Origin of the sequence: Stenotrophomonas terrae, assembly GCF_039674165.1 — a bacterium.
GTDB lineage: Bacteria > Pseudomonadota > Gammaproteobacteria > Xanthomonadales > Xanthomonadaceae > Stenotrophomonas > Stenotrophomonas terrae_A.
Genome location: NZ_JBDJMY010000001.1, coordinates 229,831 through 270,920, shown reverse-complemented (window position 1 = coordinate 270,920; position 41,090 = coordinate 229,831). Strand labels below are relative to the sequence as shown.

The following is a 41,090-nucleotide window of genomic DNA, read 5'->3' as shown; positions in this document are numbered from 1 at the left end:
GAGCCATGCTCGGCATTGGCTCTACCGGTAACGCCTCTGCCGAGCATGGCTCGGCACTACAGGTGAAGCTTCGGCCACGCGAAAAAGCCAGCGCGAGGGCTGGCTTTCGGGTAACGCGCTACTTACCGCATTATTTCATGCGGTAGGTGATACGGCCCTTGGTCAGGTCGTACGGCGTCATCTCAACCTTGACGCGGTCACCGGTCAGGATGCGGATGTAGTTCTTGCGCATGCGGCCGGAGATGTGGGCGATGATTTCATGCCCATTTTCCAAGCGAACGCGGAAAGTGGTGTTCGGCAACGTCTCGCTGACGGTGCCTTCGAACTCGATGGAGTCGTCTTTCGACATGTAGTCCTGTGCGGTTCTGCGGACGGCCAATAGGCCTAAGGGCGGGAATTTTACGCCTTTGCGGCGCAGGATGCAAAGTTTGCGTTAAGCACCGGTATTCAGGCGAGCGCGCAGGCCGCCAGCTCGCCAAATCTGCCTGTCCAGCAGCCGACTTCGCCCGGTCGGTGCACCAACTCACGCACGGCAGGAAGAAACTCGGCGCGCGGCAGGTGGTCGGCGCCCATCCGCAGCAGATGCGGGTTCTCAACCTGTGCGTCCAGCAACGGCCAGCCCCAGTCCGCCAAGGTGCGCGTCAGCGCAGCGAGCGCCACCTTGGAACCGCCGCTGCGGCCACTGAACATGCTTTCGCCGAAAAACATCTGACCAATGGCCACGCCGTAAATGCCGCCAACCAGTTCCTCGTCATCAAATACTTCCACCGAGTGCGCGTAACCCAGCTGGTGCAATTGCACGTAGGCGGCAAGCATGGCATCGGTTATCCAGGTGCCGTCCTGGCCGGGCCGTGGTGCCTGCGCGCAGGCCTGCATGACCTCGGCGAAGGCGGTATCGGCGCGGATCTTCCAATCGCTGTTGCGCAGGCTGCGGCGGAACCGCGAGGACAGGTGTACCTGATCGGTGCGGAACACCATGCGCGGGTCCGGCGACCACCACAACAGCGGCTGGCCTTCGGAGAACCAGGGGAAGATGCCGCCGGCATAGGCATTGAGCAGCCGTACCGGGCTCAGGTCGCCGCCGATGGCAAGCAGGCCATCCGGGTCCGTCAGTGCCAGCTCCGCAGGAGGGAAGGGCGCATCGCTGGCGGTATCCAGCAGGAACGGGCCTTTGTTGCTCATTGCGATGGATCTTCCTGTTTGAACGGCGAATGGCGCAGCAGATCGGCTTCGTAGCGGGCAAGATCTTCGCGCTCACGGCGACACCAGTCGCGTGCGGCCTCGCGGAACTGTGGATGCGCAAGCCAATGATGGCTTTGCACCCGGGTTGGCAGGAAGCCGCGCGCCAGTTTGTGCTCACCCTGTGCTCCGGGCTCGAAGCGCTGCAGCCCCTCGCGCAGGCAGTAATCAATGCCCTGGTAGTAACAGGTTTCGAAATGCAGGCCGGGCAGGGCAGTGCCACCCCAATAGCGCCCGTACAGCGTATGGGTGCCGCGCAGGCACAGCGCGCCGGCGATGGGTTCGCCGTCCTGCAGGGCAAGGAAAAGCACCAGCTGGCGCGGCATCTGTGCCGCCAGGTGGCGCAGGAAGGCCAGCGTCAATGCGGGTGCATTGCCATACTCGGCGAAAGTCTGCAGGTAGAAGCCGTGCATTGCCCGCAATTCGTCGGCACTGGCCTCGTCACCGTGACGCGTCACGAAAGTGATGCCGGCCTGCGCGACCTTGCCGCGTTCCTGGCGGATGTTCTTGCGCCGCTTGTGGTCCATTGCGGCAAGAAAATCGTCGAAGTTGTTCCAGCCGGGACGGCGCTGCCACTGGAACTGCACATCGTCGCGTTGCAGCCATTGCGGGCCGAACAGCGGGCTCTCGTCCGCCAGATGGAAGTTGATGTGCGCCGAGGACAGTGTATCGTCCTGCACATGCGCAACGATGGCCTGCAGCAGGGCCTGGCGGTCTGTGTCGCAGCGGGCCAGCAGGCGCGGCCCGGTAACCGGCGAGTAGGGCACGCCGCCCAGCCATTTGGGGAAGTATTCCAGCCCATGGCGCGCGTAGGCATTGGCCCAGGCGTGGTCGAACACGAACTCGCCGTGCGAGTTCTGCTTCAGGTAACCGGGTGCGGCAGCAACAAGCACGTCGTCACGCCACAGGCTGAGGTGCTGGGCCTGCCAGCCCCATTCCGGACGCAGACAGCCATGCTGCTCAAGCCCACTGAGGAAGGCATGGCTGATGAAGGGATTGCTGCCGTCGTGCAGGGCATCCCAGGCGGGTGCACCGACGTCTCGCAGATGGGAAAGGACTCGGAGTTGCGTCATCAATCGAGCCTAGCGTATCCGCCCGGCATCGTTCATTTAGGCGCAGGGCTGGAGGGCGCGTCGGTCCCCCACCTTATGGTGCGCACTTCCTCCTTGATTGCTGCCATATCGCAATTCCAGACGGGTTCCGGCAGTTGCTGCACGCGTGCATTTGCAAACGCCGCGACACGATGGACGCCGCGAGTTTGTCCCGCCGCCGCGGCCACGCTGTTGTTGCAAAAGCGGTACGTCACGGCTGGCTGAGGGACGCCTGCCAATTGCTGAGGCGAGCGCGTGTAATACGACTGGATCGCCGCATTGATGATGCTGTTGGCGGCAATATCCTGCATGGCAAAAAGCCCAATGCCGACGCTGTCCGGAGAGGTGGTATCGAGTGTCTTGCCCGGCAACTGCTGGAAATAAGTTGCTGCCGCACTACCTCCACCTTCCACTTCCTTCAAAAGCGTCAGTGTCATCAACTGCTCGGTGGCGGTGGATTTTCCAGCAATCGAATCTTCCTGCAGCCAGGTCAACGCCAGTTGGCGGCGTTCTGGAGCCATTCGTACGCCAGCAACGAGGCAGCTGGTGAGGGCAGGGGAAAGCGTCTCCCTGCTTTTGACGTCACCCCCAATGGCGGATGCCAGCATTTCGTCGAGTCCCTTACGCAGATTCTGGTCTGCCGACTGCAGGACAAGTTGCATCGTTGCCAGCGAACGCTTGCTGCCGCCGAGATAGGCAAAGGCAGGATCCTGCTTCACCAGCTCCGCAACCATGTCCTGGGACAGGCATAGGTTGCGAACCATGGGATTCATCTCTGAAGGAGCCAGCGACGGCGGAACTGATTCCGCCGCCGCGGCTGCATTTGCAGCCGCCATGGCAGCTGCGATCAAGACGACGCGATACATTCAACAATCCTTGTCAGTTCGCCATCAGGCGCTCAGGCGCCCTTTTCGTCCAGGAAGCGTTCGGCGTCCAGCGCAGCCATGCAGCCGAAGCCGGCCGAGGTGATGGCCTGGCGGTAGTGCTGGTCGGCCACGTCGCCGGCGGCGAATACGCCTTCGACCGAGGTCATGGTGGCGTTGCCGCCCAGGCCGGAGCGGATTTCCAGGTAACCGTTGTTCATGGCCAGCTGACCGGTGAACAGCTCGGTGTTGGGCTGGTGGCCGATGGCGACGAAGAAACCGTGCGCTTCGATATCGCGGGTGCTGCCGTCGAGGGTGGACTTCACGCGCACGCCGGTGACGCCAGCGTCATTGCCCAGCACTTCGTCCACCTGGTGATGCCAGACGGTTTCGATCTTGCCGGCGGCGACCTTGGCGAACAGCTTGTCCTGCATGATCTTTTCCGCCTTCAGCGTGTCGCGGCGGTGGACCAGGTAGACCTTGCGGGCGATGTTGGACAGGTACAGCGCCTCTTCGACCGCGGTATTGCCGCCGCCGACCACGACCACGTCCTGGTCCTTGTAGAAGAAGCCGTCACAGGTGGCGCAGGCCGACACGCCGCGGCCCTTGAAGGCTTCCTCGGACGGAATGCCCAGGTACTTGGCGGTGGCGCCGGTGGCGATGATCAGCGCATCGGCGGTGTACTGGGCACTGTCACCGGTCAGGGTGAACGGGCGCTTGGACAGGTCGGCGGTATGGATATGGTCGAACACCACTTCGGTGTCGAAGCGCTCGGCATGCGCCTGCATGCGCGCCATCAGGTCCGGACCCATCAGGCCGTGGGCATCGCCCGGCCAGTTGTCGACCTCGGTGGTGGTCATCAGCTGGCCGCCCTGCTGCAGGCCGGTCACCACCAGCGGCTTCAGGTTGGCGCGCGCGCCATAGACGGCAGAGGTCCAGCCGGCGGGGCCGGAGCCGAGGATCAACAGGCGGGTGTGCTTGGTCGGGAGGCTGGAAGTGCTCATGTATACTCGCGAAAGTCAGGATTGGTGGCCCGAACGCGACATTCCGCAACTGTCCGGGCAAGCCAATAGAGTGGCGGTCTGACCCCTGTGAATCAAGGCACGTGAATGGAAATGCGCGGCCCGTTGGATACACCTTTGCTGTTTCCTGCATTGCCGCCGCCAGATCTGGCGGCTTTTTGACGTTTTCTGTCTGTCAGCCGTACCGCAATGCGCTGCAAGCGGGTGAAACCCGGCGATCTGTCGTTTAATATCAATCACTAACCGTGCATTTTTAAGGTCTGGTCAAAGGTGGCGAAACAGGTCCCGGAACGCGACAAGAGCCCCAAGGCTGCCGCTGATGCGCGCAAGCAGGCGGCTGCAGCAGACAATCCGCGTCGACAGAAGTTATGGCGTGACCTTGCGTTGATCGCGATCGCGCCGGCCTTGCTGTACCTGCTGGCCAGTCTGTTCACCTATTCCCCCACCGATCCGGGCTGGTCACAGTCGGGCTCGGTGGTTGCGCCCGTGCACAACATGGGCGGCAAGGTTGGCGCGTGGATTGCCGATGTGCTGCGCCAGCTGTTCGGCTATGTGGCCTACCTGATCCCGTTGATGCTGGCGGCGGTGGCGTGGATCGCCATGTTCGGCCTGAAGAAGAATGATGAGCGTGCCCAGGACGATCTGGGCCCGGCGTTGCGCCTGGTCGGCATTGTCGGCTTCCTGATCGGTGCTACCGGTTTCCTCTACCTGCGCCTGCCGCCGGGTGACGTTGCCCGTGCGGGCGGCGGCCTGGGCGTGCTGGTGGGCAAATCGCTGCAGACCGGTTTCGGGCCGGTGGGCAGCAACCTGTTCCTGCTGGTGCTGCTGCTCACCTCGATCACCCTGGCCACCGGCCTGTCGTGGTTTACGGTGATGGAGAAGATCGGCAAGTGGGTGCTGGCACTGGGCCCGGTGCTCAACAAGAAGAAAGAGCAGGCCAACGAGTGGCAGCAGACCCGGGTGCTGCGCGAGGAGCGCGAGGAAGTGCGCAAGGTGGACGCCGAGGTACGCGCCAAGCGCGAGCCGGTGAAGATCGAGCCACGCCCGGCACCGGTGATAGAGAAGAGCGACCGCGCCAAGCGCGAGACCCAGATCCCGATGTTCCAGGGCGTCAATGGCGACGGCTCGGACATCCCGCCGCTGGCGCTGCTGGACGATCCCAAGCCGCAGCCCAAGGGCTATGACGAACAGACGCTGGAAACGCTGTCGCGGCAGATCGAGTTCAAGCTCAAGGATTTCCGCATCGATGCGCAGGTTGTCGGCGCGTATCCGGGCCCGGTGATCACCCGTTTCGAAATCGAGCCGGCGCCGGGCATCAAGGTCAGCCAGATCAGTTCGCTGGACAAGGACATCGCGCGCGGCCTGTCGGTCAAATCGGTGCGTGTGGTGGACGTGATTCCGGGCAAGTCGGTAATCGGCCTGGAAATCCCCAACGTCACCCGCGAAATGATTTTCCTGTCCGAGCTGCTGCGCTCCAAGGAATACGACAAGTCCACCAGCCCGCTGACGCTGGCGCTGGGCAAGGACATTGCCGGCCGCCCGACCGTGGCCGATCTGGCACGCATGCCGCACTTGCTGGTTGCCGGTACCACCGGTTCGGGCAAGTCCGTCGCGGTCAACGCGATGGTGCTGAGCCTGCTGTACAAGGCCAGCCCGAAAGACCTGCGCATGCTGATGATCGACCCGAAGATGCTGGAACTCAGTGTCTACCAGGGCATTCCGCATCTGCTGGCGCCGGTGGTCACCGACATGAAGGAGGCCGGCAACGGCCTGCGTTGGTGCGTGGCCGAAATGGAACGCCGCTACAAGCTGATGAGCGCGGTGGGCGTGCGCAACCTGGCCGGCTTCAACAAGAAGGTGAAGGACGCGATCGACGCCGGCCAGCCGCTGATGGACCCGTTGTTCAAGCCCAACCCGGAAATGGGCGAGGCGCCGCGTCCGCTGGAACCGCTGCCCTTCATCGTCATCTTCATCGACGAATTCGCCGACATGATGATGATCGTCGGCAAGAAGGTCGAAGAGTTGATTGCGCGCCTGGCGCAGAAGGCACGCGCGGCCGGCATCCATCTGATCCTGGCCACGCAGCGACCGTCGGTGGACGTGATCACCGGCCTGATCAAGGCCAATATCCCTACCCGTATCGCCTTCCAGGTGAGTTCCAAGATCGATTCGCGCACCATCCTTGACCAGTCCGGTGCCGAAGCGCTGCTCGGCAACGGCGACATGTTGTACCTGCCGCCGGGCACGGCCATGCCGGACCGTGTGCACGGCGCCTTTGTCTCCGATGAAGAAGTGCATCGCGTGGTTGAGCATCTGAAAGCCAGTGGCCCCACCGACTACATTTCCGGCGTACTGGACGAAGTGCAGACCATGGGCGACGGCATCGTGGTCGGCGCCAACGGCCTGCCGGAAAGCAGTGCCAGTGCTGGCGACGAATCCGATCCGCTGTACGACGAAGCGCTGCGCATCGTCACCGAAACCCGCCGTGCCTCCATCTCCGGTGTGCAGCGCCGCCTGAAGATCGGCTACAACCGCGCCGCCCGCCTGATCGAAGCAATGGAAGCGGCCGGTGTGGTCACCGCGCCGGAACACAATGGCGACCGCACCGTCCTGGCACCGCCGCCGCCAAAGCACTGAACGGAAGGGCGGCATTCAGCGAGTGATTGCCGCCCATTCAGTTTGAAAGAGGCAGACTCTGCCTCACCACCGACACAACTATTTCAAGCCGCCATGACTGCATTCCTGCGCCATACCGTTCTTGTTGCTGCCTTGGCTTGCGCCGGCCTTGCGGCGGACGCCCATGCCGGCGCCCGCGACGATCTGAAGGCCTTCACCAACGGCCTGCGCGGCCTCGATGGCCAGTTCGCGCAGCAGGTGGTGGATTCGCGCGGCCGGGTCAAGGAGTCGTCCAGTGGCCGCGTTGCGCTGTCGGCGCCGCGCCAGTTCCGTTGGGAATACACCCGCCCGCATCCGCAGCTGATCATCGCTGACGGCAGCAAGTTGTGGGTGTACGAGCCGGACCTGGAACAAGCCCGGGTCAGCCCGCAGGGCGACGAGGAGCAGAACAATCCGCTCACCGCGCTGATCAACCCGGCGCTGCTGGAACAGCAATACGACATCAGCGAAGAAGCCGCGCCGCGTGATGGCATGCAGTGGCTCTCGCTCACCCCCAAGCGTGATACCCAGGCCAGCTTTGATGTGGCGGCGCTGGGCTTTTCCGGCGGTGGCCTGTCGCGGATGGAACTGGTGGATGCCGTTGGCCAGCGCACCATCATCACCTTCAGCGGCTGGAAGAAGAACCCCAGCTTCGCTGCCGGCACCTTCCGTTTCGTGCCGGGCAAGGACGTCGACGTGGTCGGCGAACGCTGAACCCAAGCCCGGCTGCCGAGGCCGGGGCAGGGCGGCCACGCTGTTAGAATGCAGGCGTGGCCAGATCCCGAAATATCTTTCTCGATGAAGCTCCCGCCGACCTGCTGACAGCGGACAGGGACAGCATGCGTCCGCTCGCCGAGCGCATGCGCCCGCGTACGCTGGACGAAATGGTCGGCCAGAAGCGTCTGCTGGCACCCAACACGGCGCTGCGCCGCGCGGTTGAATCCGGGCGTGTGCATTCGATGATCCTGTGGGGCCCGCCCGGCTGTGGCAAGACCACGCTGGCCTTGCTGCTGGCGCAGTACGCCGATGCCGAGTTCAAGGCGATATCTGCGGTGCTGTCCGGCCTGCCGGACGTGCGCCAGGTGCTGGCCGAAGCCGCGCATCGCTTCGCCGACGGCCGCCGTACGGTGTTGTTCGTGGACGAAGTGCACCGTTTCAACAAGGCGCAGCAGGATGCCTTCCTGCCGCATATCGAGCGCGGCACGATCATCTTTGTCGGCGCCACCACCGAGAACCCCTCGTTCGAGCTGAACTCGGCACTGCTGTCGCGCTGCCGCGTGCACGTGCTGGAATCGGTCTCGCCCGAAGATGTGGTCGAAGCGCTGCAGCGTGCATTGGCCGACAAAGAGCGCGGCCTGGGCGAACAGGAAATTACTGTCTCGCCCGAGTCGCTGCTGGAAATCGCCCGCGCCGCCGATGGCGACGTGCGCCGCGCATTGACCCTGCTGGAAATCGCCGCCGAACTGGCAGCGGGCGAGGGCGGTGAAATCACCCCGGAAACACTGCTGCAGGTACTGGCCGACCGCACCCGTCGTTTCGACAAGAACGGTGAACAGTTCTACGACCAGATCTCGGCGCTGCACAAATCGGTGCGCAGCTCCAACCCGGACGGTGCCATCTACTGGCTGGCCCGCATGCTCGATGGCGGCTGCGATCCGTCCTATCTGCTGCGCCGGCTGACCATCATGGCGGTGGAAGACGTTGGCCTGGCCGACCCGCGTGCGCTGGAAATGGCGATCAATGTCTGGAACGCCTACGACCGCATCGGCGCCCCGGAAGGCGATATCGCGTTGTCCAACCTCGTTGTGTATCTGGCCAGCACCGCCAAGTCCAATGCGGCGTATATGTCCCTGCATGCGGCGCGTGCCGATATCGCCAAGTACGGCACCCAGCCGGTTCCAATGCATCTGCGCAATGCACCCACGCGCCTGATGAAAACGCTGGGTTACGGCCAAGGCTACCAGTACGACCACGATGTCGAAGGCGGTATCGCACTGGAGCAGACCGCGTTCCCCGATGACATGGGCGAACAGGTCTATTACAAGCCTGTGGATCGCGGCCTGGAAATCAAGCTCAAAGACAAGCTCGACCGCCTGCGCGCCGCCCGCGAACAGGCACGCGCGCAACGCAAATGACCGCCACGGCCCAATCTGCAACTGGAGCTTGAACCCATGTGGCTTTCCTTCCTGGCCATCGGCGTTGGCGCAGCTCTCGGTGCCTGGTTGCGGTACGGATTGAGCCTTTGGTTGAACCCGCTGCACAACAGCGTGCCGCTGGGCACACTCACCGCCAATCTGCTGGGCGGTTACGTGATTGGCCTGGCGCTGGCTTTTTTTGCCAGCCGGCCGGAGTTGTCACCGCAATGGCGGCTGTTTGTGGTCACCGGACTGCTGGGTGGCCTGACCACGTTTTCGACGTTCTCCGCTGAAGTGGTGTACCTGCTGCAGCGCCAACAGCTTGGCTGGGGCCTGCTGACCATTGGCCTGCACCTGGCCGGTTCGCTGTCGATGACCGCCTTTGGCTGGTGGACGTGGCGTGTGCTGCGACACCTGACTTGAAGCCGCTTTCAATGCCACGTTTGATCCCGCATCATGCGCCCACCACAAATCGAGCGTTCCCCGGATATGCAGCAGAAGCGGGCAAAAAAATGAGTACCCCGGCGTCGTCAGACGCAGTCCGCACCGATGCAGTCGCAGGTTCGCTCCCCACAAGCACCATCATCGGCGCCGATGTCGGCGGCACTTACGCTCGCCTGGGTTGGACCCGGCTCCTGCCCGATGGCAGTGTGAGCGTCAACGGTTTCCGCAAATACGCCTGTGCCGAGCATCCAAGCCTCGCCGCGATTCTGCGTGACTATGCCGATTGGCTGGCGCGCGAAACGGACGCGCCGCCGATTGCACACGCGGTGGTGGCAATTGCAGGCGTGATGGATGGCGACAACCTGCTCAATACCAATCTCGCCTGGCCGGTATCGCTGGCGGCAACCCAACGTGATTCGGGGCTGCAGTCGTTGGAGCTGATCAACGACTTCGTCGCCGTTGCCCAGGCCATGGCACATGCTGAGGCCGACTCGCTGCACCTGATCTGTGGCGAGCCCGGGCGGGAAGCTGCCGGACCGGCCGTAGTGCTGGGGCCGGGCACCGGTTTGGGTGTTGCGGTTTACCTGCCGGGCGGTAGCCCGTCCGTGCTGCCCAGCGAAGCCGGGCACGCGGCATTGGCCGGCTCCAACGCCTTGGAGCACGATGTATTGCGGTTGCTGTCGCAGCGTTACGAACACATCGACAACGAACGGGTTCTATCCGGCCCCGGTCTGATCACGCTGTACAGCGCATTGTGCGAGCTGCGCGGCAGCACGCCACAGTGGCAAACACCAGCCGAACTGGTGGATGCGGCGCGCAGCGGCAGCGACGTGCTTGCGACCCAAAGCGTGGATGTCTTCTGCGCCTGGCTGGGCAGCCTGGCCGGTGATCTGGCCCTAACCTTTGGCGCGCGTGCTGTGTATCTGACCGGCGGCATCACCGGCCATTTGAGCGGGCCGCTGCACGCAGGCGGCTTCCAGCAACGCTTCCTTGCCAAAGGCCGCCTGTCGGCAGCACTCAGACATGTTCCCGTCTGGCGCGTTGAGCATGGCGAGCTGGGAGTATTGGGTGCCCTGGCCTGGCACGTGGACAAGCGCACAACGCGCTGAGCGCAACCAAGGAGATTCCAGCGATGACGACCCGCCGACAGTTCCTGCAGACCTCCGCCTTGCTTGGCGCATTGGGTACGACGGCGCCCGGGTTGCTCGCATCACCCGCTGCACCCAACGGCGCGCGCGTGGCGTCTACCTGGGATTTCGGCGTGGGTGCCAACCAGGCGGCGTGGAAAGTACTGGCCGCAGGCGGCAGTGCACTGGATGCGGTGGAAGCCGGCGCACGCTGGGCCGAGAGCGAGCTGTGCAATTCCACGGTTGGCCATTGCGGCAATCCTGACCGCGACGGCGTGCTGAGCCTGGATGCCAGCATCATGTCGGGAGATGGCCGCTGCGGCTCGGTTGCGGCAATCGTCGACATCCTGCATCCCATCAGCGTCGCCCGCGCGGTGATGGAGAAAACGCCGCACGTCATGCTGGTAGGCGAGGGCGCGCAGCAGTTCGCGATACAGCAGGGCCATGAGCGGCAGAAACTGCTGACGCCGGCAGCTGAAAAAGCCTGGCGCGAGTGGCTGAAGACCGAGCACTACGCACCGCAGATCAATGCCGAACGCCGTGGTATTCCCGGCGACAAGGACAACCACGACACGCTGGGCATGATCGCCATCGATGGCAAGGGCGAAATGGCCGGTGCCTGCACCACCAGTGGCATGGCCTTCAAGATGCACGGCCGCGTCGGCGACAGCCCGATCATCGGTGCCGGCCTGTACGTGGACAACGAAGTAGGTGCCGCCACCGCATCCGGCATGGGCGAAGAGATGATGCGCAACGCGGCGTCATTCCTGGTGGTTGAACTGATGCGGCAAGGCCGCTCACCGGCTGAAGCCTGCCGCGAAGCCATCCAGCGCGTGGTTCGCAAGCGACCCGAGGCCAGCCGCACCCTGCAGGTCTGCTTCCTGGCAATGAACCGCAATGGCGAAGTTGGCGCCTATGCGCTGCATCGCGGCTTTGTGTACGCGGTATGCGACACCAGCAAACAGGATGCCTTGCTTGAATCAGCCTCCGTGTACACGAGCACGCAGGCATGAGTTCGCCGTATCTGCTGGAAATCGCCTGCAATTCGGCGATGTCCGCGCTGGCCGCGCAACAAGGTGGCGCCAACCGCATTGAGCTGTTCGAGAACCTTGAGCAGGGTGGAACCACGCCTTCGTCCGGCAGCATTGCGGTGGCGCGCGAGCACCTGCAGATTCCGCTCTACGTATTGATACGCCCACGTCCGGGCGACTTCCATTACGGGCCGGTGGAAACGGAGATCATGCTGCGCGACATTACCCATTGCCGGCAGTTGGGCTGCGACGGTGTGGTCATAGGAGCATTGACTGCAGATGGCGAGATCGACGTAGCGCTGTGCCGCGAACTGGTGCGTGTTGCCGGGCCACTGGACATTACCTTCCATCGCGCCTTCGACGCCGCACGCGACCTGCCTGCAGCGCTGGAGCAGATAGCCGACCTGGGCATCAAACGCATCCTCAGCTCCGGCGGCCACGCCAGCGCCGCCGAAGGCAGCGCAACGCTTGCCAACCTGGTCAAACAAGCCGGACCACGCCTGCAACTGATGGCCGGGGCAGGGTTGAACGCGCAGAACATCGCCGGCGTCGCCCTCCAGACAGGCTGCCTGCAACTGCATGCCTCGGCCAAGGCGCGGCAACGGTCCGCCATGCGTTACCAGAACCCTGCCTTGCAGGGACTGGACAACGATTGGAGTCAAACCGAAAGCGCCCAGGTCAGCGCATTGCGCCAAGCCTTGGATCAACTGCGCTGAGCTTGGCTTTCTTTATCTCTCGCCAATTAAAGTGACGAGACACTTTAGTCGGCGAGGACAGGCGCCATAGGCGGCAAACCGCCGCTGTAAGCGGACAATACCGGAAGCCCGGACAAACCCAGGCTTTGAGTCCTGGGCTACCAGTTGATGCGCAGACCCAACGATGCGTTCCGTGCCTCGCCGAGCATGTCCAGGTTCCAATATCTACGATTGAATACGTTGTTGAGATTGCCCGTGAGCGTGGCATCGCGGCCGGCGAGCGTGGTGCGGTACTGGAAGCCGAGGTCGGTGATTGTGCGCCCTGGTATCAGGATGCGGTTGGCATCTTCGTAATACTGCTCCCCGGAATACCGGACCGTGCCATGCAGGCTGAAGCCTGGCAGCGGGGCAGGGCGGTACTCGAAGTTGCCGACGTAGTTTCGCGGCGCGGAACCTGCCGGGCGATTGCCGCGCAGCGCGGTGTTCTCCGGCGAGAGATCCTCCAGGCTGGCATCCAACCACAAGCCACCCAAGCCGATATCCAGACTCTCCGTTACGCCATAGCTGGCAATCGCTTCAACACCGCGATACAGAGTGAGGCCGTCCTGCACCCGGTAGCGTTGGCCGTCACGCCATTGGTCGATCTGCGCACCACGTTCGACGCGGAATGCGGCCGTGGTGAAGCCCAACTTGCCGCTCTGGTACTTGGCGCCTATTTCGTATTGTTTGCTGATGGTCGCGTCCAGCACCTGGCCGGCATTGGCATAAGGTGGCGAACTGTCAACGCCTACGCGCCCCGCTGATTCCAGCGACTCCACGTAGCTGCCGTAGATCGATACCGCTTCCACCGGCTTGTAGATCAACGCAAGCGTTGGGGTAAGTGCCGAGGTTGCGTATCGTGAATCCACCGTCGGGTCGCCGTCCTTGTCGCGCTGTTCGTAGTCCACGTAGCGCGCACCAAGTACCGCCTGCCATTTTTCACCGAAGTGCACTGTGTCGCTGGCGAACACCGATTTCTGCCGCTCATCCGAACTCACCGCTGCGAAACTGAAGTCCGGAACGTGGTGCGAGATGAAGTCCTGGCGCCGGTACAGATTGCCCGAGAAATCATTGCTCCAGTACCAGTCGTTTCCCCACCGGTCCCAACTGCGTTGCATCGCAGCGCCGAACACCAGTTCATGTCGAACCGTGCCGGTTTGGACGCTGCCGTTGACCAGGACCTGGGCGACGCTGCTACGCAGATCGGCAGCAAAGTTGTAAACGCTGCCTTCGTAATCGCCCGCTTCATTGAGCAGGTTGCCGAACATCTTGTTCGAGTAGTGTTCGCGTCGGCTGCCACCGACAGTGAAGTCCACGTTCCAGTCCTCACTCACACGCCATTGCAGGCCAGTGGTGGCATTGCTGGTCTTCGCGCGGTAATAGGAATTGCGTACGCGAATGTTCTCGTAATCGTAGGTGGGGCGTGGCAGGCGATCGCCCGCATAGCTGTCCCAGTAGAAGTAGATCGGTTCATGCTTGAGCTTGTTGTCTTCGCGCAGCACTTCGGCATGCCAGACCAGCGCGTCGCCGATCGGCTGCTCCACGGCTATCGCCAACACCTCACGATCCAGCCCGGCGCCGTTGTAGGCTTCGCCACCGTCCTTGGCCAGATTGACGCGTACGCCGAACGAATCCGGCCCGTTGAAACGGGTACTGGCATCCACGCGCGCGGACCAGGCGCTGTCATTGCGCCAGCCCAGCGTGGTGACGAACATCGGGCTGGTGGTAGGCCGCTTGGTCCGGTAGCTGATGATGCCGCCAGGCGAACCGAAGCCGTACATGAAGCCACCAAGGCCCTTCAGCGCCTGCACCGATTCGACCGCTTCAAGCGGATACTCGCCACCCCATTCCATCATCATCGGCACGCCATCCACATAGTGGTTGGTTACGCCGATACCGCGTATCTGCGTACCCCACCAAGCGGTGGTGGCGGAAGGCTCCGCCGCATACACCGACGGATCATTGATGAAGACATCGCCCAACGTCGTTGCGGCGCGCTTTTCAATGTCTTCCTGTACCACCACGGTTACCGAGAACGGGGTATCCAAAAGCCGCTTGGTGCCCAGGGCGCCGGCACTGGCATCAAGGTTGAGATCCAACCCCAGCCGCTCGCCTTTGACCTGAACCGTATCGAGTTCGGTTGCCTGCTTGGCAGTCTGGCCGGAGGCGGCATTCTCTATGGACTGCGCCTGCACGTTCAGGCAGGCAGCGCTAAGACAGACGTACAGGGCAGAATGACGCGGAAAACGCACGCGTAGGAGACGAGGCAGCAAGAAGGTGGCCTTGGCGAGAAACGCAGAGAGGGGCAGGGCGGCGGCAGCCTGCCGGCAGAAGCACGGCTGCGATCCTATTGCGAACGCGTCTCAATAGCAATATTCGGTTTGGAGTGCGAGCCGTCTTCCGGCGAGATGCAGTGGAAACTGCGATTGGCAGGCGCTGTATTCGCTGGCCGCCGACGCTATTGCAGCGGTCGAGCGGCCCAGAAAGCAAAAGAGCTGGCCACGTTGAGGCGGTTCTTTGGGTTCGGCTGCAATCGGAGCCGTGTGCGACACATGCTCTAATAATTGTGACGAGTCACTATATTAGTGAGGTTCGCTCCGAGTCCGAAGACGCTACCGCGACGCCGTAGTCCGATACGGAGTTCAATGAGCGGCAACATACGGTACGAGCAACGTGTGACGAGGCGACTTTGATGCGCACAGCCGGAGATCTGATCAGCTACTGTCGTTGCCGACGATCTACATCAGCGCGGTGTAGTCCGTGGGATCTATTGGAAAGGCAGTCAAGTCCATGCTGGCTGCCGCCGCCAGAGCGCCATATCGGGCGGCCAACGAACTGCTGCGCTGTGGACTGGCGAGATCTGAGGAGAAGCCTGGTCCAGGCGTGCCAGATCTAGCGAGAATTTGGCTCCCAGCGGCATGGCTACTGCGCGCGATAACCCCAAACGGCTAGCCAACCAGGAATCCAAGATGGCCGTTGCCGAGCGAGGCCGGGCAAGAAGTAGGTGCACAGGATCATCAACGCAGATCCTTCGGCTTGGCATGAAGTTGGAGACTGCATAGCCAATAAGGCTGGCCTGTTATTTACATAATATACATACCGGGCGATTTTTCAGGCGTAAATACCTGATTTTGATTGGGTTTTTCAGCAGCCAATGCTGTCAGTGGTGCAACGAAAATCGCTGCTGCAGCAAGCCGGGTCAGCATCTTTGACCACAGTGCGCGTTCCACTGCGGTTTCTGCTCTTTCCGCGTGAAGCCGTGCAACCCACTCAGGACCGTCGAGTTTCGCCATAGCGCAAAGCTGCGCAATTCGCTCGTCGGGTACCGAATACCGTCCTACGCGCCACCCACTCACCAGTGCCCGCGTTACGCCAAGCTTTTTGCTCAAAGCGTTGTCCGACGGTATAGAGCAGGTTTCGCGAACTTTGTCAAGCAAATTATTTACGTCTTGCATGTTTAGTTTTCCTTGACATGGATGTATCGCAGAACTATACAACCTCCCGTGTTTAGTCGACCTAGACACACCGGCCCCGGTGCACCCCCACCGGGTGTCCGGTCTACCGGGTAGGGGAGGGAAGGGGAGTTCGCTATGCAACTCGACGGATTGAAGCTGCACCAGCTGTACGCTGTTCGCCGCCACTGGGCGCGTCTCGGCGATGCCGCCAAGGTCGCCCAGGTTGAAGCTGCCATTGATGAGCGGATCGCTCTCATCGGCGGTTCCAAATGAGTGCCGTGATCCTTCCGCTCTGCCTTTTCTGCGCCGTCGTGTTGTTCTCCGTCGGCACTGCTCGTTTGTTTGGCTGGGTGATCCGTCGCCGGGATGCGCGTGTTGATTCCGCGTACCGCGCTGCTTGCCTCGTTGCCGTTTCGAAGGCTGAGGTGACCCATGGGTGACTTCTGGGAAACCTTCGGCTGTGCTGGCGTCGCTGGCTTTGTTTGCGGAATTGTTATCGGTCTTGCCTGTGCGTACTTCATCGCTGACGGCACGACCAAGGAGTGGAATCAAAAGGTTGATATTGAGAACGCCTGCATAGCTGGCAATTCCAATGCGTGTCGGATCTACGAGGTCCGCTATGGCCGGTGACGCTGAACCCTATCGCTATTACGGCACCTTCTGCGGCATCTGCGGCAGTCCCAGAAAGATCCATCGCGGCGACATGTGCGAACCGTGCTTTACGCGGCTGCGATCAACCATTGATGCCAACGTGGCGGCACACAAGCCGCGCACGGCGCTTGATGAGTTCGACGCGTCTGTAGGCCACATGCGCGCCATGCAGCATCGCACTGAGCGCGCGTCGGAACAGGTCCACAAGTCCAAGCGCGGCGGCTCTGCGTCGCTTGCTGAGTACTACGCTGCCTCTCCGGTCGCATTGAGTCCACAGGGCCAGCGCGAAGCGCTGGCCCTTGGGCTTGTCCCTTATAAAACAAGTGGTCCAGACGCACCCAAGACCGGTCGCGTATCCATCGAAATAGACCCTCTGCTGGCTCGGGCGCAGCGGTTGAAAAAGTCTGTCATCACGTCCGCGAGACTCCACGATGAAGAATCGAAAGCAACGGGCTTCCGGGGCGCTTGGTACATGCTTACGCTCACCTACCGAGACGGAAGCAATAGCGGCCCTCGTGACATTAGCGACCTTCTGCGAGCGATGCGGCGCTACTTCAATGTCACTCGATCCCGCGCCAAACGGTTTGCGGGTCAAGTTTTCCGTTACCTCTGGGTGGGAGAACTCACCAAGCGCGGCATCCCCCATTACCACGTCCTGATCTGGATTCCCCAGGGCATGTACTTCGGCAAGGTCGATCAGCGTGGCTGGTGGCCGCATGGTTCAAGCCAGATCGAAAAGGCGCGCAACGCCGTTGGCTATCTCGCCAAGTACGCAAGCAAGTTCACCAGCATCGTGGCTGGTCATTTTCCCAAAGGCTTTCGCACGCATGGCTGCGGTGGCCTGAATCAAGAATCCAAGCGCGAGTTGCGCTTTTGGAGAGCACCCGTTTCTGCACGCGACATCCTCGGCGCTGCTGCCGACATTCGCAAAGCGCTTGGCGGGTGGTTCGACAAACTCACCGGTGAATTCTGGCCCTCACCGTGGCGAGTAACCATTTTTGGCGGCCGGACAATCGCGTGGAAGGTGATAGAGCTATGAAGATCCAAATTCTTTCGGACAAAGTGTTGACCAAGTCGATCCCCGCTCGCGGTGAGCGTGCAGCCATGCAGTTCAATGAGCAGGTTGCAGCGATTCTCGACAACGATGGCGGTTTTCCCAAGCCGTTCAAGATTTCTCTTGAAGCCGGTGAGCATCCGTATCGGCCCGGCATGTACACGTTTGATCCGGCCAGCTTCGTCACCGACGAATACGAGCGGTTGAAGATTGGTCGTGGCATCAAGCTGATTGCCATTGACGAAAAGGTTCCGCCGCCTGTTAAGGCGTCCTGAAAATGATGACCCTTCTTTACACCACGCATCCGGCTGTAGTGCTCGCCTTCGGCGTCCTTGTGGGCGTTCTCTGCGGCGGCATTGTTGATGGCCTGATTAGCCGAAAGAAGGGGGCATAACCGTGTCTGGGCCCACACTCTACATCGCCTGCAATGCAGAGGACTACGACGTTCAGACGGCGGAGTGTGCCCATCCGTACTACGCCCTTCCACCCAGTTTTGTTCCGTACATGTCGGCTGCCGATGGTCTTGCCATCGCGTGGAAGATCGCCGCGGTTTGGGTGTTGGGCGTGGGGTTTCGGTTGCTCGTTCGAACAGCCGACGCCGCAAAACCGTAAGTCCATCAACCACAACCCCAGAGGGGGACACCCATGAAGTATCGCAATGCAATGAAGAAGTTCGGCTCCACCTACGGCCCCAAGATCAAGGGGGCTTATGGCAAGGCAGCTACCGCCATTGGTAGCACCCTGTTCACTGGTCTGGCGTTCGCCCAGGACGGTCTGGGTGCCGAGGCCCTGACAGAGGTTTCGGGCATCCGTGCGGATGTTTCCGCGATCCTGAAGGTGCTTATCGGCATCGTGTTCCTGCTGGTCGCCTTCATGTACCTCAAACGCGCCAAGTAATCGAAAAGCGCGTGACAAGGGGCCGGGGTGGGCCCTTTTTCTTTTCTGCATGGGAGAGATAAATGGACGGGTATTTCGTCATCATCGCAATCCTCGGCGCCCTCTGGCTGGCGTTCGAAAAGGTATGAACTGGCTTGCGCGTATTTTTGTGACTGTCGCAGTGCGCCGCGTCGTAGTGCTGCTGGTCATCGCCGTGCTTGGTTGGTTGGGCATCAGCTCTGCGCGTGCTGTAGATCGCGGCGAAGCGTTTGCGCTATGTAACGCCGCTATTGCCAGGACCATGACTAGGTATGGCCCTGTGACTGCGAACAATTGGCCTCGCGTAGAAATCAATTGTCGTGAATCTGTTGGTCCTCCCGAACTTAAAAAGGGTGTATTCGCAGCCTCAGTTCTCGTTAACCCTAGTACGCCTGTCTGCATCTCATCCGAAGGCGCAGTACCTTCAACTTCTTGCCAGTTCGAGTACAGAGGTAGTTGCGAATCACGGGCGGTGCTGCAGAACGCCAGCTATCAGGGGCCGTCGTATTGTCAGCAAGGTTGTGCGTACGTACCCGATGATGTTGCCCCGTTGAATCCGAACAGCATTGATTTCAGCTTCTTCAACCAAGATCGCATCATCAAGCACGCTAAGCGGCTGCGCCCTACCGGCGCTATATGCGAGTCACTGCCCAACCCTCCCGATGCTCCGCAGCCTGACGTTTGCGTAACGCAGGGCACGTTGACGCAGTGCGTGACGCCAGAGGGTAAACACTGTGCGTCTGGTGCATCCGGCAAAAAGTATTGTTGGGACGCTGATGAGCATGGGACCAAAACAAGCGGCAACGAGGCGATGACGAAATCTCCCGTTGATAAGCCCGTCAACTTGCCACCTGTTCCGCCTAAGAACGGTGGCGAGTGGGAGAAGAAGGGCGAGGGCACTGTTTCGACCACGATCAATAACAACACCGACAATTCTAAGATCACCAATAACGTTTCCAACTACGGCGACAAGGGTAGCGGCGCTGCCGGTGGCGGCTCAGACGGCGAGGGCAATGGCGGTAGTGGTGATGGCTCTGGTAAGGGCGATGGCGAAGGGGAGGGCGGTAAGGGTGACTTCGGTAGCGTAGGCGGCGGAACTTGCGAAGGTGGGTTTACTTGTACCGGTGGTGACCCGGTCTTGTGTGCAATTGCGCAGCAGCAGTATCAGGCGCGCTGTGAGGCAGAGGGTCGTTTCGGTGATGGTGCTGGTGCCGGCGACTTTCCCGGTGGCGGTGAGGGAGATTCCGATCCGGATCCGGAGGATTACAACAAGACCGTCAAGGTAGGGCTTTCCATGATCGATACGGGCGGTCTAGGAATGCCGACGCAGTGTCCGACCTTTGAGGCCATCTCGACGTCATTCGGCGATTTTTCCGTTGACGCCGAGTCATGGTGTCAGATTCTGGGTGTAGCACGTTCGTGCCTTCTCTTCTTGGGTGCCTTTATGTCGTTAGGAATTCTCATGGGTTGGGGAGGGAAGGACTAATGTGGGAGACAGCTAAAACGCTTTTGGTCGGCTACGCCGGTCACGTCCTCACTCTTCTAAAAGCAGCCGCTGGTTTTATCGTCGCTCGCGTGTTGGCAGCTTTCGGCCTGACGTGGGTCACCTATGTGCAGGTGTTGCCAGAGGTCAAGGATTTTGTTCGCGGCTATACGTCGGCCTTGTCGTCTGAGGTGGCGCAGCTCATCGGCGCCATGGGTATTGATATTTTCGTCATCATGATTCTGAGCGCGTGTGTAGCCAAGTACGGGATGAGAGCGTTCCTTGTTGGCATTGAGCAGTTGCAAACCATGATCGGCAACGCAGGGGGCTGATATGTATTACCAATTCACCGGTCAGCCAGGACACGGTAAAACCGTTCTGGCAATCGAACGCGCATTGGAGATGAAGGCAAAGGCTGACAAGCTGCATGCGGAAGATCCGTCTAAGCATCCGGTGCGTGAGTTGTATGTTTGCAACGTGCGTGACTTCAACCACGGAGCAGCGCATGCGCTTCCGTTGTCGCCGGAAGAATTGAAAGGGTGGGCGGATCACCCGGACTACTTGCGGCGCATCGCGGAATTTAAGGATTCGCAGCAGTACTTGTCTGCCGGTGGCGCGAAGGAGAGAGAGGAAGCATTTCAGCTGTTTTTAGAGAGCGCTGAGATGCAGAGGCTGGCAAACGAATGCATCAACCCTCCTTTTGAGAACGCGATCATTCTGGTTGATGAGGCCTATGAAAGCGGCATGTTTCCGCGTCGGCCGGCCGGGCGGTTCTTGCCTCGGCATGTAGAGCGTGTGGCGAAGCACCGTCATTTCGGCATTGACTTCATCATGATCTGCCAGTCTCCAAAGAAGCAGATGGATGACTTCTTGCATGACCTGATCGAAGAGCACTACCACGTGCGCCGTCGCTTCGGCCTGCCGTTCGTGCACATGAAGCGCTGGGACCGGTTTGAGTCGAACCCTGATAAAGCCACGCCGCTCACCAATACTCGCCGTAAGTACCCGACCAAGGTTTTCAAGCTCTACACCTCGACCAAGTACGACACCAGCGAAAAGCGCGTGCCGTGGTATTACTGGGCTGCGGGCCTTCTTGTGGTGTGGACCCTCGGTTCTGCCTACTTCGCGAAAGAACGGATTGACGAACGCATGGCAGGCACACAATCGAGCAAGGCCGCAGCGAAGGACATAGGAGCCGACGGAGCGGCAGCGAAGGGGGCGACGACGGGCCGTAGCGAAGGCCGACGTGACAGGGGCACGCCGCAGCAGTACGTCGAGTCGTTCTCTCCGCGAGTTCCTGCACAACCTTGGTCCGCGCCCGCGTATGACGGTTTAGCTGTACCCGGTGAATCGCCGCGCCTTTTCTGTATGGTGGCTGGTCCCGGCATTGATGCCCAGGGCAACTCACGCGAGTTGAGTTGTGGCTGCAAGACGGAGCAGGGCACGCGTTATGAGATTGACTTTGATACATGCGCCACCATCGCTCGTCACGGCCAGTACGAGCCGTTTCTAGCTCGGAGCAAGGGCGAGGGTGCACAGCAGCGGGAAACGGCTCCTACGGGGCATCCACAGCGCTCTAGCAGTTCTGGAACGGGTGGATCTGTTGTCAGCTTCAAGCCGGGTGCTCGGGCTGACGTGTTCCCTATGAATCCCGCTCAGACCATCGGTGGCTACACGCCTCCGACAAGCACACTTTGAGCTGGCCATAAAAAAGTCGACTTTCAGAACCTTTGGCCTGCAAGGGTTTCCGGGCGGTCCCGATCGAGCTCGACCAGGTACTTGGGGTGTAGGGGCCAAGCCCCTACGGGAAACGCCTCACACGCGCCCGGAGCGCCTCAGCGCCGGTAGCAATGGGACAACCGGGCATGGTTCCGCTGATCGACGGATCACCCCCTTGGCGAGCTCCTTTTCTTGGTCCAGCAGTCGCCGGTACTCTTGGGCAAGCGCAGCGGTAAGGCCAAGCCATGCCAGATCCTCCGGCAGCAGCTCGCGACCCTCGGGCGTCACCAATCGGCCCGACTTAAACGAAAAACCGGCCCATGGGCCGGTTAGTTTGCGATTACGCATGTTGCAGACTCCGTGTCAAGAGCCATCGGGGCTGCAAGATGCGGGCCAGCCATGTCCGGACAATATTTAACATAATATACATTATGCGAAATGGTTTATAGGCGGATCAGCTGGGTCTGGCTTTGGATCTCATCTCATGTCAGTTTTTTTAGTTCGTGTCTGACGGGACAACTAGAGATGTACTTTTCCGCCAACTAAAGATGTACTTTTTGCTCGACCTGCTGTCTACCGCGGATAATTTCGTCGCGATTAGGTAGATGTTCTTACTCGCCGCGTCCGCCAAACGACAGGCCGGCAATGTGCAACGGGCCAGAGGCGCCCTTTCAAGGCCCCTCCATAGTGTAGCCCAGGGCCTTCTACGGGCCTTGATCGCGTGTTTTTCGTGTCAGGCAGCCGACGGCGGTGAGGTGTCGCTACTCGGCCTCGGAGCCCACAATATTTGGGCTTTGGTGCGGATCAATGAGATTCGAGGGCCAACGTTGGCCTTCATCTGGGTGACACAGAAAACACGCGCATCCGCTGGATTTCCAACTCAACTAGGGGTCTCGGACGTTTGGACCGAAGCATCCTCAACGCGACGCGGCGATCCCCTTCTGCAGATCCTTAGCCTCTCGCTCGCCCCGAGTTCTGTCGATTAGTGCATCTCCATGCCCCGGCGCAGGGGCGTTGGGCCCCTTGACGGCTGTCTACTGCGGACAATTTCGTCGCGCGCAGGTAGATCTTGCTGGTTTGGAAGCAGATAAGTCCGTCACCCTGTGACCGAACGTAGAAATTTGCGTATGTTGTCAAACGCAATACGCTAGACGGCTCAGCGTGATGCCGTAGGAATTCTAGTCAACAGACGTAGACATTGACTATTTTGCCTTCGCCTTCCTAGGGGCTGGCAGCTTACGTTTACCACGCAACGCCGCCTCGATAGCAGCAGGAATTTTGCTCAGTTGTTCCTCCAGGACCTCGGACTTCGCCCGTTGCCGGTCCGCTTCTTTAGAGGAAACCGCCGCTGCGTTCTGGGCAGCCTTCAAAGCACTGGCAAGTGATTGTTCGGTTGTAACGCGAAGCTTCTCTGCAGAAGCCAACTTGGTCTGTAGGTCTTTGATCTGCTGACGGGCTTGGTCGACTTCCCGTGCAGCACGATTTTCGACAGATCTGGCGTGTTCCATCAGGCTCTCGCGTTCAGATCTGGCCAGTTCTCGCTCGTCGTGCAACCGGGCCTCGAGGGTCTGCTTTGCCACATCCAGCTGCTCCAGCCGCTGATCCACAGAAGCACGTTGTTGTGTCGACTCTGTCAGCTGCGATTGAAGTTGATCGACGAGCTGCCGAAGCTCCGTCACTTGGGTCAGCGCCAGGCGTTCTGTTTGGGCTGAGGCTGTCGCCTGGGCATGTAGCGCGGAAGCTTCCTCGGCGAAGTTCTGCTGCTGCACCCGCAGCTCGTCATACTCGGCCGCAAGCGACTGTCTGGCGCCGGCAAGCTCTTCCAAAACCGATTCACGGGCATGCTGCAATGCCAACGCCCACCATTGACCGGCCAACTCGGCTAGGACCGCCGGCGCGTCCTTCAAATCTGGTCGCTTCGACTGCAGTCGAAGACCCAGATTTTTCCACCAAGTGTCCAGCCACCGCGTCACGGTGTTGGGTGATCCTGTGCCCAAGTGCGCGCGGATGCGTTCTACCGTCGGGCGTTCGCCATTGGCAACCAGCGCGTCGGCGGCGGTGTGAACATCGGATTCGGTGATGCCGCGGGCCATGCTGACGTCTCCTGTATCGGTGCCCTACTCTGTTGATTACGTACTTACGATAAGTGATGATTATCGTCAGTACGCGCCTATTCTCATAGCGTACATTACATACTATGAACCAAAATTCTACTACTTCAACCTTGCCGGCCACCGCCACTCATCTGGTCTTGCCAGAGCAACTGGCCCAGCAGGCCTCCGATGCTGTGCGTGAATTACTCGCCGAGGCAGCCGCAGCGAACACCACCCGCAGCTATGCCACTGCCCTGCGCTATTGGGCCGGATGGCATCAGGGGCGTTATGGCATCGAGCTGGCGCTGCCGGTCAGCGAGGCCGTGGTGATCCAGTTCCTAGTCGACCACATCCAGCGCAAGAACAAGACCGGCTTGGTCAGCGAACTGCCGCCGACGATTGACCAAGCGTTAGTGGCCGCCGGTCTCAAGGCCAAGGTCGGGGCGTTGAAGCTGTCGACGGTAGTTCAGCGCGTGGCCGTGCTGTCCACTGCCCACAAGCTCAAGCGCCTGACTAACCCATGTGAGCTGCCCAGTGTCAGGACGCTGTTGAGCCGCGCTCGACGAGCCTCAGTCAAACGCGGTGAGCGGCCAACCAAGAAAACCGCGATCACGCGGCCAGAGCTCGAGGCCATGCTGGTGACTTGTGATGACAGTTTGGAAGGACTGCGTGACCGTGCCCTACTCTGCTTTGGCTTTGCCAGTGGTGGACGCCGCCGTAGTGAGATCGCCGCTGCGGACCTGCGCGACCTGCGCAAGGTCGGTGACGACGGCTACATCTACCGGCTGGAATACTCGAAGACACAGCAGACCGGAGTGAAAGCGGATTCGACGCCGGACAAGCCGATTCTGGGGCGTAGTGCTGAAGCCTTGTCGGATTGGCTCGGGGCGGCAGGCATCACTGAAGGTGCGATCTTCAGGCGGATTTGGAAAAATCGCGTAGGTCCCGCCCTACTCCCTGGCTCGGTGGCCACTATCGTGAAGCGGCGGAGTGCGTTAGCGGGGTTGGTGGGGGACTTTGGGGCCCATAGTCTGAGGTCAGGCTTCGTCACCGAGGCGGGCAAACAAGGAGTGCCCTTGCCGGCGGTAATGGCAATGACTGAGCACCGGTCGGTGGCGAGCGTGATTGGGTATTTTCAGGCAGGCGCAGCGGAAGACAATCCAGCTGCGCGTCTACTGAAGTAGTGGAGAACCTTTCGAAGCAGAGGTGCTGCAAAGAGAGCGTTGCCGCCGTCCACTGTGTGAACATCAACCGGGCTTCACGCGCTCACATGCACCGTCTTAAGGCGCGCCAATCGATATCTCTTCCTGCTTGAACCAGCCATTTGCGAGGAGCTGATCTCGGACGCGTCCGGGGTTCTCAGCGTAGGCGACTAAAGCGAGCGAACGTTCTGCGCGACTGCAGGTGACGTAGAACAGTCGGCGAGTTGAAGCAGTTTGCCCGTCGTCAGCGGCGCCACCGAAAAGCTTTTCGTACTTGAACAGAAATCCGCGCGCTTCGTGATCGTCCATGACAACCATGACCCGGGGGAATTCCAGCCCCTTCACGCCTTGGTGCGTATCAAAGCGCGCTTTTCCACCCACGTACTTGGCATAGGCCCGTACTTGGGCAAATGGTATGGTCAAGAAGTCAGCGATGGCCTTGTCTCGTTCGGTGCGCTCCTGTTCGTCCTCAGCATCGGCCGCATGAGCGGCAGCACCGGCAAGTGCTACCTTGAGTGCATCAGGAATGACAAATAGGTCAGTCTTTTCCACATTGTGAAGAACTTCGCCAAACGTTACCGACGGGTTGCCGCCGAGCAGTTCCAAAAGCGCATCCACAGCCGCTTGTACCTTGGCTAACTGTTCAAATTGGTCCGGAGCATTCTTCAACGCGGATGGGCTAAGCATGGGCGATACAGCTCGCATGATCCGCGCGATGACAAACTTATCGTTCTTTGCGTCCCAAAGAGGCAAGACTAGGTTCGAGAAAAAGTTGACCGCGGGCAGTGACCCATCAAGCAGTGAGGTCCGAAATTGACTTATTGGATACAAGGCGGCCAATAGATCATCGAAGCCCATTCGAAGGGCTGCCATGCGATGCTCCAAGATAAGCACCTTTACCGAATCTTCATCGTGCCATTTCTTGTCAGCAGTTAGCCCTGCCATATATCTGCAAATCGCTGTCTCGGCCGCGGCCTTGTCGATCCCCTTTGATGGGAGCACGAACATCCGCACATGTCCCTCGGCAGCGCTGCTACACGGGATCTGCGTCTGTTGATCCGTGCCCTCGCGGACCTTATTGATGAGCTCGATTACCCGCCGCGGGCACCTGAAGTTTAATCGTTTGGTCGGTGTGGCCCAGTCGTACGGCAGACTTCCCCCCAAGCCCGGCTGACCATCGCTGTAGATACGCTGCATCATGTCACCAAAAAGACCCACCACGACTTCGTCCTTGTGCGCCGCCTGAAAGACGAACAATGCCTCAATGATGTGCCGGTTTGTATCCTGGCTCTCATCAACCAGTATGTAGGGATAGCCATCGCGAAGAATTTCCCTAAGCACGGGCTTTGACTTTAAAAAGTCGCCCGCAAGATGAAGCACTTCCGCATGATTCAGGGAATCCCTTCCTTGATTGTCACTATCCGGGCTGTAAACGAACGTCTTCGTGGTATCGAGCCTTGTCAATCGCCGTCTCTTCGAAGCAATGTCAGCGATTCGTTCTGCGGATGCCTTCGTACCCGCACGTCCTTTGTTCTCTTTGGCTTGAAGTTCCAGAATGTCCGCATTGAGTGATGCGCGAAGCCATTCCCGGATATCGTGATTGAATCCTGCAATCAATGTCCAGGCGAAACTGTGGATCGTAGAAACGGCAATGACCGGATCAAATTGCGTCCGGCGGATGATCTCGTCGCGCGCGGCCTTGGTGTAAGTGACGACCGCAACCTTTTGTCCGCGCGTTCTCAGGCGTGCGCCCGCTTTCTCTCGGAGGTAGTCGAGGGCGCCAACAAGTGAGCGTGTCTTGCCTGAGCCAGCTCCCGCGAAAAGAAAGAAGCTTCTCGGAGCCTTTGGATCGAGGTGCTGCTTGATCTCCTCGTCAACGTGAAGATCGAGCTCATCGTTCGATACTGCGGCCTCGCTGGTCATGCGCCGTTCGCCTTCGGAGCCAGATCGGCTTCCTTGCGCTTGAGCTGATCAGCCAGCCATAACAATCCATGCTCAATGTAGGCAGGTACACGAAGCTTCTCGATGTCATCACTGAATAACAGCTCAAGTGAAAACTCTGCCTTGTCCCCGTCTTTGATAGCCTTTGCAACACAGGTTGTCAGTTGATCGGCGTTTTGGGCCGCATCGGCGATGGCCTGGAACTTGCCGGCCAAGCCGTCGGCCTTGCGACCCTTGAAGAACTCAAAATTCTTATAGAGCAAAGCGTCTTCAAATGTGTTGGCATGGATCTCAACCTCAGTCGCCCCCACTTTCAGCTTCTCTGCCGTCTGATACGCGGACCGGACAGCGTAGCCATTGGGCTGTACGAAGGCTTTGTCCTTCTCTTGTAGCCTCATTAATGTATCAAGATCGGTCTGCTTGGGTGCCCAGGACCGCAGCGTTTCATTGCGTGCTTCCAGTCCCTTGCCAAGTTCCGGCGTCCTGGCCAGGTTGGTCACCGGATCCTTGGCGTCCAAGTCGGTGATGATCAAGGTAGTCAAGCCAAGAGTGTCCACCAGGCTCTTAAACCGATGTGCATGGCTGCCACCCACTTCAAGCCACGTGATGTAGCGCGTTCGCAAGTCTTCGAACACATCAGTTTGCTCTACGAAGTGGGGTACGAGAATGCGCTCAGCACTTCCTTCTATGAATATAGCGGCATCGGCAAAGAACAAATCACAGTGCGTTGCTTTGAGGTAGCGTGCTACGAATTTTTCCGTTTGATCGGGCTTGCCGAATACTGATGAGAGGTTGATGACGCAGGCGACTGGCGTTTTGCGATTCTTTGTAGGAGGCAGCCGTCTGAAGTAACGCAGCGCCGCAAAATCGCAGGCATGCGCGATGTGGCTGGAGTGGGTACTCACTACCAGTTGCGTACTTAAATCAGTTGAGTTCCCCAAAGCTGGGTCATTGCGTAACACCCCATAGGCGTGCCTGATGAATACCTGCTGTACCTGAGCGTGGAGATATGCCTCGGGCTCCTCAACCAACATTAGGTGCAGCGGCGGAATTGGTTTTACATCGTGGCCGGTTCCGGCTTTGCCTACGCGCATCCACGCATCGCGATAGCTCATCAGGTTGAAGACCATGGAGACCAAGTTCTGGTAGCCCAATCCATTCGAGTCTTCGGGCAAGCGGTGCACGTGTTCCCCAGCCGCGGCGGGTATCTCATACTGAATGGAGGACTCGTGGCTCAAGCCATCCTGTAGTTTGAGCTTGGTTGCAATCTTCAGCTTCGGGTCGGAGATGCCTGGGTATCCTAGCTTCTGGAGTTCGATCAACGCCTTGTCAAAAGCTACCGATAACCTTTCATCGAAGGCCTTGCGTGCCTTATCGAGTGCTTCCATTGCCTTGATGTCGGTCAGCTCCGGCGTGTCACGCCAGTCCAGGTGCCTGTCGTAGTAGGAACGGAGCTGGGTCGAGAGTCGGCCTGCATTTCGTGCATCGGAACCCACTTCTTCGCGCGACGTACGACCGCTGGTGGACCCAAAGCCTCGTTGGGCGCTGATCTCGTCGATCTGAATCAGGCCATCCAAGGGGTTTCCTTCAACGGGCTCTGCGTCATCGGCGAGAGCCTGCATGCGGGCAACGCCGTCACTGGGTTCTTCGACTCTCTCAGGGTCCAGCAAGTAGGCCTTCACTTTAAAGAAGGTCCGAAGGCGCCGCTCCAAGAAATCAATGAGATTGAGTGGCCAGAGCTCCAGTTGCGGAGGGGGCTCTTTCCCTTCCACGGCTTGGGCTGCCGCGACGGTGATGTCAGCGGCCCTCCTTCGAGCCGCGATGTATTCCTGCTGAAACTTGACCGCGTTTTCGGGTTCAAAGCGGAACCGCACACCAAGGGGGGCTGTTTTCCAATCTAGCGCTGGTAGCAGCTTTTGTACGTAGTGCATCTCACCTTTCTTGACTTGGAGCCACACGTCCAACTGGGGAAGGAAGTCCAAGATGCCGGGACGAGGCAGCTCTAGGTCCGCAGCTATGGCAGCCTCCCAAGCTTCCCCTTCCGCATTCAGGGCTTGCCAATGTGCTAACGACAAGTCATTGATGGAGAACCCGCGAGTATCGACCAGGAAGCGATGCAGCGCAGTCATCGCAGAGGTCTTGCCGCTGTTGTTGGCGCCAACGAGCACTGTTTTGTCGGGCGCGAAAGCGATGCGTGCAGCCAAGAGCTTCCGATAGTTCCCGATCTCAACCATGGTTATCAGAACGTCCTACTCCTTCAGGAATCTCACATATACAGGGCTTCCCGGTGACCTCGCTCGCCAATACGGGTGGCGGTAGAGGCCTGGCTTCGATATTCAACTAGAACAGGTGGCTCACGGTGACGCCGAGATATTCGCAGCACCGAGATAGGTGCCATGCCGTTTCTATTTTTCTGGTCAGGCTGCAAACCGCCCATCGCTCTCCTGGGCCCGCCCCAGCGCTACCAGCATTTCCAGTAGCTTCGGCAAACGTCTTTTCCAAGGGCCGCGCGCAGTGAACCTCGCAGCGATCTCATCAGTTGAGAGCGGTACCGCGCTGCCGGCGAGGACATCGGCGACGGCGCGGACTTGCTCGATGGCGTCTTTCGGCCACGGCTGGGGTTTGACGCCGGGCGGGAAGGTGATGGCGGCGGCTTCATCGTCGTCGGATCGGTCGCGCTGTTCGGTGTCAGCGGTAAGGCTGACCTGTTCTGGTTCGTGCTCGCGGGCGAGGTCGGGGCTCTGGAACTTGGGGCGGAGCCAGCGGATCTGGCCGCGCGCTTCGTCGGCGGCGCGTTGGGCGTTGAGGGCAACGAGGCGTTCGAGGACGGTTTCGTCGAAGGCGCGTTTGGCGTCGTCGCGGGTCTGGTCCTCACTGGGTGTGGCGTTGGCGTGGGCGGTGCGCAGCAGAGGCAGCAGGTCGCCCCAGCCGTAGGCGCTTAGGACGGCTTCGTCGAGTTCGTCGTGGAGTTGGCGCAGGATGGAGACGAGGCCTTGTTCGTGGATGGTGCGTTCTCTGGTGGTCAGGACGTCGCCGCTGCGCAGTTTTTCGAGGACGTTGTACATGCCGGTCAGGGTCAGGCCGGAATGCTGCTCCTGCTGGCGCTTGCGGTGGGCGTCGAGTTGTTCGGCGAGGTGACGGATGCGGTCTGAGGGGTATTCGCCGTAGGTCTGCGATTTCCCTGCTCGGCCGTTTTCGTTGACGAGGGCGACGCCGATCGGGCCGCCGAGCTTGTCGGCGACGTGGAGGTTGGGGAAGGGGTAGGTCTCAAAGCAACGCGACTTGTTGTAGCGCGGGTCATTGCCGACTCCGAGGCGACCACCCGTTGCGAGCGACCACACAACATGCACTTGGCTTGCCAGCACCCCAAGAGTCTCGCCGCGTTGATCCGCAACAGTTACCAGCGAACTGTCCGGCGTCATGTCGACCGAAAGAAAGCTGAAGAACCGATGTTTGGATGTTTCCAGGGTGGCGATGAAGCGAGAAAGCCCCTTTGTTGCCGTCCGGAACTGTTGACGCGGATGTCCGATCACCCACCATTTTTGGCGGAAGATTGCGTTTCGATTGAGGTCGCGTTCCGGCTTCGCGCGTTCCAATAAATATTGGTATGCAGCAGGAAACCGATCTCGCACGTCTTCCATTTCCAGACCGTAGAAGTCGATGACATAAAGGTTGCGTGGAACTTGCGAGAGGTCGCGGCCATTGATGTACGGACGGATGTGTTCATCAAGTCCAACAACCGTTCCGAGTCCAAGCTCAATAGCCCTGCCGTGGTCAATCTGGAACGCGGAACCAATCGTCTTCATGCCTACCGAACACAGGGCGGTGTTGGCCATCAGCGGCAGCGCCTGTGTCACGTCGACGCCTACCGTGAGGTCGGCATTGATCCGCCCGCGCTGGCGAGCGAGAGACACGACAAGGTCATCGCTGCCGTCCACTGCCTCGTTTCGCTCGTCCGTGACAGTGACGAGGCGGCCATTCCTGCGCCCGCCCTCACCCACCGTCATTGCGATTCGGACAGCAGCGCCGTCGGCGCTATCCACCCACGGGTGGTCCGGAATCGCAAAAACGAGCGAAAGCGGCGGCTCCCCATCGAGATGCGGTTCAACAGCGCGACGGACATACGCTTGCCGCAGGCTGTTGGTCGTAATAAAGCCAAATTTCCGGATGGCACCGCTACGTGCGAGCAATGCGGCGTAGTGCCACCAGCGCATAACGAAGTCAGTGGACTGTGGCACCTCGGGCCACGCCTCTTGAAGTGCATCGACGTAACCATCGCCGAGTACGTCCCGCATTCGTTTCGAGCCAATAAATGGCGGATTCCCCACCACGAAATCCGCCTCTGGCCACGTCGCCTTCCTTGGGCTGACGTAACGCTCCACCGGCTTGCGGGCGGTATCATCGGGCACCTTCTCGCCGGTCACCGGGGAGACCTTCATCGTCTCGCCATCCCAGCGCGTCACCGGGGTGCCGTGCACGTCCAGCACTAACTCCACGCTGTCATACGCCAGCACGGCGTCGCGGCTCTCGATGTTGCGGAAGTCGCGGATCACCGGTTGCGGGGGATGCACGTCGCCGCGGGTGCGGAAGTGCCATTGCAGGTAGCCGATCCACAGCACGACCTCGGCGATGGCGGCGGCGCGGGGGTTGAGTTCGATGCCGAGCAGGTTGTGAGGGTCGACGGTCTCGCCGGCGGCGGCGTCTGCGCGTTCGCCGTCCAGGGCGAGGCCGGTCTGGCGGTAGCCGAGTTCGTCCAGGGCCAGCAGCACTTCGCCTTCCAGTCGCTTGAGGTGTTCCAGGGTGACGTACAAAAAGTTGCCGCTGCCGCAGGCGGGGTCGAGCACGCGCACGGTGCACAGGCGGTGGTGGAAGCGCCGCAGTTCCTTCACCGCGTCGTCGGGTTTGTCCTCGGCGGCAAGGGTCATCGCGGCGGCCTGGGCTTCGCCCCACTCCTTGCGCAGCGGTTCGATCACGGTCGGCAGCACGAGCCGCTCGACGTAGGCGCGCGGGGTGTAGTGGGCGCCGAGTTTGTGGCGCTCGCCGGGGCTGAGGGCCCGCTCCAGCAGGGTGCCGAAGATGGCCGGTTCGACGTGCTTCCAGTCAGCGCGAGCGGCCTCGATCAGCAGGATGAGTTGGGCGGTGTCCAGCGGCAGGGTGTCGGGCTGCTTGAACAGCTTGCCGTTGAAGCGCAGCACGTTGACGGCGATCACCGCGGAGAAGCCGCCGCTGTCCATGTCGCGCCAGAGCTGGGCGAGCATGCGCATGGCGATGTCGGGTTGCTCGGCATGGCGCGTCAGCAGTTCGCGGAAGCTGTCGTGCGGCAGCAGCTTCACGTCCTCGGCAAACATGGTGAACAGGCAGCGCATCAGGAACTGGGCGACGGCTTCGGCATCGTGCCCGGTCTGCTCCAGGCTGCGGGCGAGCTTGGCCAGGCGGGTGGCGATCTCGCGGGTGACGCGGGCGGATTCGCGGCTGGGGTCGAGGCCGAGCGGGTCGAGCCAGATACGGCGCAGGCGGTCGCGGATCTCGGGCTTGCGCAGGTCGGCCAGCGCGATGCGGTGGCTGCGCGGATCCGGGAACGGAGTGTAGGTGGCGCCGGAGCGGCTGAACTCGGAGTACAGCTCAATGCGGTGGCCGACATCCACCACCACCACGAACGGCGGGCGACCTTCGGCGGCGGGCAAGGCACGGGCATAGGCCTCGGCCTGGCTGCGGGCGCGCAGCATGGCGTCGTCGAAGCCCTTGGTGTGCGCGCCCTGCTTGAGCTTCTTGGACTCGAGGACGAAGGCGCCGCGGCGATACAGGTCGATGCGCCCGGCGCTGCTGCTGCCGTCGCCGTGGGCGAAGGTGATCGGGCGCTCGAACATGTAGTCCTGCTCGGGCGTGGGGTGCGGGGTATCGACGCCGAGCAGTTGGCTCAGCTCGATCAGAAAGGACTGGGAAGTGGACAGCTCGGAGGCTGCAACCCCCTGCCAGCGGGTGATGAAAGCGTCGGCGCCGTCCTGGATCTCGGCGTCTGCTTGCGTGTTCACTGCGTCCGACATGTAGGCCCCTCTGCCCTCCGCATCCTGCGGTCACTACATGATACGACACCGGGCCCCTGCGCTGGACGCGCACCGCTAGGTTCGCGGTGCGGCCAGTGCCTTGGCCTACCTCAGTGCAATAGACCGGCCAGCTCCGTAGCACCGGTCCAACCATGCAAGCGACGCCCCTCCTCCCCTTTAGAATCAGCCGAGGGAGAGGGAGATCCGATGGCTGGGCAAACCAAGCGCGATGCGAGTACGGCGGGATTGCAAGTACCCTTCGGGGAGCGCGACGCGATCCTTACCCGCCTTCAGCCGTGAGTGGTGGGCTGGCCTGCGGCTGCCACTGCCCAGGGTGCGGCCGGCAGCTGATGGCCAAGAAGGGCGAAACCCAGCGTTGGCACTTCGCCCACTACCAGGGCGGGGGCGATGAGCACTGCTACGAAACGGCCGTGCACAAGATGGCCAAGCAAGTTCTGCTCGCTGCGCGCCAGATCGAGCTACCCACCTAGAAGCGCACTACCGCCTTGTCCGACCTGGACCACCATCTGCACCAGGAAACCTTGGAGCGCCCGGCACGCCCGTGGGAATACACCCAAGCCAGGGAGGAAGAGTGGATGGTTGATACCCGCATGGGTATCGAGCCGCGTTACGTGCTGCAGAAGATGTGGTCGGCGCCGCAGTCGGGAATGACCAAAAAATGGATGGGGAGGACTACGACCTCTGCCAGGCCAACATCACCACCTGGATTCAGCGGGGTTGTTCTAACCGAGACTACGGCCACTTGTGAGTGGCGGCCTCTTGCTCCGGCCTCTGACACGTCGTAATAAACCTCATGCCGGTAGCAAAGCCGTCGGTGTTGTGCCCGCACAGCCAATAGACTCCGGGTCAATCAAAACCGTACTCTAAATCTGGCCACTACTCAGATCGGGGGGCATCGCTCGCCGTCGCGCTTCTACACCAGCTTCTTCTGGGCTTAGAGCTGTTTGACTTCGGCGTTGATCGACTGCAACGTTGTAAGGACTACGAGCACCCTTGATTAGCACCTCGAGTATTTATATCACTCTCGCTTCGACTCACCTAGTGGAGCCAATGATCAACCTGCTGGAAGAACTGCGCTGGACTGAGATGGATTACGCGGTCCATGCGACCAATCAAATGGTGGCGCTGGAGATGTATCGAGACGAGTTGGTCCGACCATCGCTGCAGGCGCTGGACGAACGCCTGAATCAACTCGAGCGGAGCGAGGCCATAGAAGATCAGTTCGCTCACGACGACTTTGCCGCTCTTCACCACGCCACAATCGAAGGCTACCTACTGACCACTCAGTCAATGTTTGAGCGCGGGCTTCGCGGGATGCTCGTCAAGGTTGCCGAAAGAACGTCCCCAAGCCTTGTCGACAAGGTCAAGAAAGCGCCTTGGGACGCAGGGCAGAGCAAGAGCATTCAAGCGCATTTCCAAGCGCTTATGGCTGCGCCCCTGGACCTGTTCGGCTGTGACGACGACCTACTCATCCTTCAAAAGCTGGGCAACGCCCTGCGTCACGGTGATGGCCGCTCGGCAGAGGAATTGCATGGCCTTTGCCCGTCTCTTTGGTGGAACTGGCTACCTCCTGGAGCGACGCTCCAAGTTGGAGAGCACGAAATTCTTATCCCAGCCGACGCCCCGCGCCACCCGAGCTTCGATCGAATCACGTTACCAAGCGAGCTGCTCGAACAAATGATGCAGGCTGTGCTGTGGTTCTGGCAGGACATCGAGTTCGTGCGGTGCAACTCGTTTAAGAACAAGCATCCCACTGCCGTCCGAATGCTCGCCGAGATGCGAGCCGCTCGTCCTTTACGGAAGGAGCAACGCTATTGGTCACGTTTCTGACAGGGGTTTGACTTCAAGCCAGTTCCGGCGCGATACCTCCCTTGCCGCGAGGGCAAACACCCCCGGCGTAACTCCAACGCTTGAGAACCGACGCTTTCCACGCCCAAAAAGGCCGAGGCTGCTATTGCAGCCTGCCAATGTGGAATACCTCGCCCGATGAACTGAAGCCGTTCGGCCTTCGTGCCAGAACGACCACGCCGCTCCGTTGCACCGCCGAGCATTTGGTGTCGCAGCAAGATGGCGGCAAGAATGTGGCCGGCAACATCGCGGCGGCCTGCTGGCTCTGCAACACGCGCCGGCACAAACGGTAGGCCGCGCGTGCAGCTCGACGCAGAGTGCGTCGCACCTAGTACCAGTGGCGCCAAGGACTGGCCGCATGTGCCGCGCGCGAGTTGCCGGTGAGTTCTGTTGTTGTCCTCGTCGAAGACCCGTACGCCACGCTGTTCGACGCGGCGCATGCGTATGCGACCGAGACCTCCGCCGAGGTCGATCTCGAGGTCCGCTTGAAAGCGCTCCTACCGACCTTGCCGTCCTATGAGCCCCGCGACCCGTTCGCCGCCGCGATAGCGGGCGGGGCCATCCAGCCTCCGAGCCATTCCTGCCGCTAACCTGTCCGGTAGCGGACGTGATGACCGAAGTGCTCATCCGCGCCGGCATCTTTGCCCACTAACCGTGCAAACCTATTCGCACGACGCAACATGCTAAGTTCATCCATGGGTCTCTCAGGACACGAACGAGAGGATGTTGGCTCGGCGTCTTGGTTCGAGCCAAGAGATTATTTTTGCTGGTACCGCTTAAGTTGCTAATGAGCTAGGTGCAACCGTACTGCTCTACCTTGTCCGCAACGTTCTCGACGCAAGGTGATTCGAACCTATGGGCGACCACTATCTTCCGCAACACTACCTCAAAGGCTTCGCCGTCAATGATCGGCTGTGGGTCCACGATCTTGAAATGCGGAAAAGCCGGCCAGGTCAGCCTAAGTCAGAGGCTAACGTCAATGGGCTGTGGCCTAGTGAGCTGGAACGACATCTCGCCGAACAGATTGAGGGGCCAGCGCAAGACATTATCGATCGAATCCGGCATCGCCAGCCGGTGGCCTACTCTGAAAAGAAAGTGCTTGCGACCTACCTCTTGACGATGTGGAAACGTGTGCCCGCGGGCAAGGAGCGGGTAGCAAAGAATATACCCATAGTCGCAAAAGGCACCAGAGCCAGATTGCATGCGCGATTCGACCTTGCTGCTACATTCACTCCTGAACTTCGTGCAGAAGCAGAGGCAGCCAAGCAGCTAACCGACGAGATATTGGATCGCTACATAGCGCATCCACCTGATCACTTCTGGCATCACTCTGTTCGGGAGGAGAGTACGCCCAGGATGATGGGAGCGCTGCTGGATATGACTTGGACGTTCCTTGTCAGCGATAGCGATCTCTTTCTGACTTGCGACGATCCACTATTCTTCTTTACTCGTACAGGTATATCCGGTCCCGCTGCGGAGTTGAGCATCCCCTTGTCCAGCACCATCACCCTTCTGGCTCATAGGCAGGGGGAACAACGTAAGCAATTTCGAGAGGTGAGAGCGAGCACTGTAGTCCAGCTCAATCGCCGCACCGCTTGCAACGCCCGTCGCTTCATGTACTCAGAGTCGGCCACACCTTGGGCCCTAAAGCTGGGAAGGCATAAGCCGGATCCGGTTCGCATCAGAATACGTGTGGCATAGCAGAGTGTTAAATTGACCGAGCAATGGCCTTGATTGGATTAGCCTGAGATACTGGCTTACGGCCGATATTAGACATGCTTGCTACCCTCGATAAGTCTTCCTAATCCCTGCCCGCTCGTGTCTGCTTCGGGCCAAAGTCCCCACCCTATTCCTAGCCCCGCAGGCGAAAGTAGTTGGGGCGGCAGCTGCAGGAGCCGTCTCGATAGCTGGTAGTAATGCCATAGGCGAAGGATCTGTGGTCGCATTTGCGACTGAAATGGCCATGCTGGACTTGCTACATCGGCGAAACATTCACAGGCTTCGCATTGGCATCGTCGCTCCAAATGAGATGACGACCGCAACAGGCTCCGCTCACAGAATTATGCCGACGCTAAATACTCGTATCGAATTCAACAGGGCACCGATATGAGCAACCGAACAACGAGCGTCACCCTATTCCAGTGCACCAACTGCTTCAACCGAAACAACTTCACCGTCAAAGCTCGCTGGGCTCGCTTCTCCATCGCCTTGGCTGTCATCGCCAGCCTGAGATTGACTCTGGGTGCTGGCGCCCTCGCCATTACCTTCTGTGAGTCGGTTTGACCCCATGGCTTCCAGCCCGGCATCATGCAGCCAACCGGGGGATCCATGGACTTCGACAACCTGTTTGAGCAATCCAATGCCTTGACCCACGACATGGTCAAGGTGATCGATAGGCCGCTCTTCGATGACAGCCAGCGCATCCATGTAAGTGACCTTCTGTGTTCCCTGTCCATGGAGCATGGCGACAGTGCCCGTGCACTCCTGCATACCGGCTTGTTGCCCTCCGCCTTAGTGATCCACCGGGCTCAATTTGAGGCCGTGGTGCGGGCCATCTGGACGCTCTATGCCGCCACCGATGGTCAACTGGCTAAGCTGGTCACGGAACTGACGCTGGACACTGAACGGGCGGCCAAGAACCTGCCCAACGTCTCCGTGATGGTTGAGGAACTGGGCAAGAAAGCTCCGCCCAACGCGGTGACGCCGCTGAGGGAATTCATGGCTTACAACTGGAAGGCCCTGAACTCGTACACCCATGCGGGCATCCATCCCTTGCGCCGACACCAGGACGGCTATCCGATGCAGCTAGTCGTGGACGCACTAATGAACGTCAATGGGATGTTCGTCCTAGCAGCCATGCAGGCCTCTATTCTCACGGGCGTGCCGAACCTGCAGCGCAAGGTATTGGACGCTGCTGCACACTATCCCATGGTGCTGCGCTCCGCTGACTCTACCCCCGATAAATCTCCCTAATCCTAAATTTGGTAGTAGCTCCCCTACCCTACCCGTTGGGTCAAGGGGCGCAGAGGACACGCTGGCGGCGCTGGTGAGCTGGGTGGCCGCTGGCGTCCATACCGAGGAAGGCCCGGCCGCTAAGTGAAAGCTCGCGACCGGCGGAAAAGCTGCCGGCGTAGTAAACGTACCCTATCGATAATCCCCAGCCCGTTTCAGCCACCACGACACCGGCGTAATCCGTAACTTGAAGGCCGGTAATTGATCGCCCCAACCCACCCTCAACCGCTACGGCAAGAAAAGTACTGGCGAATGGAGTGGCACAGACCGAATGATGAGGCAGGAATTACCGCCGCGACTCCGCGGCCCGCCGGCAGCGGGACCTCAGCGCTGCAGAGCGACGTATTACCAGCGGTACTTCATGCCGACCAGCCCTGCAAATTCGTTGAAGTCACCGTTGCCGGCGCGATAGCCGAAGTGCATCCAGCCTGTCCAACCCGAACCGAGCTCGGCCTGTGCCCCAACCTTGAGTTCATAAATGTCGGTGGAGCGCTCAAGCCGTTCGACGTGCTGATTGAAGGCTACCGCCTCGTGCCCCTCGCTGTGCCACCAGTTGGCCTCGATGAAAGGCTGCACGCGATTGAAGTATGTCTCTTGAGGCCTAGCATACGCTCGTGCACCCAGGCGGGTGACCCAGCTTCCAGCATCCTTGGATTGAACGACGGTGCCATTGGCCTCTTTGTGCCCGTCGTCGGCGTAGTCGTTGTGGATGACCTGCGCCTGGGGCTCAACGAAGTAAGTGTGGTTAGCAGCACTGCCCGCCTCGAAGGCGTGGCCTACCCCGATGGAGGCAGCCCATGCGGTGCTGTCGTAACGCTCCAGTGGCAGCGCCTCACCCTGCACGCGGTTGCGGAAGTCGCCGTACTGGATCCAACCATCGAGATAGAGCCCGGTCGGGGCTGCCGCACTCTGGTACCAAGTGGCGTACAGGCCAAAGATGGAGCCCTTGTGACCTTGCCTTCGGCCCGATAGCCGGTGAGAAGGCTCCTGGCGTCCGTGTCGGCCTGCAGAACACGCTGGCAGAGCGGGTAAAATGGGATATTAAAAGGCGAATTCCTGCTGCATCGGCCTCGGGACCTGGCGCAGGCACGCCAGATGGTGGCCGAGCCGGTAGAGATCTATAACGCCGAGCGGCCACACCTGTCCTTTAAAATGCAGACGCCCGATGCAGTGCATCGAGCGTCTTTGGCCGCCTGACGGCCACTCCATCCGCCACAGGTGTCAACCTATGGCAGGACGGGTCACGCTGGCGCGGACGCACACCCTGCCGCTATTTGCCGGTCACCGCGTCCTGCAGCTTCTCCACCGCCTGGTCGGCCGTGAACGTGTTCGGCTTTTGGATCTTCGGGAAGTCCACGAATGTCTCGTTGAACTTGGTCAGCAGCGCAATCGCACCGTAGATGATGTAGACGTGGTTGATGTACCAATCCCAGTAGGTATTGGAGGTCACGTCCGCGAACTCGTACGGATCGGTCCGCAGGTTGTAGATCTTGGGAATCCGCATGGGGGTGAACGGTTCGCCCCAGATCTGCATCGTGCCTTTGCAGCGCTGCTCGATGAAGGTCACCTTCCAGTTGTCATAGCGGATCCCAAGCATGTCGCCATCGTCGGAGATGTAGACGAACAGCTTGCGCGGCGATTTCTCTTCCTTGCCGGTGAGGTACGGCAGCAGGCTGACGCCGTCGATGTGGTTCTTGTACGTGCGCCCGATCGCCTTGACGCCCTTCTTGAGGTCGTCGACCACGCCCTTGTTGCCGGCCAGTTCCAGGAAAGTGGGCAGCCAGTCATGGTGCTGGACGATCTCGTTGGAGACCGAGCCGGCCTTGATCTTGCCCGGGTAGCGCACCACGAGCGGAATCCGGAACGCGCCTTCCCAGTTGGTGTCCTTCTCGCTACGGAACGGCGTCATGCCGCCATCCGGCCACGAATTGCGGTGCGGCCCGTTGTCGGTGGAGTACACCACCAGGGTGTCTTCGGCGATGCCCAGTTCGTCGAGGTAATCGAGCAACGAGCCCACATTCTTGTCGTGGTCGATCATCGTGTCGTGATACGGCGACTGCCAGCGCCCGGCCTGCCCCAGGCTTTCCTTCTTGGTATGCGTGATCAGGTGCATGTGGGTGAAGTTGACCCAGACGAAGAACGGCGTGTCGTCGTCGTTCGCCTTCTTGATGAAGCCCTTGGCGCGGTCGGCGAAGTCGTCATCGCATGTCAGCATGCGCTTGCGGTCCAGCGGGCCGGTATCCTCGATCTTCTGCTTGCCTACCTTGCCCCAGCGCTTCTGGTCGGTGCTGTCATCCTTATCGGTGGCGAAACTGTGGATCACCCCGCGCGGCTTGATGGTCTCGATGAAATCCCCGAACTCGTCCTTCGGGAAGTAGTCGTACATCTCCGGCTCTTCTTCGGCATTGAGGTGGTACAGATTGCCGTAGAACTCATCGAACCCATGGTTGGTGGGCAGCATGTGGTTGAGGTCGCCGAGGTGGTTCTTGCCGAACTGCCCGGTCGTATAGCCCTCGTTCTTCAGCAGCGCGGCGATGGTCACGATCTTCTCGTTCATGCCGACCGGCGCGCCCGGAATGCCGACCTTCGACAGGCCGGTCCGCAGGACGCTCTGGCCGGTGATGAAGGACGAACGCCCTGCCGTACAGGACTGTTCGCCGTAGGAGTCGGTGAACAGCATGCCCTCGTTGGCCAGGCGGTCGATGTTCGGCGTCCGGTATCCCATCAAGCCGCGCGAGTAGCAGCTGAGGTTGGAGATGCCGATGTCGTCTCCCCAGATGACGAGGATGTTGGGCTTCTTTGCGGATGAACCGGGCTTCTTCTTTGCGGATGAGCTGGCCATGCACTTCTCCGACGACGGTGGTGCTCAATAGTCCGCGTCGGTCATCGTCGCGGCCAGCGTGTTTCTACTTAGACGGCGTCAGTAAGTCTTCGCCTCCTCCTGCTCATCCCTCCCAGCTGATGCCTTTTGGCGCACTGGAGAAACCGGCGGCCCGCAGCGCGTCCATCAGGCCGTCGCGTCGGGCTGGCGCATCGTCGATCAGCTCCACGGTGAACGAGCTGCGCCGGCCCCGCCGCAGTGCGCTGGCCAGCGCCTGCGCCGCGGCAGCCGTGGTGCCTGTCAGGGACACATCGTCCGCGTCAAAGAACGTCAGCAGCTGACGCCCCCCTGGGCCAGGTACATCAGCGGCCGTCCACCGCCGATCACCACCACGGCACCGGCGCGGCGCACCGGCCGCACGCGCGAGCCGTGCACCGGCCAGGCGACGACGTCGAGGCACGGTGGCGCGAGGATTCATGGTGTTTTCCGC

General features: G+C 60.4%; 37 protein-coding genes and 1 pseudogene. 23 read left to right on the top strand and 15 right to left on the bottom strand.

The window, feature by feature from the left end:
* Positions 1 to 130: 130 nt before the first annotated feature.
* The 5 genes from infA to trxB form a co-directional block, all read right to left on the bottom strand.
* Positions 131 to 349 (bottom strand): translation initiation factor IF-1, encoded by a 219-nt coding sequence (gene infA, locus ABE493_RS01120; RefSeq protein ID WP_005409596.1) that lies wholly within the window; start codon positions 347 to 349, stop codon positions 131 to 133.
* Positions 350 to 447: 98 nt separating this feature from the next.
* The gene (aat, locus tag ABE493_RS01115; RefSeq protein WP_346496440.1) at positions 448 to 1,182 is read right to left on the bottom strand and encodes a leucyl/phenylalanyl-tRNA--protein transferase; all 735 of its coding nucleotides are present in this window, start codon (positions 1,180 to 1,182) and stop codon (positions 448 to 450) included.
* The gene (locus tag ABE493_RS01110; RefSeq protein WP_346496438.1) at positions 1,179 to 2,312 is read right to left on the bottom strand and encodes a GNAT family N-acetyltransferase; all 1,134 of its coding nucleotides are present in this window, start codon (positions 2,310 to 2,312) and stop codon (positions 1,179 to 1,181) included. The genes aat and ABE493_RS01110 overlap by 4 nt, the downstream gene beginning before the upstream one ends.
* Positions 2,313 to 2,344: 32 nt before the next feature.
* Positions 2,345 to 3,196, bottom strand: coding sequence for a hypothetical protein (locus ABE493_RS01105; RefSeq protein WP_346496436.1), 852 nt, complete (start codon positions 3,194 to 3,196; stop codon positions 2,345 to 2,347).
* A gap of 32 nt (positions 3,197 to 3,228) precedes the next feature.
* Positions 3,229 to 4,197: a thioredoxin-disulfide reductase gene (gene trxB / locus ABE493_RS01100; RefSeq protein WP_057626373.1), complete on the bottom strand. Its 969-nt coding sequence runs from the start codon at positions 4,195 to 4,197 to the stop codon at positions 3,229 to 3,231.
* Between the two features lie 288 nt (positions 4,198 to 4,485).
* Here trxB and ABE493_RS01095 point away from each other — a divergent pair, with 288 nt between their 5' ends.
* The 7 genes from ABE493_RS01095 (at position 4,486) to ABE493_RS01065 (ending at position 12,323) form a co-directional block, all read left to right on the top strand.
* Positions 4,486 to 6,852: a DNA translocase FtsK gene (locus tag ABE493_RS01095; RefSeq protein WP_346496434.1), complete on the top strand. Its 2,367-nt coding sequence runs from the start codon at positions 4,486 to 4,488 to the stop codon at positions 6,850 to 6,852.
* Between the two features lie 93 nt (positions 6,853 to 6,945).
* Entirely contained in the window at positions 6,946 to 7,584 is a 639-nt protein-coding gene (gene lolA / locus ABE493_RS01090; protein ID WP_346496432.1) for an outer membrane lipoprotein chaperone LolA, read from the top strand.
* A gap of 125 nt (positions 7,585 to 7,709) precedes the next feature.
* Entirely contained in the window at positions 7,710 to 9,005 is a 1,296-nt protein-coding gene (locus ABE493_RS01085) for a replication-associated recombination protein A (protein WP_346496430.1), read from the top strand.
* 36 nt (positions 9,006 to 9,041) lie between these two features.
* A complete protein-coding gene (gene crcB, locus ABE493_RS01080; RefSeq protein ID WP_346496428.1) occupies positions 9,042 to 9,428 on the top strand; it encodes a fluoride efflux transporter CrcB in 387 nt (128 codons plus the stop codon).
* 89 nt (positions 9,429 to 9,517) lie between these two features.
* Entirely contained in the window at positions 9,518 to 10,558 is a 1,041-nt protein-coding gene (locus ABE493_RS01075; RefSeq protein WP_346496426.1) for a glucokinase, read from the top strand.
* Positions 10,559 to 10,581: 23 nt separating this feature from the next.
* On the top strand, positions 10,582 to 11,589 hold the full coding sequence (locus tag ABE493_RS01070) for a N(4)-(beta-N-acetylglucosaminyl)-L-asparaginase (protein WP_346496424.1): 1,008 nt from the start codon (positions 10,582 to 10,584) through the stop codon (positions 11,587 to 11,589).
* Positions 11,586 to 12,323, top strand: a complete 738-nt coding sequence (locus tag ABE493_RS01065; RefSeq protein ID WP_346496422.1) for a copper homeostasis protein CutC — start codon at positions 11,586 to 11,588, stop codon at positions 12,321 to 12,323. The genes ABE493_RS01070 and ABE493_RS01065 overlap by 4 nt, the downstream gene beginning before the upstream one ends.
* 137 nt (positions 12,324 to 12,460) lie before the next feature.
* On the opposite strand, the gene ABE493_RS01060 is transcribed toward ABE493_RS01065, so the two are convergent.
* Positions 12,461 to 14,614 (bottom strand): TonB-dependent siderophore receptor, encoded by a 2,154-nt coding sequence (locus tag ABE493_RS01060; protein ID WP_346496420.1) that lies wholly within the window; start codon positions 14,612 to 14,614, stop codon positions 12,461 to 12,463.
* Positions 14,615 to 15,424: 810 nt separating this feature from the next.
* Positions 15,425 to 15,796, bottom strand: a complete 372-nt coding sequence (locus tag ABE493_RS01055; protein ID WP_346496418.1) for a DUF3693 domain-containing protein — start codon at positions 15,794 to 15,796, stop codon at positions 15,425 to 15,427.
* A gap of 135 nt (positions 15,797 to 15,931) precedes the next feature.
* Here ABE493_RS01055 and ABE493_RS01050 point away from each other — a divergent pair, with 135 nt between their 5' ends.
* The 8 genes from ABE493_RS01050 to ABE493_RS01015 all read left to right on the top strand — a co-directional run bounded on the left by ABE493_RS01050 (position 15,932) and on the right by ABE493_RS01015 (position 21,597).
* Complete coding sequence (locus ABE493_RS01050; RefSeq protein ID WP_346496416.1) at positions 15,932 to 16,069, top strand: hypothetical protein; 138 nt, start codon at positions 15,932 to 15,934, stop codon at positions 16,067 to 16,069.
* 159 nt (positions 16,070 to 16,228) lie between these two features.
* Entirely contained in the window at positions 16,229 to 16,426 is a 198-nt protein-coding gene (locus ABE493_RS01045) for a hypothetical protein (protein ID WP_346496414.1), read from the top strand.
* 178 nt (positions 16,427 to 16,604) lie between these two features.
* On the top strand, positions 16,605 to 17,486 hold the full coding sequence (locus ABE493_RS01040; RefSeq protein WP_346496462.1) for a rolling circle replication-associated protein: 882 nt from the start codon (positions 16,605 to 16,607) through the stop codon (positions 17,484 to 17,486).
* Entirely contained in the window at positions 17,483 to 17,776 is a 294-nt protein-coding gene (locus tag ABE493_RS01035; RefSeq protein ID WP_346496412.1) for a single-stranded DNA-binding protein, read from the top strand. Before ABE493_RS01040 ends, ABE493_RS01035 begins: the two co-directional genes overlap by 4 nt.
* 370 nt (positions 17,777 to 18,146) lie before the next feature.
* The gene (locus ABE493_RS01030; RefSeq protein ID WP_346496410.1) at positions 18,147 to 18,398 is read left to right on the top strand and encodes a hypothetical protein; all 252 of its coding nucleotides are present in this window, start codon (positions 18,147 to 18,149) and stop codon (positions 18,396 to 18,398) included.
* A 124-nt stretch (positions 18,399 to 18,522) separates the two neighbouring features.
* Positions 18,523 to 19,902 carry a hypothetical protein gene (locus ABE493_RS01025; RefSeq protein WP_346496408.1) on the top strand — a complete coding sequence of 460 codons (1,380 nt, stop codon included), beginning with the start codon at positions 18,523 to 18,525 and terminating at the stop codon, positions 19,900 to 19,902.
* Positions 19,902 to 20,231 (top strand): DUF2523 family protein, encoded by a 330-nt coding sequence (locus ABE493_RS01020; RefSeq protein WP_346496406.1) that lies wholly within the window; start codon positions 19,902 to 19,904, stop codon positions 20,229 to 20,231. Before ABE493_RS01025 ends, ABE493_RS01020 begins: the two co-directional genes overlap by 1 nt.
* A gap of 1 nt (position 20,232) precedes the next feature.
* Positions 20,233 to 21,597 (top strand): zonular occludens toxin domain-containing protein, encoded by a 1,365-nt coding sequence (locus ABE493_RS01015; protein WP_346496404.1) that lies wholly within the window; start codon positions 20,233 to 20,235, stop codon positions 21,595 to 21,597.
* Positions 21,598 to 21,714: 117 nt separating this feature from the next.
* Here the strand turns inward: ABE493_RS01015 and ABE493_RS01010 are convergent, their stop codons facing one another.
* Together ABE493_RS01010 and ABE493_RS01005 are read right to left on the bottom strand one after the other, a co-directional pair.
* Positions 21,715 to 21,966, bottom strand: a complete 252-nt coding sequence (locus ABE493_RS01010) for a DUF3653 domain-containing protein (protein ID WP_346496402.1) — start codon at positions 21,964 to 21,966, stop codon at positions 21,715 to 21,717.
* Between the two features lie 854 nt (positions 21,967 to 22,820).
* Positions 22,821 to 23,711, bottom strand: coding sequence for a DNA-binding protein (locus ABE493_RS01005; RefSeq protein ID WP_062167490.1), 891 nt, complete (start codon positions 23,709 to 23,711; stop codon positions 22,821 to 22,823).
* Positions 23,712 to 23,815: 104 nt separating this feature from the next.
* Between ABE493_RS01005 and ABE493_RS01000 the strand changes: the two genes are divergently transcribed.
* Entirely contained in the window at positions 23,816 to 24,895 is a 1,080-nt protein-coding gene (locus ABE493_RS01000; RefSeq protein ID WP_346496399.1) for a site-specific integrase, read from the top strand.
* A 96-nt stretch (positions 24,896 to 24,991) separates the two neighbouring features.
* Here the strand turns inward: ABE493_RS01000 and ABE493_RS00995 are convergent, their stop codons facing one another.
* The 3 genes from ABE493_RS00995 to ABE493_RS00985 all read right to left on the bottom strand — a co-directional run bounded on the left by ABE493_RS00995 (position 24,992) and on the right by ABE493_RS00985 (position 32,898).
* The gene (locus ABE493_RS00995; RefSeq protein WP_346496397.1) at positions 24,992 to 26,836 is read right to left on the bottom strand and encodes a UvrD-helicase domain-containing protein; all 1,845 of its coding nucleotides are present in this window, start codon (positions 26,834 to 26,836) and stop codon (positions 24,992 to 24,994) included.
* The gene (locus tag ABE493_RS00990; RefSeq protein ID WP_346496395.1) at positions 26,833 to 29,088 is read right to left on the bottom strand and encodes an AAA family ATPase; all 2,256 of its coding nucleotides are present in this window, start codon (positions 29,086 to 29,088) and stop codon (positions 26,833 to 26,835) included. The genes ABE493_RS00995 and ABE493_RS00990 overlap by 4 nt, the downstream gene beginning before the upstream one ends.
* Before the next feature lie 183 nt (positions 29,089 to 29,271).
* Entirely contained in the window at positions 29,272 to 32,898 is a 3,627-nt protein-coding gene (locus ABE493_RS00985; RefSeq protein ID WP_346496393.1) for a class I SAM-dependent DNA methyltransferase, read from the bottom strand.
* Positions 32,899 to 33,248: 350 nt separating this feature from the next.
* On the opposite strand from ABE493_RS00985, the gene ABE493_RS00980 reads away from it, so the two are divergent.
* The 6 genes from ABE493_RS00980 to ABE493_RS00955 all read left to right on the top strand — a co-directional run bounded on the left by ABE493_RS00980 (position 33,249) and on the right by ABE493_RS00955 (position 37,740).
* Positions 33,249 to 33,389, top strand: a complete 141-nt coding sequence (locus ABE493_RS00980) for a hypothetical protein (protein WP_346496391.1) — start codon at positions 33,249 to 33,251, stop codon at positions 33,387 to 33,389.
* A 580-nt stretch (positions 33,390 to 33,969) separates the two neighbouring features.
* A complete protein-coding gene (locus ABE493_RS00975) occupies positions 33,970 to 34,749 on the top strand; it encodes a hypothetical protein (RefSeq protein ID WP_346496389.1) in 780 nt (259 codons plus the stop codon).
* A gap of 137 nt (positions 34,750 to 34,886) precedes the next feature.
* Positions 34,887 to 35,060: an HNH endonuclease gene (locus ABE493_RS00970; protein ID WP_346496387.1), complete on the top strand. Its 174-nt coding sequence runs from the start codon at positions 34,887 to 34,889 to the stop codon at positions 35,058 to 35,060.
* A gap of 87 nt (positions 35,061 to 35,147) precedes the next feature.
* Entirely contained in the window at positions 35,148 to 35,357 is a 210-nt protein-coding gene (locus ABE493_RS00965; RefSeq protein WP_346496385.1) for a hypothetical protein, read from the top strand.
* A 265-nt stretch (positions 35,358 to 35,622) separates the two neighbouring features.
* Complete coding sequence (locus ABE493_RS00960) at positions 35,623 to 36,468, top strand: DUF4238 domain-containing protein (protein ID WP_346496383.1); 846 nt, start codon at positions 35,623 to 35,625, stop codon at positions 36,466 to 36,468.
* Between the two features lie 627 nt (positions 36,469 to 37,095).
* Positions 37,096 to 37,740 carry a DUF6988 family protein gene (locus ABE493_RS00955; protein WP_346496381.1) on the top strand — a complete coding sequence of 215 codons (645 nt, stop codon included), beginning with the start codon at positions 37,096 to 37,098 and terminating at the stop codon, positions 37,738 to 37,740.
* A gap of 384 nt (positions 37,741 to 38,124) precedes the next feature.
* Here the strand turns inward: ABE493_RS00955 and ABE493_RS00950 are convergent, their stop codons facing one another.
* The gene (locus tag ABE493_RS00950) at positions 38,125 to 38,802 is read right to left on the bottom strand and encodes an autotransporter outer membrane beta-barrel domain-containing protein (RefSeq protein ID WP_346496460.1); all 678 of its coding nucleotides are present in this window, start codon (positions 38,800 to 38,802) and stop codon (positions 38,125 to 38,127) included.
* On the opposite strand from ABE493_RS00950, the pseudogene ABE493_RS00945 reads away from it, so the two are divergent.
* Positions 38,787 to 38,976, top strand: a pseudogene (locus ABE493_RS00945) (integrase core domain-containing protein); the annotation flags it as partial. The gene ABE493_RS00950 and the pseudogene ABE493_RS00945 sit on opposite strands and share 16 nt — an antisense overlap.
* Positions 38,977 to 39,049: 73 nt before the next feature.
* Here the strand turns inward: ABE493_RS00945 and ABE493_RS00940 are convergent.
* On the bottom strand, positions 39,050 to 40,621 hold the full coding sequence (locus tag ABE493_RS00940) for an arylsulfatase (RefSeq protein WP_346496379.1): 1,572 nt from the start codon (positions 40,619 to 40,621) through the stop codon (positions 39,050 to 39,052).
* Between the two features lie 103 nt (positions 40,622 to 40,724).
* Positions 40,725 to 40,910: a hypothetical protein gene (locus ABE493_RS00935; RefSeq protein ID WP_346496377.1), complete on the bottom strand. Its 186-nt coding sequence runs from the start codon at positions 40,908 to 40,910 to the stop codon at positions 40,725 to 40,727.
* Between the last annotated feature and the right edge of the window lie 180 nt (positions 40,911 to 41,090).

Excerpts from the sequence above, each read along its gene's own strand:
- ABE493_RS00970 (WP_346496387.1), top strand. The coding sequence starts at position 34,887 with ATGTGGAATACCTCGCCCGATGAACTGAAGCCGTTCGGCCTTCGTGCC.
- ABE493_RS00955 (WP_346496381.1), top strand. The coding sequence starts at position 37,096 with ATGGACTTCGACAACCTGTTTGAGCAATCCAATGCCTTGACCCACGAC.
- lolA (WP_346496432.1), top strand. The coding sequence starts at position 6,946 with ATGACTGCATTCCTGCGCCATACCGTTCTTGTTGCTGCCTTGGCTTGC.
- ABE493_RS01005 (WP_062167490.1), bottom strand. The coding sequence starts at position 23,711 with ATGGCCCGCGGCATCACCGAATCCGATGTTCACACCGCCGCCGACGCG.
- ABE493_RS01000 (WP_346496399.1), top strand. The coding sequence starts at position 23,816 with ATGAACCAAAATTCTACTACTTCAACCTTGCCGGCCACCGCCACTCAT.
- ABE493_RS01070 (WP_346496424.1), top strand. The coding sequence starts at position 10,582 with ATGACGACCCGCCGACAGTTCCTGCAGACCTCCGCCTTGCTTGGCGCA.
- aat (WP_346496440.1), bottom strand. The coding sequence starts at position 1,182 with ATGAGCAACAAAGGCCCGTTCCTGCTGGATACCGCCAGCGATGCGCCC.
- trxB (WP_057626373.1), bottom strand. The coding sequence starts at position 4,197 with ATGAGCACTTCCAGCCTCCCGACCAAGCACACCCGCCTGTTGATCCTC.
- ABE493_RS01015 (WP_346496404.1), top strand. The coding sequence starts at position 20,233 with ATGTATTACCAATTCACCGGTCAGCCAGGACACGGTAAAACCGTTCTG.
- ABE493_RS01045 (WP_346496414.1), top strand. The coding sequence starts at position 16,229 with ATGGGTGACTTCTGGGAAACCTTCGGCTGTGCTGGCGTCGCTGGCTTT.
- ABE493_RS01020 (WP_346496406.1), top strand. The coding sequence starts at position 19,902 with ATGTGGGAGACAGCTAAAACGCTTTTGGTCGGCTACGCCGGTCACGTC.
- ABE493_RS01105 (WP_346496436.1), bottom strand. The coding sequence starts at position 3,196 with ATGTATCGCGTCGTCTTGATCGCAGCTGCCATGGCGGCTGCAAATGCA.
- ABE493_RS01075 (WP_346496426.1), top strand. The coding sequence starts at position 9,518 with ATGAGTACCCCGGCGTCGTCAGACGCAGTCCGCACCGATGCAGTCGCA.
- ABE493_RS01110 (WP_346496438.1), bottom strand. The coding sequence starts at position 2,312 with ATGACGCAACTCCGAGTCCTTTCCCATCTGCGAGACGTCGGTGCACCC.
- ABE493_RS01010 (WP_346496402.1), bottom strand. The coding sequence starts at position 21,966 with ATGCGTAATCGCAAACTAACCGGCCCATGGGCCGGTTTTTCGTTTAAG.
- ABE493_RS00960 (WP_346496383.1), top strand. The coding sequence starts at position 35,623 with ATGGGCGACCACTATCTTCCGCAACACTACCTCAAAGGCTTCGCCGTC.
- ABE493_RS01030 (WP_346496410.1), top strand. The coding sequence starts at position 18,147 with ATGAAGTATCGCAATGCAATGAAGAAGTTCGGCTCCACCTACGGCCCC.
- ABE493_RS01025 (WP_346496408.1), top strand. The coding sequence starts at position 18,523 with ATGAACTGGCTTGCGCGTATTTTTGTGACTGTCGCAGTGCGCCGCGTC.
- ABE493_RS00980 (WP_346496391.1), top strand. The coding sequence starts at position 33,249 with ATGGCCAAGAAGGGCGAAACCCAGCGTTGGCACTTCGCCCACTACCAG.
- ABE493_RS01085 (WP_346496430.1), top strand. The coding sequence starts at position 7,710 with ATGCGTCCGCTCGCCGAGCGCATGCGCCCGCGTACGCTGGACGAAATG.
- crcB (WP_346496428.1), top strand. The coding sequence starts at position 9,042 with ATGTGGCTTTCCTTCCTGGCCATCGGCGTTGGCGCAGCTCTCGGTGCC.
- ABE493_RS00990 (WP_346496395.1), bottom strand. The coding sequence starts at position 29,088 with ATGGTTGAGATCGGGAACTATCGGAAGCTCTTGGCTGCACGCATCGCT.
- ABE493_RS00995 (WP_346496397.1), bottom strand. The coding sequence starts at position 26,836 with ATGACCAGCGAGGCCGCAGTATCGAACGATGAGCTCGATCTTCACGTT.
- ABE493_RS00940 (WP_346496379.1), bottom strand. The coding sequence starts at position 40,621 with ATGGCCAGCTCATCCGCAAAGAAGAAGCCCGGTTCATCCGCAAAGAAG.
- ABE493_RS01065 (WP_346496422.1), top strand. The coding sequence starts at position 11,586 with ATGAGTTCGCCGTATCTGCTGGAAATCGCCTGCAATTCGGCGATGTCC.
- ABE493_RS00975 (WP_346496389.1), top strand. The coding sequence starts at position 33,970 with ATGATCAACCTGCTGGAAGAACTGCGCTGGACTGAGATGGATTACGCG.
- ABE493_RS01040 (WP_346496462.1), top strand. The coding sequence starts at position 16,605 with ATGCGCGCCATGCAGCATCGCACTGAGCGCGCGTCGGAACAGGTCCAC.
- ABE493_RS01055 (WP_346496418.1), bottom strand. The coding sequence starts at position 15,796 with ATGCAAGACGTAAATAATTTGCTTGACAAAGTTCGCGAAACCTGCTCT.
- ABE493_RS01035 (WP_346496412.1), top strand. The coding sequence starts at position 17,483 with ATGAAGATCCAAATTCTTTCGGACAAAGTGTTGACCAAGTCGATCCCC.
- infA (WP_005409596.1), bottom strand. The coding sequence starts at position 349 with ATGTCGAAAGACGACTCCATCGAGTTCGAAGGCACCGTCAGCGAGACG.
- ABE493_RS00985 (WP_346496393.1), bottom strand. The coding sequence starts at position 32,898 with ATGTCGGACGCAGTGAACACGCAAGCAGACGCCGAGATCCAGGACGGC.
- ABE493_RS01050 (WP_346496416.1), top strand. The coding sequence starts at position 15,932 with ATGCAACTCGACGGATTGAAGCTGCACCAGCTGTACGCTGTTCGCCGC.